This window comes from Nocardioides zeae (genome assembly GCF_030818655.1).
Lineage (GTDB): Bacteria > Actinomycetota > Actinomycetes > Propionibacteriales > Nocardioidaceae > Nocardioides > Nocardioides zeae_A.
In genome coordinates this window covers 3,936,357-3,993,866 of the sequence record NZ_JAUTAN010000001.1, presented here as the reverse complement: position 1 = coordinate 3,993,866, position 57,510 = coordinate 3,936,357, and the positions used below count along the sequence as shown (strand labels likewise).

The 57,510-nt window shown below is 74.1% G+C and carries 48 protein-coding genes and 1 tRNA gene (1 of these 49 cut by a window edge); 19 read left to right on the top strand and 30 right to left on the bottom strand.

The annotated features are described in order from the left end of the window. Nucleotides 1–81: 81 nt before the first annotated feature. The 3 genes from QE405_RS18920 to QE405_RS18910 form a co-directional block, all read right to left on the bottom strand. The gene (locus QE405_RS18920; RefSeq protein ID WP_307204166.1) at nt 82–330 is read right to left on the bottom strand and encodes a hypothetical protein; all 249 of its coding nucleotides are present in this window, start codon (nt 328–330) and stop codon (nt 82–84) included. Between the two features lie 252 nt (nt 331–582). Next, nucleotides 583–900 (bottom strand): DUF4190 domain-containing protein, encoded by a 318-nt coding sequence (locus QE405_RS18915; protein WP_307204165.1) that lies wholly within the window; start codon nt 898–900, stop codon nt 583–585. Between the two features lie 94 nt (nt 901–994). Beyond that, nucleotides 995–2,476: an HNH endonuclease signature motif containing protein gene (locus QE405_RS18910; protein ID WP_307204164.1), complete on the bottom strand. Its 1,482-nt coding sequence runs from the start codon at nt 2,474–2,476 to the stop codon at nt 995–997. A gap of 91 nt (nt 2,477–2,567) precedes the next feature. On the opposite strand from QE405_RS18910, the gene QE405_RS18905 reads away from it, so the two are divergent. Continuing rightward, nucleotides 2,568–3,530, top strand: a complete 963-nt coding sequence (locus QE405_RS18905; protein ID WP_307204163.1) for a hypothetical protein — start codon at nt 2,568–2,570, stop codon at nt 3,528–3,530. Between the two features lie 201 nt (nt 3,531–3,731). Here QE405_RS18905 and QE405_RS18900 read toward each other — a convergent pair whose 3' ends face one another. Genes QE405_RS18900 through QE405_RS18890 form a run of 3 tightly spaced genes read right to left on the bottom strand, consistent with a single transcriptional unit; the run spans nt 3,732 to nt 7,851 of the window. Further along, entirely contained in the window at nt 3,732–6,455 is a 2,724-nt protein-coding gene (locus QE405_RS18900) for an FtsX-like permease family protein (protein ID WP_307204162.1), read from the bottom strand. After that, nucleotides 6,452–7,231 carry an ABC transporter ATP-binding protein gene (locus QE405_RS18895; RefSeq protein WP_307204161.1) on the bottom strand — a complete coding sequence of 260 codons (780 nt, stop codon included), beginning with the start codon at nt 7,229–7,231 and terminating at the stop codon, nt 6,452–6,454. Before QE405_RS18895 ends, QE405_RS18900 begins: the two co-directional genes overlap by 4 nt. Beyond that, nucleotides 7,228–7,851 (bottom strand): PadR family transcriptional regulator, encoded by a 624-nt coding sequence (locus QE405_RS18890; RefSeq protein WP_307204159.1) that lies wholly within the window; start codon nt 7,849–7,851, stop codon nt 7,228–7,230. The genes QE405_RS18895 and QE405_RS18890 overlap by 4 nt, the downstream gene beginning before the upstream one ends. A 154-nt stretch (nt 7,852–8,005) precedes the next feature. Between QE405_RS18890 and QE405_RS18885 the strand changes: the two genes are divergently transcribed. From QE405_RS18885 to QE405_RS18875, 3 genes are read left to right on the top strand one after another with little or no spacing between them, the layout of a single operon-like run. Then, nucleotides 8,006–9,373 carry a sensor histidine kinase gene (locus QE405_RS18885; protein ID WP_307204157.1) on the top strand — a complete coding sequence of 456 codons (1,368 nt, stop codon included), beginning with the start codon at nt 8,006–8,008 and terminating at the stop codon, nt 9,371–9,373. Further along, on the top strand, nt 9,366–10,037 hold the full coding sequence (locus QE405_RS18880; protein ID WP_444939691.1) for a response regulator: 672 nt from the start codon (nt 9,366–9,368) through the stop codon (nt 10,035–10,037). The genes QE405_RS18885 and QE405_RS18880 overlap by 8 nt, the downstream gene beginning before the upstream one ends. 16 nt (nt 10,038–10,053) lie before the next feature. Continuing rightward, nucleotides 10,054–11,724 (top strand): phospholipase D family protein, encoded by a 1,671-nt coding sequence (locus tag QE405_RS18875; protein WP_307204155.1) that lies wholly within the window; start codon nt 10,054–10,056, stop codon nt 11,722–11,724. A 10-nt stretch (nt 11,725–11,734) separates the two neighbouring features. Here QE405_RS18875 and QE405_RS18870 read toward each other — a convergent pair whose 3' ends face one another. From QE405_RS18870 to QE405_RS18855, 4 genes are read right to left on the bottom strand one after another with little or no spacing between them, the layout of a single operon-like run. Next, nucleotides 11,735–13,105 carry a hypothetical protein gene (locus QE405_RS18870; RefSeq protein WP_307204153.1) on the bottom strand — a complete coding sequence of 457 codons (1,371 nt, stop codon included), beginning with the start codon at nt 13,103–13,105 and terminating at the stop codon, nt 11,735–11,737. Beyond that, on the bottom strand, nt 13,102–13,860 hold the full coding sequence (locus tag QE405_RS18865; protein ID WP_307204151.1) for an ABC transporter permease: 759 nt from the start codon (nt 13,858–13,860) through the stop codon (nt 13,102–13,104). The genes QE405_RS18870 and QE405_RS18865 overlap by 4 nt, the downstream gene beginning before the upstream one ends. Then, entirely contained in the window at nt 13,857–14,849 is a 993-nt protein-coding gene (locus QE405_RS18860; protein ID WP_307204150.1) for an ATP-binding cassette domain-containing protein, read from the bottom strand. Before QE405_RS18860 ends, QE405_RS18865 begins: the two co-directional genes overlap by 4 nt. After that, nucleotides 14,846–16,198: a hypothetical protein gene (locus QE405_RS18855; protein ID WP_307204149.1), complete on the bottom strand. Its 1,353-nt coding sequence runs from the start codon at nt 16,196–16,198 to the stop codon at nt 14,846–14,848. The genes QE405_RS18860 and QE405_RS18855 overlap by 4 nt, the downstream gene beginning before the upstream one ends. A gap of 181 nt (nt 16,199–16,379) precedes the next feature. Here QE405_RS18855 and QE405_RS18850 point away from each other — a divergent pair, with 181 nt between their 5' ends. Together QE405_RS18850 and QE405_RS18845 are read left to right on the top strand one after the other, a co-directional pair. After that, nucleotides 16,380–17,816, top strand: coding sequence for a condensation domain-containing protein (locus QE405_RS18850; protein WP_307204148.1), 1,437 nt, complete (start codon nt 16,380–16,382; stop codon nt 17,814–17,816). Then, complete coding sequence (locus tag QE405_RS18845; RefSeq protein ID WP_307204147.1) at nt 17,816–19,330, top strand: hypothetical protein; 1,515 nt, start codon at nt 17,816–17,818, stop codon at nt 19,328–19,330. The genes QE405_RS18850 and QE405_RS18845 overlap by 1 nt, the downstream gene beginning before the upstream one ends. Before the next feature lie 14 nt (nt 19,331–19,344). Here QE405_RS18845 and QE405_RS18840 read toward each other — a convergent pair whose 3' ends face one another. From QE405_RS18840 to QE405_RS18815, 6 genes are all read right to left on the bottom strand, one after another. Then, on the bottom strand, nt 19,345–20,637 hold the full coding sequence (locus QE405_RS18840; protein WP_307204146.1) for a hypothetical protein: 1,293 nt from the start codon (nt 20,635–20,637) through the stop codon (nt 19,345–19,347). A 25-nt stretch (nt 20,638–20,662) separates the two neighbouring features. Continuing rightward, on the bottom strand, nt 20,663–21,574 hold the full coding sequence (locus QE405_RS18835; protein ID WP_307204145.1) for an alpha/beta hydrolase: 912 nt from the start codon (nt 21,572–21,574) through the stop codon (nt 20,663–20,665). A 46-nt stretch (nt 21,575–21,620) separates the two neighbouring features. Beyond that, nucleotides 21,621–22,052, bottom strand: a complete 432-nt coding sequence (arfB, locus tag QE405_RS18830) for an alternative ribosome rescue aminoacyl-tRNA hydrolase ArfB (RefSeq protein ID WP_307204144.1) — start codon at nt 22,050–22,052, stop codon at nt 21,621–21,623. A 12-nt stretch (nt 22,053–22,064) separates the two neighbouring features. Next, nucleotides 22,065–22,418, bottom strand: coding sequence for a sterol carrier family protein (locus tag QE405_RS18825; RefSeq protein WP_307204143.1), 354 nt, complete (start codon nt 22,416–22,418; stop codon nt 22,065–22,067). Between the two features lie 123 nt (nt 22,419–22,541). Then, nucleotides 22,542–23,063: a hypothetical protein gene (locus QE405_RS18820; protein ID WP_307204142.1), complete on the bottom strand. Its 522-nt coding sequence runs from the start codon at nt 23,061–23,063 to the stop codon at nt 22,542–22,544. Between the two features lie 286 nt (nt 23,064–23,349). Then, complete coding sequence (locus tag QE405_RS18815; RefSeq protein WP_307204141.1) at nt 23,350–23,961, bottom strand: winged helix-turn-helix domain-containing protein; 612 nt, start codon at nt 23,959–23,961, stop codon at nt 23,350–23,352. Nucleotides 23,962–24,043: 82 nt separating this feature from the next. On the opposite strand from QE405_RS18815, the gene QE405_RS18810 reads away from it, so the two are divergent. Continuing rightward, nucleotides 24,044–25,282 (top strand): MFS transporter, encoded by a 1,239-nt coding sequence (locus QE405_RS18810; protein ID WP_307204140.1) that lies wholly within the window; start codon nt 24,044–24,046, stop codon nt 25,280–25,282. Between the two features lie 71 nt (nt 25,283–25,353). Here the strand turns inward: QE405_RS18810 and QE405_RS18805 are convergent, their stop codons facing one another. Continuing rightward, entirely contained in the window at nt 25,354–25,560 is a 207-nt protein-coding gene (locus tag QE405_RS18805; protein ID WP_307204135.1) for a hypothetical protein, read from the bottom strand. A 32-nt stretch (nt 25,561–25,592) separates the two neighbouring features. Next, nucleotides 25,593–27,878, bottom strand: a complete 2,286-nt coding sequence (purL, locus tag QE405_RS18800) for a phosphoribosylformylglycinamidine synthase subunit PurL (RefSeq protein WP_307204127.1) — start codon at nt 27,876–27,878, stop codon at nt 25,593–25,595. A gap of 170 nt (nt 27,879–28,048) precedes the next feature. Between purL and QE405_RS18795 the strand changes: the two genes are divergently transcribed. The 3 genes from QE405_RS18795 (at nt 28,049) to pcaDC (ending at nt 32,617) form a co-directional block, all read left to right on the top strand. Further along, nucleotides 28,049–30,070 carry a DUF7937 domain-containing protein gene (locus QE405_RS18795; RefSeq protein ID WP_307204120.1) on the top strand — a complete coding sequence of 674 codons (2,022 nt, stop codon included), beginning with the start codon at nt 28,049–28,051 and terminating at the stop codon, nt 30,068–30,070. 106 nt (nt 30,071–30,176) lie between these two features. Beyond that, entirely contained in the window at nt 30,177–31,436 is a 1,260-nt protein-coding gene (locus QE405_RS18790) for a lyase family protein (RefSeq protein WP_307204114.1), read from the top strand. Continuing rightward, nucleotides 31,433–32,617 (top strand): bifunctional 3-oxoadipate enol-lactonase/4-carboxymuconolactone decarboxylase PcaDC, encoded by a 1,185-nt coding sequence (gene pcaDC, locus QE405_RS18785; RefSeq protein WP_307204110.1) that lies wholly within the window; start codon nt 31,433–31,435, stop codon nt 32,615–32,617. The genes QE405_RS18790 and pcaDC overlap by 4 nt, the downstream gene beginning before the upstream one ends. A gap of 258 nt (nt 32,618–32,875) precedes the next feature. Here the strand turns inward: pcaDC and QE405_RS18780 are convergent, their stop codons facing one another. Next, nucleotides 32,876–34,426, bottom strand: coding sequence for an AMP-binding protein (locus tag QE405_RS18780; protein ID WP_307204103.1), 1,551 nt, complete (start codon nt 34,424–34,426; stop codon nt 32,876–32,878). A 37-nt stretch (nt 34,427–34,463) separates the two neighbouring features. Beyond that, complete coding sequence (locus tag QE405_RS18775) at nt 34,464–34,727, bottom strand: hypothetical protein (RefSeq protein WP_307204096.1); 264 nt, start codon at nt 34,725–34,727, stop codon at nt 34,464–34,466. A 100-nt stretch (nt 34,728–34,827) separates the two neighbouring features. Between QE405_RS18775 and QE405_RS18770 the strand changes: the two genes are divergently transcribed. Together QE405_RS18770 and QE405_RS18765 are read left to right on the top strand one after the other, a co-directional pair. Then, nucleotides 34,828–35,328, top strand: a complete 501-nt coding sequence (locus tag QE405_RS18770; RefSeq protein ID WP_307204088.1) for a helix-turn-helix transcriptional regulator — start codon at nt 34,828–34,830, stop codon at nt 35,326–35,328. Between the two features lie 246 nt (nt 35,329–35,574). Then, nucleotides 35,575–36,708, top strand: coding sequence for an IS30 family transposase (locus tag QE405_RS18765; RefSeq protein WP_307198779.1), 1,134 nt, complete (start codon nt 35,575–35,577; stop codon nt 36,706–36,708). 161 nt (nt 36,709–36,869) lie between these two features. Here QE405_RS18765 and QE405_RS18760 read toward each other — a convergent pair whose 3' ends face one another. Continuing rightward, nucleotides 36,870–37,670 carry an SDR family NAD(P)-dependent oxidoreductase gene (locus QE405_RS18760; RefSeq protein ID WP_307204086.1) on the bottom strand — a complete coding sequence of 267 codons (801 nt, stop codon included), beginning with the start codon at nt 37,668–37,670 and terminating at the stop codon, nt 36,870–36,872. Nucleotides 37,671–37,774: 104 nt separating this feature from the next. Here QE405_RS18760 and QE405_RS18755 point away from each other — a divergent pair, with 104 nt between their 5' ends. After that, nucleotides 37,775–39,253 carry a carboxyl transferase domain-containing protein gene (locus QE405_RS18755; protein ID WP_307204079.1) on the top strand — a complete coding sequence of 493 codons (1,479 nt, stop codon included), beginning with the start codon at nt 37,775–37,777 and terminating at the stop codon, nt 39,251–39,253. Nucleotides 39,254–39,408: 155 nt separating this feature from the next. Next, nucleotides 39,409–39,807 (top strand): VOC family protein, encoded by a 399-nt coding sequence (locus tag QE405_RS18750; protein ID WP_307204074.1) that lies wholly within the window; start codon nt 39,409–39,411, stop codon nt 39,805–39,807. A gap of 76 nt (nt 39,808–39,883) precedes the next feature. On the opposite strand, the gene QE405_RS18745 is transcribed toward QE405_RS18750, so the two are convergent. The 4 genes from QE405_RS18745 to QE405_RS18730 form a co-directional block, all read right to left on the bottom strand. After that, nucleotides 39,884–41,206, bottom strand: coding sequence for a dihydrolipoamide acetyltransferase family protein (locus QE405_RS18745; RefSeq protein WP_307204073.1), 1,323 nt, complete (start codon nt 41,204–41,206; stop codon nt 39,884–39,886). An 8-nt stretch (nt 41,207–41,214) separates the two neighbouring features. Beyond that, nucleotides 41,215–42,192, bottom strand: a complete 978-nt coding sequence (locus tag QE405_RS18740; protein WP_307204072.1) for an alpha-ketoacid dehydrogenase subunit beta — start codon at nt 42,190–42,192, stop codon at nt 41,215–41,217. After that, nucleotides 42,189–43,340: a pyruvate dehydrogenase (acetyl-transferring) E1 component subunit alpha gene (gene pdhA, locus QE405_RS18735; protein WP_307204070.1), complete on the bottom strand. Its 1,152-nt coding sequence runs from the start codon at nt 43,338–43,340 to the stop codon at nt 42,189–42,191. Before pdhA ends, QE405_RS18740 begins: the two co-directional genes overlap by 4 nt. Before the next feature lie 250 nt (nt 43,341–43,590). Continuing rightward, the gene (locus QE405_RS18730) at nt 43,591–44,676 is read right to left on the bottom strand and encodes a hypothetical protein (protein WP_307204064.1); all 1,086 of its coding nucleotides are present in this window, start codon (nt 44,674–44,676) and stop codon (nt 43,591–43,593) included. Nucleotides 44,677–44,831: 155 nt separating this feature from the next. Between QE405_RS18730 and QE405_RS18725 the strand changes: the two genes are divergently transcribed. Next, nucleotides 44,832–46,577 carry a BCCT family transporter gene (locus QE405_RS18725; protein ID WP_307204058.1) on the top strand — a complete coding sequence of 582 codons (1,746 nt, stop codon included), beginning with the start codon at nt 44,832–44,834 and terminating at the stop codon, nt 46,575–46,577. Nucleotides 46,578–46,656: 79 nt separating this feature from the next. Here the strand turns inward: QE405_RS18725 and QE405_RS18720 are convergent, their stop codons facing one another. Continuing rightward, a complete protein-coding gene (locus QE405_RS18720; RefSeq protein ID WP_307204051.1) occupies nt 46,657–49,224 on the bottom strand; it encodes a metallophosphoesterase in 2,568 nt (855 codons plus the stop codon). A gap of 169 nt (nt 49,225–49,393) precedes the next feature. On the opposite strand from QE405_RS18720, the gene QE405_RS18715 reads away from it, so the two are divergent. Then, a complete protein-coding gene (locus tag QE405_RS18715) occupies nt 49,394–50,449 on the top strand; it encodes a hypothetical protein (RefSeq protein WP_307204045.1) in 1,056 nt (351 codons plus the stop codon). Nucleotides 50,450–50,628: 179 nt separating this feature from the next. On the opposite strand, the gene QE405_RS18710 is transcribed toward QE405_RS18715, so the two are convergent. From QE405_RS18710 to QE405_RS18695, 4 genes are all read right to left on the bottom strand, one after another. Continuing rightward, nucleotides 50,629–51,264, bottom strand: coding sequence for a hypothetical protein (locus tag QE405_RS18710; RefSeq protein WP_307204038.1), 636 nt, complete (start codon nt 51,262–51,264; stop codon nt 50,629–50,631). Continuing rightward, nucleotides 51,261–51,779, bottom strand: a complete 519-nt coding sequence (locus QE405_RS18705; RefSeq protein WP_307204031.1) for a sigma-70 family RNA polymerase sigma factor — start codon at nt 51,777–51,779, stop codon at nt 51,261–51,263. The genes QE405_RS18710 and QE405_RS18705 overlap by 4 nt, the downstream gene beginning before the upstream one ends. 325 nt (nt 51,780–52,104) lie before the next feature. Then, nucleotides 52,105–52,947 (bottom strand): hypothetical protein, encoded by an 843-nt coding sequence (locus tag QE405_RS18700; RefSeq protein WP_307204025.1) that lies wholly within the window; start codon nt 52,945–52,947, stop codon nt 52,105–52,107. Between the two features lie 491 nt (nt 52,948–53,438). Continuing rightward, a tRNA-Ser gene (locus QE405_RS18695) sits at nt 53,439–53,528 on the bottom strand. A gap of 400 nt (nt 53,529–53,928) precedes the next feature. Between QE405_RS18695 and QE405_RS18690 the strand changes: the two genes are divergently transcribed. The 3 genes from QE405_RS18690 to exaC form a co-directional block, all read left to right on the top strand. After that, entirely contained in the window at nt 53,929–55,167 is a 1,239-nt protein-coding gene (locus QE405_RS18690) for a GAF domain-containing protein (protein WP_307204017.1), read from the top strand. A 131-nt stretch (nt 55,168–55,298) separates the two neighbouring features. Next, nucleotides 55,299–56,159, top strand: a complete 861-nt coding sequence (locus QE405_RS18685) for a hypothetical protein (protein ID WP_307204010.1) — start codon at nt 55,299–55,301, stop codon at nt 56,157–56,159. 149 nt (nt 56,160–56,308) lie between these two features. After that, on the top strand, nt 56,309–57,510 hold the 5' portion of the coding sequence (gene exaC, locus QE405_RS18680) for an acetaldehyde dehydrogenase ExaC (protein ID WP_307204003.1). 322 nt of this gene lie beyond the right edge of the window; the window shows 1,202 of its 1,524 coding nt (coding positions 1–1,202); its start codon is at nt 56,309–56,311; its stop codon lies beyond the right edge, outside the window.

The window sequence follows — 57,510 nt, the reverse complement described above, 5'->3', positions numbered from 1 at the left end:
ACTGAGGCCGGAGCACGGGCCGGGCAGGCCACACGTGCCCACCGGTACGCCGCCCCGCACCTCCCCCAGGACGCACCGACCTCACCGGCGCTGGCGAACCTCGCGGCGTACCGCCTCGACCTCCGCCTCGACCTCCGCCTCACCGCCCTCGCCGAGGCGTGGGGTGGGCGCTACACCCGGTACGCCGACGACCTCGCCCTCTCGAACGACGGCGGCTGGGGAGCCGGTACGGCGCGTCTCGTCACCGCCGTCGCCGAGGTCGTGCGGGACGAGGGCTTCCGGCTGAACCCCCTCACGACGGCCGTCATGCGCCGGGGCGAGCGGCAGCACCTCGCCGGCCTGGTGGTCAACGACCGCCCCCGCGTCCGGGACGAGGTCGACCGGTTGCGCGCGATCCTCCACAACTGCCGGGTCCACGGCCCGGCTCGCAGAACCGTGCCGCGGTGCCGGCGTTCGCCGACCACCTCCGCGGGCGCGTCGCGTGGGTGGCCCAGCACGACCCGGCGAGCGGCTGCTCGAGGCGTGGCGCAGCGTGGACTGGGAGCGGTGAGGCCTGCGGGTCGGGCCGCGTGGTCGAGCCGCTCAGCCGAGCGAGGTGGAGCCGGTCGTCACCCCGGACATGGACTCCCCACCGATCACCAGCCACACGCTCACGATCGAGAGCACGAGCGCAACCGCTCCGATGACGATCGCGACGACGGCGGGGACGGGCGTGCGGAGACCGCGGCGACGCGCCCGCACGATCGACCAGGTGCCGAGCACGACGCCGGCGAGCGACCCGAACCCGGCCACCCAGCCGACGGAGCAGGCCAGGGCCACCCAGCCGAGCACCGATGAGGACTGCAGGTCCGGCGGCGTCGGGTTGGCCTGGTCGTCGCGCGGTGTCGTCGTCGTGCTCATCGTGCCCCCTCGTCGTCGCGCCCTCCCTGGATCGCGGCAGGACTGATCATCGCAGCCGGCGACCGCTCCCGTGGTGGATCCAGGGTCGCCGGGCTCACTCGCGGCGGGTGAAGCGGAGCTTGCCGGTGCCGAGGCGTTCGGTGAGATAGAGCGGGTCGTGGATCTGGTGGTGGTGTTGGTCGCAGAGGAGGCAGCCGTCTCTCGTGTTGGTGTGGCCGCCTGCTGACCACGCCTGGAGGTGGTGGGCGTGGCACTGGTGGGGCGGACGGTCGCAGCCCTCCGCGACGCAGCCCCGGTCTCTCGTCGCCATGGCGAGTCGCATTGCTCTGGTGTGGAAGCGCGCGGTGCGGCCGAGGTCGAGGACCTCTGACTTGGTGCCGAGGACGGCGGGGATGAGGCCCGCTTCGCAGGCGAGGCGTCGCGCTTCGCTGGCGCTGATCGTGCCGCCGGTGTCGAGGGAGGCGGAGGTGAGGCCGCCGAGGAGTGACTCGAGGGTCATGGTGACCACGACGGTCGCGCCGGTGCCGCCCCCGTTGGGGAGGTCTTTGTGGTCGAGCGTCTCGAGGAGCTGCTGGAAGGCCTGGCCGTAGCGTTCGGGGGTCGTCCGGTCCCGTTGGAAGCGTCGCTCGGGGTCGTCGGCGGCGTTGAGGTGCTGCGGCGCGGCGTAGGCGTCGAGCGCTTTGCGGAGCATCGCGCCGTGGACCTCGGGGATCACGAACCGTCCCCAGACGCGGCCGAGTCCGTCGGAGACCATGCTGAGCCGCGAGGTGGCGCGGGCTTCTCGCTCCTCGCGCTCCAGCAATGCCGCCTCGTGGGCTTCGCCGACCTCGGGAGCGATGACGGTGAGGATCTTCTTGCCCAGGGCTCGCAGGGCGCGGGCGTCGTGGTCGGCCGCGAAGCCCACCATCGCCTGCTCGGCCTGCAGCCGCAGCTCGGCCGGCAAGTCCTCGGGCAGCGCGTCGAGGGCTTTGACGATCACGTCGGCCTGCTCGGTGTTCACCGTCCCGGCCTCGCACGCGGGCCCTAGATGGGTGGCGTGGCGGCTCGCGGTCGCCTCGCCGATGCGCGCGAACCGGTAGGCGTCGCGCCGTGTGAGCGCGCTCGCGCTCGCAAGCCACACCGCGGCGGTCGAGGCGCCGTTCTCCCGGTGTAGCTCGACCTCCTCGGCGTGGTGCACCAGCACGGCCACCAACGCTGATGCCTGCGCGACGAGGCGGTGCGCGTCGACCAACGCGACCCCGGTCTGCGGTGCGCTCAACCACCCGAGCCCGGTGCGCCCGTCGGCCGAGAGCACGTCCGTCGCCGTCCGGATCGCCTCCAGCAACGGGTGCCCCACGTCGACACCCGGCACCGTCCACCCGGGCTCCGATTCCCTCGGGGGCCCTGGCGCGTCGTACCGCTCCTCGTCGCTCGCGACGATCCGGCACCCCAGCGTCGCCTCGACCGGCCACTCACCCGTGGCGAACGCGTGCTCCAACCAGTCCGGCTCCGGCGCATCGACCAGGAAGTCGGCAGGGGGTTCCGGCACCGGTGGCCCGAAGCCACCGGCGTCCCCAGAAGAGCTGACCCCCGTCATGGCCACCACACAACCCGAGCCCACCGACAGTTCTCGGTGGAACCGAGCCGGGCGCGAGAAGCCTGTGGAGCACTCCGCCTACGCTGCGCGCGTGACGTGCGACGACGCCGACCTGATCTACGACCGGGCCGCCGCCGCGATCGGAGCGGTCGACGACGAGATGCCGTCGCCGTGGTGGCTCGAGGGCGATCGCGCCCTCTGCACCGTGCTCACCTTCCATGGCCTGGTCGACAACGGCGGGCTGCTCAACGCGATCCAGTCTCACCTCGAGGACGACCGCGTCCCCCTTGACCTCGTGATCGCGCGGTTCCGGTTCCTCGAGATGCCCCACGTCGCAGCCGTGCTGCAGGACGCGCGCGACAGCCATGGCGCTCTCGAACCCGACGAGCACGACGCCTTCGAACGGCTAGAGGCGACGGTGGACAGTGCCTACCAGCGGGTGCTGGACGGCGACTCGACACTGATGGGACACCTGGCCCGCTTCGCCGCCGCCCGTCCCGACCTCTTCGCCGATCCGCCCGCCGACCCGCGTCCCGACCCCGACGGGAGGCGCGGCGAGGTGCACTGGGTCGACTCTGCCGACGAGGCGCTCGGCCTCCCGATGGCCGGTGCGGACGAGGGCATCACGGTCCGGGACACCGAGCTCACCCTCCACAGATTCGAGGCCGCACGCCGGATCCTCGCTGCGATGGACGGCTGGGGCGACGGCACACGGTTCGCCGTCACCGAGAGCTGGGCCGACCGCGTGCTGCACCTCTGGCACCCGGACCCGCCCGCCGTCGCCGACCTCGTCACCCGGGCCGACGAGACTTTCGGGATCAGCGTGCGCGTCCACCGGACCTCCCACGACGTCCACGCCCTCATCGAGATCGCCGAGCAACGGGGCCTGTGGAGCGTGCCGGGGACGATCGGAGGCACCGTCCGTCTGGACTCCTCAGGACTCGTCGTGACGATCGGCAGCGACCACGCGGATCCGGGCGACGTGGTCGAGTCGATCGCCCGCCTCGGGCTCGCCGTGCCGGTGTGGGTATACGTGGACGACCTCGGCGGGTGACGTCAAGCTCCCGGCTCAGGCGTCCACGTCGACCGCGGACGGCGAGCTGCGCTGGCCCGCCGCGGCGTACATGACAACTCGACGCCCCCGCCGCGCCGTCCGACCCAACTCGACGCCCCCGCCGCGCCGTCCGACCCAACTCGACGCCCCCGCCGCGCCGTCCGACCCAACTCGACGCACCCGCGCCCCGATCCGCCCCCCTCACCCCGCCGCCGCACCCCGCCCGACGAGCACGGTCGCGCTGCGCGTCGTAGCCGCCGCGATGGCCGCGACGACGACCGGCAGGAGCAGCACCAGGGCGCCGATCAGCAGCCACGGGACCGCGAGCACCGGGCCGGGGAGGCCCGCGGTGCCGTACCCGTAGTAGTCGACCGGCGCCGTCAGCGGGAACGTGACCGCGATGCCCGGCACCAGACCCACGAGGAGGCCGAGGCCTGCACCCACGCCCGTGATGACGAGGGCGTAGGAGGCGGCGATGCGGCGCCGTACCCCCGGGGTGGCCCCCACCGCGCCGAGCGTCGCCAGGTCGCGGGCGGCGTCGTTGATGGCGAGGGTGGTGGCCGTCAGGCTGCCGACGAGCACCAGCAGGAGCGCGACGGTCGCGACCCCGACGAGCACCCAGACCGTCTCGGGCGGGCTCTCGTACCCGGTCTCCTCGTAGACCGTCAGCCCCGGCAGCTCCTCCTCGAGCTGCTCCTGCAGCTCCCGCACTCCCCCCGGTCCGGGCCCGTCGGGCAGCAGGAGCGCCGTCGTCGCCGGCTGCACCTCGGCCGGGGCGCCCGCCGTGACCTCGGCGGCGAGCGCGGTCGGCAGCACCGCGGCGAACCGCGCCGTGGGCCGCTCCGCGCGCACCAGGGTGGCCGGCACCTCCACCGCCACGAGCTCGTCGTTCTCGTCGTCACCGGTCGTCTGCCGGATCCGCCACCGGCTCGCCGTGAGCTGCACCTGCCGCTCCTCGCCCGCGCCGGCGGGGTCCATCACGACGACCAGCGCCCGACCCGCGGCGAGCGCGTGCCGCGCGACGTCGCGGTCGGCCGGGGCGATGCCCGCGTCGAGGTCGGCCGCCCCGAGGTCGTCGGTGACGAGGACCTGGCTGCCGTAGGGCGTCGTCCACGACCCGTAGGACCACCCCTCGCCGTCGCCCAGGATGGTCGCGCTCCAGTCGATCTGCACCTCGTCGTCGGAGCGGGACCCGAGGCCCGTCACCGGCACGGCGCCTGGCGGCACGAGGTCCTCCGCAGCAGCCAGGTCGTCGCCGAGCGGCACCCCCGTGACCGATCGGACGACGGCCTGGCCGAGCGGGAGCTCGGGGCTGTAGGCCTGCGCCTCCTGCGCGGCGTCGCTCGCGCCGCCGATGCCCAGCGCCACGGCACCGGCCACGGTGGCCGCCACGGCCGCGATCGCGGGCACGGTGCGGGAGCGGTGCCGCGCCGAGTCCCGTACGGCGAAGCGCAACGCCAACGGGAGCCGGGACGCCGAGCGGCCCAGCAGGGCGAGCAACGGCGCCACCAGCAGCACGGTCCCGATGACCAGCGGCACGGCGGCGAACGCCACCAGCCGCTCCTCGCGGTCGAGCGCTCCCGCCACGGCAGCCACGACGCCGAGCGCCACCAGGACGGCGCCGACGACGGGCGACCGGTGGCCCGGGCGGTCGTCACCCCGCCGGCCCGCGAGCACCGCGACGACGTCGGTGCGCGACGCCAGCCACGCCGGGACGACGGCAGCCAGCACGGCGCTCACCACCCCGAAGGACGCGACGGCCAGCACCGCTCCCCACGGCACGTCGAAGGGCCCGAGGCGGCCGCCGGACACCTGGCGGTCAACCCACGGCCACTGGGCCGCGGCCTGCTCGAGCCCCCAGGGCACGAGGGCGGCGACCGCGATCCCACCGAGCACCCCGACGACCGCCGCCGCCACGCCGAGCACGACGCCGGAGGCCAGCACGAGCCCGCGCACCTGGCCCGGCGTCGCCCCGCCCGTCACGAGCAGGGCCACCGTGCGGGCCTGCCTCCGCGCGCCGACGGCGAAGGCCGGACCGGCGAGCAGCACGACCTCGAGGAGGACCATGACGACGATGAGCGCGCCCGTGGCGACCACCCCGTCGTCGACGACGTCGTAGGCGAGCTCGGCCTCGACCGCCCCGGCCTCCGCCGGTGGGTCGTCCACCACCGCGCGGGACAGCACGAGGACGCCCTCGGCGTTGAGCTCCTCGACGTCGGCCCAGGTCACCGGGGCGCCGCCGACCAGGTACCGCGACGAGGCGCCCGTCGTGACCTCGAGCCCGAGAGCACCGATCGGACCCGTCACGAACGGCCCCTGGTCGGTGCGGCTCTCCGCGATGCCGACGACCGTGCGGGCGGCGCCGCCCACCTCGATCTCGTCGCCGATGGCGGCACCGCGGCGCGCGAGCGCGGCGCTGACGGCCACCTCGTCCGTCGCCGCGGGCAGACGGCCCTCCCCGGGCTCGACCAGCCCCGCGCCGAGCGGCGTGGTCAGGTCGACCTCGAGCCCGGTCGCGTTCAGGCGGCCGTCGCCGGCCTCGACCTCGACCGATCCCCCGCGCACCTCGAGGACGGGGCGGTCGCCCAGCACGTCCGCCCAGGCCGCCGGGTCCGCGGCGCCCTCGTCGACCCTCGAGAACGTGTCCCCCGATTCCCCGTAGGTCCCCGACGACCAGCCGTCGTCCGGGTCCGCCGCCTGGCGCAGCGGCCCCATCGAGGTGGGCGCCAGGGCGGCCTGTCCCTCGGGCCCCAGCTCCCGGTCGAGCCGCTCCGTCGAGCTGATGTCGCCGGTCGCGAACAGCACCGCGCCCGCCGTCACGACGAGCACCGGGAGGGTCAGCATGACGAGGACGATCGCCGTACGCCCGCGGTGCCGCGCCAGGTCCCGCCGCGCGAGCCGCAGCAGCGGCCGCCAGCCGGTCATCGACGCACCCCGCTGAGCACGACCGTGCCGTCCCCGGCGGCCCCGCCGGCAGCCCCGCCGGCAGCCCCGCCGTCCGCGCCGACCAGCCGTCCGTCGCGCAGGTGGACGATGCGGTCAGCCCAGGCCGCGAGCCGCGGCTCGTGCGTCACCATGACCCCCGCGACCCCCTCGTCGCAGCGTCCGCGGAGCACCTCGAGCACGTCCTCGCCCGACACCGAGTCGAGCGCACCGGTGGGCTCGTCGGCCAGCACGAGCCGGCGCTGACCGACGATCGCGCGGGCGATGGCGACCCGCTGCTGCTGCCCGCCGGACATCTGGTCGGGGTAGCGGTCGGCCACCTGCGGCACCCCGACCTCCTCCAGCGCGAGCAGCGCGTCGGCACGCGCGTCACGCGGGCGTACCCCCGCGAGCTCCCGCGGCAGCGCCACGTTCTCCGCGGCCGTGAGGGCCGGCACCAGGTTGAAGTCCTGGAACACGTAGCCGATCGACGAGCGGCGCCGCAGCGCCCGCGCGGCCGGCGAGGCGGCGGCGAGGTCCTCCCCCTCGACGAGCACCCGGCCCGACGTCGGGGTGTCGAGGCCGCCGGCGATGGTCAGCAGGGTCGACTTGCCGGACCCCGAGGGCCCCATGATCGCGACGAGCTCGCCCGCGGCGACCTCGAGCGTCACGCCGCGCAGCGCGTCGACGCGGGCCGCGCCCTCGCCGTGGGCGCGGTGCACGTCCTCGAGGCGCAGCACGACGGGAGCGGACGGGGTCGGTGACGACGAGGTGCTCATCGGGCGTTCTCCTGCGGCTCGGGGTCGGTGGTCGGAACGGGAGTGGGGTCGGGGCCGGGGGATCCGGTACGCCGGGGTGGTCGCCCCCGGCGCGCCAGGCGGGTCTCGCAGTGGTCGAGCCACCGCACCTCGGCCTCCGCGGCGAAGACCAGCGAGTCGAGGACGAGGCTCCACGCCAGCTCGTCGACCCCCAGCTCCTTGCCGGCCGGGGGCCGCGCCCGCCGCTGGGCGCGGGTGTGCTCCTGGAGCGCCGCGACCGTGGCCTCGCGCTGCCGCTGGATCACCGTGACGACGTCGACGTCGGGGGCGTCGACCGCGAGGGCGAGCTTGATCGCCAGCTCGTCGCGGGGCGGCGTCGCGCGCGGCACCGGGGAGGCGAACCACGCGGCGCTCTCCGCACGACCGCGCTCGGTCAGCGCGTAGAGAACCTGCTGCTCGCCCCCGCCCTCGTCCTGGCGCTCGACGAGCCCGTCACGCTCGAGGCGGGCGAGGGTCGTGTAGACCTGCCCGATGTTGAGCGGCCACGTCGCTCCCGTGCGCGCCTCGAACTCGGCCCGGAGCTGGTAGCCGTACTTCGGGTCCGGATCGAGCAGCGCGAGCAACGCGTTGCGGACCGACATGGGCCCCTCCTCGTTGTAATGGATACCGGGTATGCATATCACGGCTGTGCATACTCGGTATCCATTTCGCGTCGACCGTGTCGGGCTACCCCGAACACCGACCGTCCGGCCGCCCGGCTGCCGCTCGGGACGCGCGATCCCTAGCGTCGTCCGCATGACCGAGACTCGTCCTGTGCCGCCCGTCGACGACCCCGTGCCCGACCTCGGGGACGCGCACGCCACCACCGTCCTGCCCGTCGATCCCGCACCCGCGCCGCACGACGCCCGGCGACGCGGTCCGGGCCGCGTGCTGGCGGAGACGGGGTACGCGCTGACCGCGTTCCCCCTCGGGCTCGTGGGGTTCGTGCTGGTGGTGTCCGGGGTCGCCGTGGGCGGCGGCCTCGCCGTCCTCGTCGTCGGCCTGCCCGTGCTCGCGCTGACGGCGGTGGTGGCGCGGGGGTTCGCCCACCTCGAGCGCACCCGGATGCGCGGGATGCTCGACCGGGAGGCCGCGACGCCGACGTACGCCGCGGCTCGCCCCCGCGACGGCTGGTTCCGTCGCGTCCTCACCCCGCTGCGGGACCCGCAGTCGTGGCTCGACATGGTGTGGGCGGTGCTGGCCCTCGTGACCGGCACGCTCGCGTTCGTCGCGGTCGTCACCACCTGGGCCCTCGTGCTCGGCGGGCTGACCTACTGGTTCTGGCAGCAGTGGCTGCCGGCGAACCCGGACAACCGCTCCCTCGCGGAGCTCCTCGGCCTCGGCGACGGCCGCGGGGCGGAGAGCGTCCTCAACCTGGTCGTGGGTCTCGTCGCCCTGGCCCTGCTGCCCTGGGTCGTGCGGCTCGTCGCGCTGCTCCACGCCGGTCTGGCCGAGGCGCTGCTGTGCAGCCGGGCGAGCCTGCAGGCCGAGGTACGCCGCGCCACCGGTGGCCGCGACGCCGCCCGTGACGCGGAGGCCCGGTCGCTGCGCCGCCTGGAGCGCGACATCCACGACGGGCCACAGCAGCGGCTCGTGCGCCTCGCCATGGACATCGGGCGGGCCCGGCACCAGCTCGAGCAGGACCCGGAGCGGGCGCGGGAGGCGCTGGACGCGGCGTACACGCAGGCGCGGGACGCCATCGACGAGCTGCGCGCCCTGTCGCGCGGCATCGCGCCGCCCCTGCTCGTCGACCGCGGCCTCGGCCCGGCCCTCGAGGAGCTCGTCCACCGTGCCGACGCCGAGGTCGAGCTCCGGATCGACCCCGAGCTGGCCCACGGGCTGGCGCCGCACGTGGAGACCGCGCTCTACTTCGTCGTGGCCGAGGGGATGACCAACGTGGCCAAGCACTCCGGCGCCGCGACGGTGCTGGTGCAGGTCGAGCGGGAGGGGGACACCGTGGCCGCGAACGTCGCCGACGACGGCGTCGGCGGGGCGCACCAGGGCAAGGGCTCCGGCCTCGCCGGGCTCGAGCAGCGGGTGCGCGGCCTCGGCGGACGCCTCCTCCTCTCCTCCCCCGTCGGCGGTCCGACGGTGCTGCGGGCGGAGGTCCCGCTCGATGGGTGACGGGGTGGGTGACGGGGTGGACGGGGGGCTGCGCGTCGTCGTCGCCGACGACTCGGTGCTGCTGCGCGAGGGCCTCCAGCTGATCCTCGCCGACGCGGGGCACACCGTGGTCGCGACGGCGGGCGACGGCCCCGGCCTCGTGGCCGCCGTCGCCGCGCACGCGCCCGACCTTGCCCTCGTCGACGTGCGGATGCCGCCCCGCCACACCGACGAGGGCCTGCGCGCCGCCGTCGAGATCCGCCGGGCGCGGCCGGGGGCACGGATCCTGGTGCTGAGCCAGTACGTCGAGGTGTCCTACGCCGACGAGCTCCTCGCCTCGGGCGAGGGCGGGGTCGGCTACCTGCTCAAGGACCGCGTCAGCGAGCTCGGCTCGTTCCTCGACGCCGTCGCGACCGTCGCCGCCGGTGGGACGGTGCTCGACCCGCTCGTCGTCGCGCAGCTCATGCGGCGGCGGCGGGACCCGCTCGAGGCCCTGACGCCCCGCGAGCGCGAGGTGCTCGCCGCGATGGCCGAGGGGCTCTCCAACGCGGCGATCGCCGCCCGGCTCAGCGTCACCGAGGGCGGCGTGGAGAAGCACACACAGCGCATCTTCGCCAAGCTCGACCTCCACGCCGACGACGCCCAGCACCGCCGGGTCAAGGCCGTGCTGGCGTTCCTGCGGTAGGGGCCATACTGGCCGGGTGACCGACCCCGCCGCCTGGCTGCTCTCGCCGGCCGACCGCGGCAACCCGGCGACGCGCATCGACGCCGCCGACGTGCCCGGTGAGCCCGACCGTTCCTGGACGACCGGCAACCGCGTGCTCGCCCACATCGACGGCGCGTCCTACTTCGAGGCGCTCCACCGGGTCGTCGAGGAGACGGGCCCGGGCGACCTCGTCTGGTTCACCGACTGGATGGGCGACGGGAACCTCCGCCTCACCGGCGAGCCCGGCAGCGAGGTCGTCGAGGTCCTCGGCCGGGCGCTCGCGCGGGGCGTCGACGTGCGCGGCCTGGTGTGGCGGTCCCACACCGACCAGGCGGGGTTCTTCGCACCCGCCAACCGGCACCTCGGCGAGCAGCTCGGCCGCCGCGGCGCCGAGGTGTCCCTCGACATGCGGGTGCGGCCCGGCGGCTCCCACCACCAGAAGTTCGTCGTGGTGCGGCACGCCGACGACCCGGCCCGCGACGTCGCCTTCGTCGGCGGCATCGACCTCGCGCGCAACCGCCGCGACGACCAGCACCACGCGGGCGACCCGCAGGCGCGGCGCCTGACGAAGGAGTACGGCGCGCACGCCCCCTGGCACGACGTGCAGCTCGAGCTGCGCGGGCCCGTGGTCCGGGACGTGGAGACGACCTTCCGCGAGCGGTGGGAGGACCCGGCGCCGCTGACCCTCGCCCCGTGGCGCCGGGTCGCCGACGCGCTGCGCCGGGTGGAGACGAACCCGTCGGCGCTGCCGCCGCAGGCCGCCGCGCCGCCGCCCGCGGGCGACTCCACCGTGCAGCTGCTGCGCACCTACCCCCACCTCGGTCCGGGCCGGGGCTACGACTTCGCGCCCGAGGGCGAGCGCAGCGTGGCGCGGGGCTACTCGCGGGCGATCGCGCGGGCGCGGGAGCTCGTCTACATCGAGGACCAGTTCTTCTGGAGCCACGACACCGAGCACAACCTGCCGGGACGGCGCCGGAGCTCCACCAACGAGCCGCACGGCAACGACGTCGTCGCCGCCCTCGAGCAGCAGCTCGAGGCCGAGCCCGGCCTGCGCGTCGTCATCGTCGTGCCGCGCCACCCCGACCAGGACGGCATCAACCGCCAGGCGCAGCTGCTGGCGCGGCACCGCGCCCTCGAGCGGCTCGTGCGGGTCGCGCCGGGGCGGGTCGCGGCGTACTGCCTCGAGAACACCGCCGGCACCCCCGTCTACGTGCACGCGAAGATCTGCATCGTCGACGACACGTGGGCGACGACGGGGTCCGACAACTTCAACCGCCGCTCCTGGACCCACGACTCCGAGCTCACCGCCGCCGTGCTCGACCCGGTGCACGCGCGCACCCTGCGGATGCGGCTGGCCGCCGAGCACCTCGGTCGCCTCGCTCCCGACGAGGGCGTCGGGCCCGACGGCGCCGACGTCGGCGAGCTCGACCGCGTCGCCGACTGCAAGACCGCCGACGGGATGGTCGAGCAGTTCTCGCTGGCGGCGACGCACCTCGACGACTGGTACGCCGCGGGTCGCGTCGGCGAGCGACCCCCCGGCCAGCTGCGCCGCCTGCCGCGGGCCGAACCACCGGCGGCCCTGCGCCCCCTCGCCCGGCTGCTGCTGGCGACGGTGCACGACCCCGACGGCCGTCCGGCGCACCTGCGCGCGACCGAGTCGTACTGACCGCCGGACGTCACCAGAAGGTCGGCGTCAGCCCCCAGCGGCCGTAGACCGCGGCGAGGTCCTCCCGGAGCTCCTCGACGTCGGGCCAGCAGTCGGGGTCGAGGCCCAGCACCGCGTGCGTCGAGGTGGCGCCGTGCTCCGCCCACCACGACGAGACCCCGCCCCGGCGGGTCCGGAGCAGGTCGGCCGTCACGCCCTGGGTCGACGACCGCATGAGCACGGCGTCGGCGGGCTCACCGAACGGGGCTCGGAACCCCGGGTGGAGGCGCCCGAGGTTGGAGCACAGGCACAGCGGTGCGGCCGAACGCGCCGCGGCCCGGGCCACCAGCGCGTCGGGCAGCACCTGGAGGAGCGGCTCGAGCGTCGCGGACGAACCGGCCGCCGGATCGTCCGCCAGCGCCGCGAAGGCCGACTTCGCCCGTGCCCTGACGACGGCCAGGTCGTCGACCCGGCCCTCGTCGCGTGTGGTGTCGACGACGATCGAGACCCCGGTGGTCGCGTTGGAGCGCAGGTCGTCGGGTCCGCGGGTGTCGACCGGCAGCGAGACCTTGAGGGACCTCCCCGGCGGCACCCGACCCGCCCGCACCAGCAGCTCGCCGGAGAGCGCGACCAGCAGCGAGTTGGCGGTGCCGCCCGCTGCGCGGGCCGCGGCGTGCCAGGCGTCGCTGGGCACGCCCGCCACGACCGTGGGGGGCCGGAACGGCGTGGCCCCGGTCCCGCCGGGCACCGGCGACGGCGGCGGCCGGCTGGTCGAGGACACGACGCCCTCCGCCGGTGTGGGACGCGGCGCGCGTACGGCGGCCCGCAGGCCGCGCACGACCCTGCGGCCGTGGTGCAGCGCGTCACGGAGGTCGTCGCGGCGGCCCACGGCGACCGGACCGGTGGCGTCGGTGGGCACGCGCCGCCCGCTGCGACCCTCGGCCGCCTCGACCACGGCCCGCACGTGCGCCCCGCCGTCGCAGACCACGTGCGAGGTGACGAGGGAGAGCAGGCCCTCGCCGGCGGTCGTGACCGCTGCGGCCAGGCTCCACGTGGGCCCGCGTTCGGGATCGAGCGTCACCTCGGCCGCCGCTTCGGCCCAGGTCATCAGGTCGGCAGGGGGGAGGTCGACGGTGACGACGGGGACCGGCGGAGCGACCCCGGGCACCCAGCGGGCGCGCGCCCCGGGCACGCGCGGCGGGACGAGCACCCGGGTCAGGCGACCCGCCGCCAGCCGCCCGTGCAGCTCGGTGAGGTCCTCCTCCGATACCGGTCCCGCGAACCGCCACACGCTCTGGTTGACGACCGAGATGCCCAGCACGCTGCGCGAGCGTCGGAAGAGGTCGTCGTCGAACGTCAGTCGGTCGGCCCGCACCGCGTCCCGCGGCAGCGGGACCCTCACCGGCGGTCCTGGCGGACGTAGGCGCGCACGGTCAGCGGCGCTGCGAGCGCCACCACCACCGCCGCGCCCAGCAGCGAGTGGCCGACCGCGCCCGCCGCCGCGTCGCCGGCGGCCAGCGCGCGCACCGCGTCGACGACCAGGCTGATCGGGTTGACCTCGGCGACCGACCGCATCCAACCGGGCATCGTCTCCACCGGCACGAGCGCGTTCGACATGAACGTCATCGGCATCAGCACGAGCATGGAGGCGCCCTGCACCGCCTGGGCGGAGCGCATCACCGCCCCGACGTACGCGAAGACCCAGCTCAGCGCGAACGCGCAGAGGACCGCGAGCAGGCAGCCGGCGACCAGCCCGGGCCAGCTCGGGGGTCGGTAGCCCATCACCACGCCGACGGCCACGGTGACCGAGACCGCCACCACGTAGCGGACCACGTCCGCCAGGAGGGAGCCGGCGAGCGGCGCGATCCGGGCCAGCGGCATGCTGCGGAAGCGGTCGAACACGCCGCTGTCCAGGTCGTCGCGCAGCTGGACGCCGGTGACGACCGACGCGGTGACGGCGATCTGCACGAGCACGCCCGTGACGAGGTGGGGCAGGTAGGCCTCGGTGCTGCCGGCGACCGCGCCGCCGAACACGCCGGCGAAGAGCACCGTCAGGATGACGGGGAGCGCGATGACGTCGAACAGGCGCTGGGGGTCGTGGCGCACCCGGAGCACGCCCCGCCCCGCCAGGGTCAGGGACTGGGCGACCGCGGTCACGACGCCACCTCCACCGGCGCCGCCTCCACCGGCGCCGGGTGCGCCCGTCCCGTCAGCGCGAGGAACACGTCGTCGAGGGCGGGTGGCCGCACCCCCACCTCGATCACCTCGACACCGGCCTCGCGCAGGCCGGTCACCACCGGCGGCAGCACCGACTCGTCGAGCACCGGCACGCTCAGTCCGCAACCGACGTCGTGGAGGGTCGGGGCCACCCCGACCACCCGCTCGACGAGGCCGCAGGCGGTCGCGAGGCTCCCGGGGTGCCGCACCACCAGGTGGAGCGAGAGCCCGCCGACGGAACGCTTGAGCACCGCCGGGGTGTCGTCGGCAACCACCCGGCCGTGGTCGACGACGCTGATCCGACCGGCGAGGGTGTCGGCCTCCTCGAGGTACTGCGTCGTGAGCAGCACCGTCGTGCCACCCGCCACCAGGTCGCGGACGGTAGCCCACATCTGGAGGCGCGTGCGCGGGTCGAGACCCGTGGTCGGCTCGTCGAGGAAGAGCAGCCGGGGCTGCACGACGATGCTGGCGGCGATGTCGAGCCGCCGGCGCATGCCCCCGGAGAACGTCCGCACCTGGCGGTCCGCCGCCGCCGTCAGGTCGAAGCGCTCGAGCAGCTCGGCGGCGCGCTCACGCGCCGCCCGGCGTCGGGCGCCGAGCAACCGCCCCACCACCATGAGGTTCTGGCGCGCCGTGAGGAGCTCGTCGACGGAGGCGTACTGCCCGGTGAGGCCCACCAGCGACCGCACCCGGGCGGCATCGCGGGTGACGTCGTGCCCGAGCACCCGGGCGGTGCCCCCGTCGGGTCGCACCAACGTGGTGAGGACCCGCACGAGGGTGGTCTTGCCCGCCCCGTTGGGGCCGAGCACGGCGTGCACGCCGCCCGCCGGTACGACGAGGTCGAGCCCGTCGAGGGCACGACGCTCGCCGTACTGCTTGACCAGCCCGGCCACCTCGATCGCCGGCGCGTCGTGCGGGGGCCCGCTCATGCCACCCACCGCCCCTCCGCAGCGGGCACCCACTGCCGCAGCTCGGCCTCGAGGTGTCCCCGCAGGGCCGACACGTCGGGCACCCGCAACGGGTCGAGGGCCACGACCGCCACGGTCGTGGTGGTCCCGACGTCGGTGGCCCAGGCCAGCAGACCGCCGCCGGTCGCGGCGGCGTCCGCCGCCGACAGCCCCGGTTGGTGCGCCAGCGCCGTCATCGCGACCGCCGGTACGCCGCCGATCGACGCCACCTCCGCCGGGGGCGCGCCCAGGTTGGAGGCCAGCACCGCCGCCGCCGGCGGGGGTGGCAGGAACCGCAGCAGCCGGTCCGGCGCCATCTGGACGAGGGCCAGCGGCACCGGCTCGCGGGAGGCGGGCACCGCCTCGTAGGCCGACCGGCACGCCGCCCGGACGCCGCCGAGGTCGCGGTGCTCCAGCAGTGCCGGGTCGACCTGGACGCGGGCGATCCGGGTCGCGTTGGCGCGCGGGTCGTCGGGCGTCCGGGTGCTCACCGGCAGGGCGACCGGGACGGGCTCGTGGGGCCCGACGCGGCCGGTGCGGTGGACCAGGCCGGCGGCGACGGCGACGAACCAGGCGTTCTGGCTGCCCCCGTGGGCGCGGGCGGCGTGGGCGACCTCCGCGCTCGGCAGCTCGACGGTGCACCACGGCGGCGCCCAGTCGTCGGGCAGGTCGACGCGCGCGGGCCTGGCGGTCGTCGACGACGCCGACGACGCAGGGGCGGCGGGCGCGGCAGCGGCTCGTCGCCCTCCGCGGACGCGCGCCACTGCTCCGTCGAGCACCCAGCGCCCGACCGCGCCGACCTGGCCACCCGCGTCCCGCAGGTCGCGCACCAGCAGCGGGAGGTCGCCGGGCGGGGGCAACCGCCGGGGGGTGCCGGCCCGCGAGGCGCGGGCCATCGCGTCGAGGAGGGCGCCGCCGTCGGCCACCGCGTGCGACACGGTCAGCGAGACGAGCCGTCCGCCGTCGGCGAGCGGGGCCGTGGCGAGCCGCCAGGCCGGGCCGGCGGCGGGATCGTGGGGCAGCGCGGCGCGCGCCTCGATCCACGTCCGGACCGCCGCGTCGGCCGCCAGGGGCTCCGGGTGGTGGTCCACCGCGTGGCGCTCCTCGTGGGGCACCCACCGGCGCCGCGCGCCCGGCACGACGGCGGGCACCGCACGACGGGCGAGACCCCCGCGGGCCAGCTCCGCGGCGTACGCATCGAGCGCACCCTCCGGGAGCCGTGCGGCGAAGCGCCACACGAACTGGTTGACGACCGGTGCCCCGAGACCGCGGTGACGGCGGAGGAAGAGGTCGTCCGCGAAAGCGAGCCGCAGCTCCCCGGATGCCTGCACCTCCACGAGTCAACTCACCCCCGCGGACCGATGTCCAGCCTTTCGGGATGTGGTCCACCTAACAGCCTGCGGACCTCGCCACCACCCGTCGGAGGGGGTTTTCATGGCCGGGTCTGGGCACTCAGGGAGGTGTTCCCAGGCACCACCCCACCGTTCCGTCTGCTGACTCGGGAGCAAGCCGATGGAGTACACAGAGCTGTCCGCCTACCCTCTGCCCGCCGGCACCACGACCTGCTGGACACCCCGCGCGGGCGTCGGTTCGTGGGCCCCTGATCCGCGCGAGCTGTCCTACGACCACGAGGCCCACCTGGCGTGCGCCGGCGCGGGCTCGTGGATCGGCTCGGTCCTGCGGATGCCGTTCCGGTACGACGCCGGGGCGTTGCGGCGCACGCTGCGGGCCTGGACCGTGCGCCACGAGGTGCTGCGGACGTCGGTCGAGCCGGTGCACGACGCGAGCGGCCGCCGTACGTCGTGGTCCCGTGTCACCTGCCCGCCCGACGCCGTGGACGTCGACCGCTCGGCCCCGGTGTCCGGCACCGCCGACGAGGCCCGCGCGACGGTGCTCGCCGCGTTCGAGCAGATCGGCCCGCAGCGGTGGCCCCACGTGCTGTTCGCCTCGATCGAGCCCGAGCCCGAGCCCGGCGCGGCCGGCCCCGACGACGCGCCGGGCTTCACGCTGCTGTTCGGCGCCGACCACAGCGTCATGGACGCCTACTCCCAGCTGCTGTGGTTCGACGAGGTCACCGCGCTCTACGAGCGGGCGTTGGCGGGGGACAGCGACCGCGAGCTCGCGGCGCTCGACGTCGGCAGCCACGTCGACTTCGCCGCCTTCGACCGACGCCTCGGCATGCTCGTCAGCGCGGAGGACCAGGCCGTCACGGCCTGGCGCGGGTTCCTCGGGCCGGAGCTCACGTTCCCGGCGTACCCCGACCCGGCTCTCGCCCGCCGCCCCGGGGACGCCCCGGACGGCGCGGTCCAGCACTCCTCCTCCACCTGGGTGCTCGACGCGGAGCGCACGCGCGCGGTCGACGCGCTCTGCCGCGCGCAGGGCACGGGCCTGCAGTCGGCCGTGCTGGGCCTGCTCGCCGGCGCCGTGCGCCGTCGCACCGGCGCGACGAGCACCGCGTTCGTGCTCCCGCTGCACACCCGCCACGAACCGCGGTACGCCGGGTCGGTGGGCTGGTACGTGGGCCTGTGCCCCGTGCGGATCGACGTGGCCGACCACGCCACCACCGCCGACCTCGTCGCGGCGGCGCACACCGCCGTGCGGGCGAGCAAGCACCTGGCGAGCCGGCCGTTCGCGCGGGTCGCGCAGCTGCTGGGGGTCCGGGACGCGCCACGGTTCGTCGTCTCCTACGTCGACGTCCGCCGCGTGCCGGGCGCGGACCGCTGGGACGAGTGGCAGGCACGGACCCTCCGCAGCGCGGTGCCCGACGGGGACGAGGTCTACCTCTGGGTCATCCGCTCCGAGCACGGCCTCAACGTCTCGGCCCGCTGCCCCGCGGGCGCCGTGCCGGCCGCGCGCTTGGCCGACCTCGTGGCCTGCCTGGGCGACCTGCTGGACGAGGCGGCGGGCGGCGCGGGCTCCGCGCTGGTCGGTGCGACGGTGACCGCCTGATGCGCCTCGAGCCGATGTCCTCGTGGCGGCTGCGCCCCGGCCGGGTCTGGCACCTGGAGGTCGCCGGGGCCACCCGCCGGGCAGCAGCTGCAGCTCCGGTGTCCCCGGGCGGGCCGTCGTTCCTGCAGGCCGACCACCTGGCGGCGTACGCACGGCTGCGCGCCGACGGGGGCACCCACCGCGCGTGGACCGGAGGGGCCTGCCGCCTCGCCGGGCCCGTCGACACCGACGCCCTCGCGCGCGCCGTGGCTGGCTTCCTCGCCCAGCACGAGGGACAGCGCACGACGTTCGACCTCCGCCCCGGTGACGCGCCGGTGCGTCGGCTCGTGCCGGACGACCTCGTGCGGCGACCGGGTGCCCTCACCCTCGAGCCCGTCACGGTGCCGCCGGACCTGGCCCGTGCCGATGCCGACCCCGGGGCCTTCACCGCGTGGGTGCACGAGACCACGACGGCGCACTTCTCGGAGGTCTGCACGCCCGACGACTGGCCGGGTCTCGGCATGGTGGTGGTCGAGCAGCCCGCGGGGGCGGACGTGTTCTGGGGCTGCGACCACGCCTTCACCGACGCCTGGTCGCAGCTGCTCCTGGCCGGTGAGCTCGGGGCGCGCTACGCCGCCGAGCGCGGCGACAGCGCGGCCGTGGCCGACGTCGATCTCCCCGGCCCCACCGAGGCCGGGGGGTTCGTCGCGTACGCCGCCGACGAGCGCGCGAGGGCCGCGGCGTACGGGCCCGACGCACCCGAGGTCGCGGTCTGGAGGGAGGCCCTGACGACCGCTGGCGGCATGCCCTCGTTCCCCCTGCCCCTGGGCCTGGACCCGGGCGAGTCCGCGCCCGTCGAGCTGGTCGGGCGCGAGCTCGTGCGGGGCGCCGACCGCCTCGCCGCGCTCGACGCCGGCGCCCGCGAGCTGGGTGCGCGCGTCCCGAGCGCCCTCGTCGGGGCGTGCGCCGCAGCCGAGCTCCGGCTGGCGGGTCGGGAGCGGTACGTGGGTCTCACCGTGCTCGGCACCCGTGACGGCGGACCCCACAGCCGCGCACAGGGGTGGTTCTGCAACTTCGCCCCGCTGCGGCTCGACCTGGGCGCCGCGACGACGTACCGGACGCTGTTCCCGGCGGCCGAGGCGACGTTCCGCCGTGCGCGGGAGGTGGCGAGGATGCCGGTCCACGTGGCGCTCGGGGCCCTGGTCGCCGACGGCACCCTCGACCCGGCGACGCTCGGGAGCCCGCAGCTGATGTCCTACCTGGACCTGCGGTGGCTGCCCGCGGCCGGCGCGACGGCGGGCGCCGCCGCGGCCGCCGCCCACCGCTCCGGGTTCCACTTCACGGGCATGGGGCGCACGCGCAACGCCTCGATGTGGTTCAACCGCGACCACGAGCGGCTCTACGTGTTCGCCCAGGTGCCCGCGACCACCGAGGCGCGGGCGAGCATCGAGCGCTACCTCGACGCAGTGACCGCCGTGCTCGACGACGTCCTGGCGGGCCGCGGGGCCGACGAGCCCCTCGGCGTCACCGCCTGACCGGTGTCGGCCGCTCACCGGAGGAGCAGCGCGACCTCGGCGACCCACCGCTCGAGCAGCGCCGTCACGACCGCGACCGCGGGCGGGTGGTCCGGGATCCGGGCACGCACGGCGACGCCCGCGTCGGTCCGGCTCAGCCACAGCTGCACGTCGTCGGCCTCGGTCACGTTCGACACGTGGTTCGTGCCCGCCGGCACCGTCGGGAGCCGCCGGTAGTCGATCCACGACACCATGAAGACGTCCGCCCGGGTGCGTCGCAACGGCCGGGGCAGTGATCCGAGCACCTGGTCGAGGGGCACCGACCCGAGGGCGAGCGCCGCGCGCAGCCGCTCCCCGGTCGCACGCAGGTCGTCGGTGGCCGCCACCACCAGCGGCACCGTGGTGGTGCACCAGCCGACGGTGGCACGCTCCTCCTCGGTCCGCCGGGTGCCCACCGGCACGAGCAGCGGCAGGGCGGTCGCGTTGGGCTCGTCCCGTTGCGCACGCACGGCGCGCCCCAGCGCCAGGAGCACCGCGGCGTAGGCGGACGCCCCCTCGGGGCGACCGAGGTCGTCCAGGGCCGCGACGGTGGCGGCGTCGAGGAACGGCACGACGAGGGTGCGCTGCGGGAACCGCTCCCCGGGCGCCGTGCCGAGGTCGAGCGGGAAGGTCGGCAACGCCTGGTCGAGACCGTCGAGGAAGGCGAGCCAGGCGTGCAGCCGGGCGTCGTCGGGCGGGAGGGCCGGCTCGGCCGCCCAGCGCGCGGCGAGCGCGGGGAAGGCGGGAGCCGCGGGTAGCGCCCGGGGCGTGCCCAGCTCGGAGGCGAGCAGGGCGACCGACCACGCGTCGAGCACGAGGTGGTCGCCCGCCAGCACGAACCGTGCTGCGGCGCCCGCCCCCACCAGCGCCGCCGCCACCGGCGGACCCGGCGCGAGCGGGTGGCAGGCCCGGTCGAGGAGGTCGCGCACCGCCGACGTCGCGTCCGAGGACGTCCCGGCCCGGACGACGTCGTCCTCGACCCAGACGAGACCGTCGGGGGCGTGCAGGACCGCACCGGTCCCGTCGCCGGGCGCGACCGCCGTCCGCAGTGCGGCGTGCCGGGCCAGGAGCCCGTCGAGCAGGTCGGTCGGCGCCTCGATGCCCGGCACGGAGCCAGCCGGGAGGTCGGCGGCGAGCCACACCGAAGGTTGCCCGGCGACGACCCCCGCGAGGTGGTTGCGCTGGTTGACGCTGAGCACGACGGGCTCGCCGACCGCGGCGGGCCGCAGCGTCCAGCGCCGTACCGGACCCGCCGGCAGGCGCCACCCGTCCGCCGCCGTCACGTGCACGGCACGACCCTAGCCGTCGGGACGGCTACGCCGAGCGCAGCGCCTCGAGCAGCTCCAGCGTGCGCGTCCACGCCTCCGAGGCGGGGTCGATGACGATGAAGTGGTCGCCGTCGACCTCCGTCAGGGTGGCGTCGTCGCCGACGGCCGTCGCCGCGGCCACGTAGCTCCGCGACTGGCTCAGGGGCACGATGGTGTCGGCGGTCCCGTGGACGCAGCGCACCGGTACGCCGAGGGGCAGGTGCTGCGCGGGGTCGGCCGCGTCGTACGCCGCGGGGTCGGCCTCGGCGTCCCCGCCCATGAGGGCCAGGACGTTCGGGGCGGCGTTCGCGTCGGAGAGCCCGGCCGTCAGGTCGAGCACCCCCGCCTGGCTGACCGCGGCGGTGACCGGCACCCGCATCGGCGACCAGCGCTCGAACCGCCCGCGGGCGGCGGCCCAGACGGCGAGGTGCCCGCCGGCGGAGTGGCCGAGCGTGACGACGGTGGCGCGCTCGGCGTCGGTCAGCTCCGCGACGTCGGCCAGCAGGTCGATCCCGGCGGCGACGTCGTCGAACGTGGCGGGGTAGCCCCCGCCCCCGCCGTCGCCCGAGCCCACGCGGCGGTACTCCAGGTTGAGCGCCGTCCAGCCGTTCTCCGCGAGGCTGAGGGCGAGCGGGGCGCCGAGGCTCGCGTCGTACTCCGCCTTCCAGAAGCCCCCGTGCACCACCACGACCACCCCCTTGGAGGGCGCGCCGTCGGGGTCCGACGCAGCGGTCGGACGATAGAGGTCGCCCCACTGCGACGGGTCGTCGCCGTAGGCGATGCGCCGCGGGCTCATGACGTCGGTCCCGGGCAGCTTCGTGGCCTCCGGGGGCGGCGGGTCGTCGGCGCCGCCGGGCAACCCGTCGTCGGCGCAGCCGGCGAGCCCTGCCAGGGCCAGTCCGCCCAGCCCGAGGCCCAACGCCCCGAGCCCCCGTCGTGTGAGCCGTGCACCGTCAGTCCCACCGTCAGTCCCACCGTCCCTGCCTCCCACGCTTGACCTCCGATCGCCGGGTCTTCGCCGCGAGCCGTCGTCGCTGCGATCCCCGGGTGGGCTTCGTCGCCCGACGCGGTGCGGATGGCGGGGCGGCCGCGTCGCGCAGCAGCGCGGCGAGCCGCACCCGGGCGGCCCGCCGGTTGTCGCGCTGCGAGCGGTGCTCGCTCGCGACCACCACGACGGTCCCGTCGACGAGCCGACCCCCGAGCCGCTCGAGCACCCGCTCCCGCAGGTGGTCCGGCAGAGAGGGCGAGCGGGCCAGGTCGAGCGCGAGCTCGACGCGGCTGTCGGTGGTGTTGACGCCCTGCCCACCAGGACCCGACGCGCGCGAGAACCGCTCGACCAGCTCGCCCGCGGGCACGCGCCAGCGGGCGTTCACCTCGAGGTCGGCGGAGAGGTCCATCGCGGGTCAGGCTCAGCCGAGGGGCAGGTACGTCGACAGGTCGGTGCGCTCGCCGCTGCGCGTCAGTGCCGTCCCGACCTCGTCCCACGGGGTCTCGCCCGTGGCGAGGCGGATCCACGTGTCCGCATCGGTCTCGACGACGGCGGGCGGCGTGCCCCGCGTGTGCCGCACGCCCGGGATGACCTGCACCGCGGCGTACGGCGGGACCCGGACCTCCACGGACGCGCCGGGCGCGCGCTCCTGGAGGATCGCGAGGTAGTGCTTCACGAGCAGCTTCCGGTCGGCGCGGTCGGCGTCGCCAGCGCGCCAGCGCGCGAGGGCGTCGGCGACGTCGGGGGCGGCGGCGGGCACGAGGCGGCGGGGCACGCTCCCATCGAACCACCCTCCCCCGCCCGGACGGAGTCGTGGCCCCAGCGCGCCGCTTTCCGGTGCGCTGGGGCCACGACTCCGCGAGGTGCGCGGTGGTGCGAGGTGCTGCTAGGTGCTGCGTCAGCTGAGGCGGATGCCCAGGCTGGAGGGGACGGTGACCTGGTAGCGGGCGGTCTCCGTCGTGCCGGTGCCGGAGTAGCTGTACTCCCGCATCTGCGCCGTCACGGCGCTGTAGGTGCGCTCGCAGAGGATGCTCTCCCCGGGTGCGAGGGTCACGGTCCCGCCGGCCGACGAGGCCTCGCTCGCCGACTGGTTGACCGACTCGCTCACGCCCACCGACGCGGACGCACCGACGGCGGCGACCTGCGCGGACACGCTCAGCTCGGCGCTCGCGCTGGTCTCCACGCTGCGGCTGATGGTCTGCGAGAACCCGCAGGTGAAGCTCGCGGTCGTCCCCGAGTTGTTCTGCATCGGGACCGTCTCCACGACGGACGTCGACACGGAGGTGCTCAGCACCTGCACGCACTTGCCTGAGCTGCTGCCCCCCACGCACTCGTCCGCCTGTGCGGCTGGCGGGGCGACGAAGAGGGTCGTTCCGATGACGGCGGCAGCGGCACCCGAGAGGGCCAGTGCTCTCTTCATTGTTCGACTCCTGTGTTCGGTTGTGTCGTGCTCTGAAGAGGCCTCACCTCTGGTCTACCAAGGTGCGGAGGGGGCCCGCAAAGCCCCCCGGGGGTATCACACGGTGTTATCTCGCCCTTTCGGACCAGGGCGCGGGGGTCGGAGAAGAAAACGCGGACCTGGCCTGGCCTCGCCCGGACGCGGACGAAGGAAACGCGGACCGCACGACGCGGGCGGTCGGCGTGGCGAGCCTCGGGGTCCGCGTTTTCTTTGCGCGGGCGGCCAGCCGGTGCCGGGGTCCCGCTCGTCAGCCCTCCGCGCCCCCGCCGGGCTCCCCCTCGTCGGGCACGCGCGGCTGGAGGATCTGGAGCAGGGCGTAGACCGAACGTCCCGCATCCTCGGCGGGCTCGTCCCCCGCCGCCCGGCTCCGCGCCGTCCACTTGTGCAGCACCTCGGTCAGCTCGCCCTCGAGCGCGGACGCCTCGTCCTTCGTCAGCAGGAAGGTCGCCTCCGTGATGCTGCGCAGCACGGCGGGATCGCGGGCGGCCGAGTACGCCGCGTCCACCGCCCGGTGGGCCCGCGCACCCGCGCGTCCGCGCCAGGCCGCGGCGACCGCCGTGCCCCCCGGCGCCGCCGCCACCGCCTCCAGGTCCAACCGGAACCCGTCGCCCCCGTCGGCCGCGCGCCACACCCGGTCGCGCCGGTCGCGGGCGAGCTCGGGCGCCTCCTCGACGAGCCCGTAGCCCGCGAGGTTGCGCACGTGGAAGCTGACCTGGTTGGCGGGGAGGTCGAGCAGCCGCGCGAGGTCGGCGGAGCGCTGCGGACCACGGGCGTTCAGCTCCTCGAGGATCCGGGAGCGCACGGGGTGCGCGAACGCGCGGAGCACGCGGGGGTCGGTGATCGACGGCCGGTCGGTCATGGGCGCGACCCTACCGCTCATCCGCACCACCCATTGCGCAGCACTACTTGCGCAATGACACGTGCGCATCTACCGTCGCGCCATGACCGGCTACCGCCAGCTCGCCCGCAACCGCGACTTCACCGTGCTGTGGGTGGGCGAGACGATCTCGGAGCTCGGCAACCGCACGAGCGCCTTCGCCTACCCGCTCGTCGCGCTGGCCCTCACCGGCTCGGCCGGCACGGCGGCGCTCGTGCAGGCGGCCTACTTCGGCGGCATCGTCGCCGCGCTCCTCCCCGCCGGCGCGCTCGTCGACCGCGTCCACCGCGGGCGCCTGCTGCGGGCGGTCTCGCTCGCCGGCTTCACCGTGTACGCCGCGCTCGCCACGACGCTCGCCGCCGGGGCCCTCCCGGCGGCGGGCCTCGTGCTCGGCGCCCTCGTCGCCGGCGTGCTCGCGGGCGTCTACGAGCCGGCGCAGGTGTCGGCGGTCCGCTCCGTCGTGACCACCGACGACCTCCCCGCGGCACTGGCGCAGAACCAGGCCCGCGGCCACGTCGCGGGTCTCGCGGGCGCACCGCTCGGCGGCGTGCTGCTCGGCCTGGGGCGCTGGGTGCCGTTCGCGCTCGACGCGGCGACGTACCTCGTCTCGTTCCTCACCCTCGGCCGGATCCGCACCGACCTCGCGCCGGCGGCCCGGCGCGAGGGACGCCTCATGGAGGGCGCGCGACGGGAGGTGGTGGCCGGGGCGCGGTACGTCGCGCGCCACCCCGTCATGCGCGTGCTGGCCGTCTGGTCGGCGCTGGGGAACCTCGTCGTCAACGGGCTGCTGTTCGTCGTGCTGGTGCGGATGGCCGAGGCGGGCCACAGCCCGGCGGCCATCGGCGCGGCGATGGCGGTCGTCGGCGCCGCGGGCATCCTCGGGGCGGCCATCGCGCCGGCCGTCATCGACCGCACCCGCACCGGACGCCTCACCGTCGCCGTCGGCTGGTCGTGCGCCGTGCCGCTCGTGCCGCTCGTCTGGTGGGCCACGCCCGCCACCGCCGCAGCGTGCGTCGGGGCCCTCGTGCTGCTCAACCCGATCGGCAACGCGGGGATCGGTGCCTACCGGATGTCCCTCACCCCGCCCGAGCTCCAGGGGCGGGTCGCGGCGACGACGGCGTTCCTGTCGTGGTCGCTCATGCCGTTCGCGCCGTTGCTCGGCGGGGCGCTGCTCGCGGCGTACGGCGGGTCGGCGGCCACCGCCGCACTGCTCGGCGGGTGCCTGCTCACCGCGCTCGTGATCACCTGCAGCCGGAGCGTGCGCGGCGTGCCGCGCCCGCGGGAGTGGGCGACGGCCTCCTGACCCCCAGACGCGTCGTGGCCCCAGCGCCCCGGAAAACGGTGCGCTGGGGCCACGACCCGCAACGGGGGACGTCAGGCGTGCGGCTTGTTCTCGTGCTCGTGGTCGGGGATGGCGTTCGGACCGGCCGGGCCCTCGTCGGGGTGGCCGCTCTCGGAGTCGGGGTAGCCCGCGACGGCCTGGTCGGGCGCGATCGGGGTGTCGGCCTCGGCGGGGTCCATGCCGCTGACCTCGGAGACCTGGCCCTCGGACTGCTGGTCGTCGTGCTTCTGCTCGCTCATGGCCCCATCGTGACGTGGGGCGACAAGCGGGATCAGCCCAGGACCGCCGGCAGCGTCGCCACCCAGGCGGCACGGGCCTCGGCCACGGGCAGCGTGAACTGGCCCTCGACCACGAGGTCCTCGCCGCCGGTGCGACCGATCACGGCCGCGGGCACGTCGTGCGACGCCGCCCGGGCGAGCAGCTCGTTGAGCGCGTCCGCCGAGACGGAGACGAGCACCCGGCCGGTGGACTCCGCGAAGAGCGCCACGAACGGGTCCTCGTGGACCTCCGCGAGCGACACGGTCGCACCGATGCCCCGGTGGAACGCCGATTCGGCGAGCGCCTGGGCGAGCCCGGCGTCGGAGAGGTCGTGCGCGGAGGAGGCGACGCCGACGAGGTCGGCGAGCAGGGCGGCGAGGCGACGCTCGCCGGCGAGGTCGAGCGCCGGCGGGCGACCACCGAGGTGGCCGTGGACGACGTGGGCCCACTCCGAGCCCGACAGCTCCTCGCGGGTCGTTCCGAGCAGCACGAGCTCCTCCCCGGCGGCCTCGAAGCCGGTGGGCGTGCGCCGCGTGACGTCCTCGACGACGCCGAGCACCGCGACGACCGGGGTCGGCAGGATCGCCGTCTCGCCCGTCTGGTTGTAGAGGCTGACGTTGCCGCCGGTCACGGGCACGCCGAGCTCGAGGCACGCGTCCTTGAGGCCGCGGCACGCCTCGGCGAACTGCCACATGACCGCCGGGTCCTCGGGCGAGCCGAAGTTGAGGCAGTCGGAGACGGCGAGCGGCACGGCGCCACCGGTCGCGACGTTGCGGTAGGACTCGGCGAGCGCGAGCTGGGCCCCGAGGTAGGGGTCGAGCTTGGCGAACCGGCCGTTGCAGTCGGTGGAGACCGCGACACCGAGGTTGGACTCGTCGTCGACGCGCACCATGCCGGAGTCGGACGGCTGCGCGAGCACGGTGTTGCCGCGCACGTAGCGGTCGTACTGGTCCGTGATCCACGACTTGTCACAGAGGTTCGGCGACGCGACGAGGCGCAGCACGGTCGCGCGGAGCTCGTCGCCGCCGCTCGGCCGCGGGAGCGCCTCGGCGGCGTCGGCCTGGAGGCCGTCCTGCCAGTCGGGGCGCGCGTAGGGGCGCTCGTAGACCGGGCCGTCGTGCGCGACGGTGCGCGGCGGCACGTCGACGACGCGCTCGCCGTGCCAGTCGATCTCGAGGCGGCCGGTATCGGTGACCTCGCCGATGACGACGGCCTCGACGTCCCACTTCGCGCAGATCGCGAGGAACGCGGCGACGTCGTCGGGCTCGACGACAGCCATCATCCGCTCCTGGCTCTCGCTCATGAGGATCTCCTCGGGAGCGAGCGTGGAGTCACGCAGGAGCACCTTGTCGAGCTCGACGTGCATGCCACCGTCGCCCGCGCTCGCCAGCTCGGAGGTGGCGCAGGAGAGGCCGGCACCGCCGAGGTCCTGGATGCCCGCGACCACGCCGGCCGCGAACAGCTCGAGCGTGCACTCGATGAGCAGCTTCTCCATGAACGGGTCGCCCACCTGCACGCTCGGGCGCTTCGCGGGCCCGTCGGCGTCGAACGTCTCCGAGGCGAGCACGGAGACGCCGCCGATGCCGTCGCCGCCGGTGCGCGCGCCGTACAGGATCACCTGGTTGCCCGCGCCGCTCGCCTTGGCGAGGTGGAGGTCCTCGTGGCGCAGGACACCGACGCAGAGGGCGTTGACGAGGGGGTTGCCGAGGTACGTCGCGTCGAAGACCGCCTCGCCGCCGATGTTGGGCAGGCCCAGGCAGTTGCCGTAGTGGCCGACGCCCTCGACGATGCCGGGCAGGACGCGGGACGTGTCCTCCGCGTCGAGCGGGCCGAAGCGCAGCGGGTCCATGACGGCGACGGGGCGCGCGCCCATGGCGAGGATGTCGCGGACGATGCCGCCGATGCCGGTCGCGGCGCCCTGGTGGGGCTCCACGTAGGACGGGTGGTTGTGGCTCTCCACCTTGAACGTCACCGCGTAGCCCTGGCCGATGTCGATGACGCCCGCGTTCTCGCCGATGCCGGCGAGCATCTTCCCGGCCCGCGTCTCCTGCGGGATCTCGGAGAACTGGCGCAGGTGCACCTTGGAGCTCTTGTAGGAGCAGTGCTCGCTCCACATCACCGAGTACATCGCCAGCTCGCTCGACGTCGGACGCCGGCCGAGGATCTCGCGGATCCGTGCGTACTCGTCCTCCCTGAGACCGAGGTCGGCCCAGGGCTGGCTGCGGTCGGGGTCGCCCGCCGCGCGCTCGACGGTGTCGAGGACCGAGGTGGATTCAGCGGGAGCAGGAGCGTCCGTCACGGGCCGCATCGTATCGCCGTCCACACCCGTGCCCCGCCACAGGAGTAAGTCGTGGAGAAGTGGGGAAGCAGGACCCGCCGGTCCACGCGTCGACACCCGTCGTCGTGGGGTGCCTGAATTGCTACGTTGCGGGTCCAGGCCCGCACCGAGTCGATGCGAGGAGCACTCGAATGTCGAACCCGTCCGATCCCTATCCGCAGCAGGGCGGCCAACCCCCGCAGCCGGGTGCTCCCGGGTACGGCGCGCCCCAGGGCCAGCCGGGCTGGGGCCAGCAGCCGCCCCCGCCCCCCGGCCAGCCGGGTCAGCCCGGTCCGGGCGGCCAGCCCGGCCAGCAGGGCCAGCCGTGGGGCGCTCCGCCGCCGCAGGGCCAGCCGGGCGGCTACCCGCAGCCGGGCTACCCGCAGCAGGGTGGCTACCCCCAGGGCCCGCCGCAGGGCTACGGCCAGCAGGGGTACGGGCAGCAGGGCTACGGGCAGCCGGGGTACGGCGCGCCCCAGGCCCCGCCGCGGCCCTCCGTCCCCAAGGTGAACCCGTTCGCGGGCACGCCCATCAGCGACTACGTGCGTGACGGCGGGGCGTTCCTGCTGCTGCTGGCGCCGCTGTGGACGCTGTGGGACTCCAACGGCGTCGGTGCCGAGCGCTGGTGGGTGTGGGTCTCCGCTCTCATCGGCATCTTCTCGGTCGCGGTGCCCTACCTCGTCAAGTCGAACGTCCTGCCCATCCCGCCGGTGCAGGTGACGCTCGCGAAGGTCGCGCTGCTGCTGCCGTACCTCGGCAGCGTGCTGGCCGCCATCATCAACGAGCTCATCTCGGGCGGTGACCGCTTCGACGGCGGCATCGGCGCCGGTGTGGCGCTGGCCCTCGCGGGCGCGGTCATCGCGATCTCCCCGCGCCACTCGGAGGAGACCAACGGCCAGGCCACCGGCGAGGCGCTCTGGTGGAAGGCCACGTGGATCCTGGCGTGGGTGACCGTCGGTCTCGCCGTGCTGACGTTCCTGCTCTACATCTTCTGGGGTCTCGCCGAGGACGTCGAGATCTTCGACCCGTTCCTGGCCTTCGCCGCGCTGGTCGTGGTGGCGGTCCTCATCCCCGTCGTCGCCATCACCTGGCCGACCCTCACGCTCATGAAGCGCAGCGAGGAGGCCCGCCTCGTGCTGGCCACGCTGCTCCTCGTGGGTCTCGTGACCGCCATGTTCGCCGGCGAGGACGGCTCGATCTTCGACGCGGAGCTCCACGGCTGGAACGTGCCCGGCTCGACCTTCTTCACGGTCGGCCTGCTCGCCGGCCTCCTCGTGACGCGTCCCGTGCAGCGGGCGACCACGCCCCAGGAGCCGTTCTGGGCCTGGGTGGGCGCGGCCAAGCTGGCGCTCTACGTCAACGCCGCCGTCGTCGGCCTCACGGTCCTCGGCACGCTCCTGGTCCTCATCTACTTCCAGACCGAGGACTTCGGGCCCGACGGGTTCACCGGCTCGACGATCGTCTCGCTGGTCTTCGGCATCATCGCGATCGCGCTCGCGATCATCCCGACGACGATGCTGTCCGACCCCCGCAAGGGCCGTCTCGTCGTGCTCGGCATGGTCGCCGGCAACTTCATCCTCGGCATCGTCTACGTCGCGGTGCTGAACGGCTCGGACGCGCTCAACGGCTACAGCCTCTCGGTCTACTCGGCCGGCGCCTGGCTCGGCCTCTCCGGCCTGGCCATCGCGGCGCTGACGGCTCCGCCGTCGATCCGCAACGTGCTCGGCTCGATCCTGCCGCAGGGCGGGCAGCAGGCCGGCGCGGCGGCGTACGGCGGCCCGCAGGGGCAGCCCGGCCAGCACGGCCAGCCGGGTCCCTACGGCCAGCCGGGCCAGCAGGGCGGCTACGGCCAGCCGGGCCAGCCCGGTCCGTACGGCGCGCCCCAGGGCCAGCCCGGTCCCTACGGCGCCCCCCAGGGCCAGCCGGGTCCCTTCGGCGCCCCCCAGGGCCAGCCCGGTCCCTACGGCGCCCCCCAGGGCCAGCCCGGCCAGCAGTGGCCGCAGCAGGGCCAGCCGGGTCAGCAGGGCCAGCAGGCCTGGGGTGCTCCGCAGGGCCAGCCCGGCCAGCAGCCGCCGGCCCCGCAGGACGACCCGAGCGAGCAGACGATCGTGCGTCCGCCCGCGGGCGGCGACACGACGCAGTTCGAGCGTCCGCAGGACCCGCCGCGGCAGTGACGCCCGGATAGTCCGACCGATCGTCGACGGCCCTGCCTCCTCCGGGAGGCGGGGCCGTCGTCGTGCACCGGTGCGGTCGCCCTGGCCCACCCTGGACACTAGGGGCGTGAGCGACCTCTTCTGGCCGGGTGACGAGCGAGCAGGTGCCCTCTTCGCCGACTCCGCACTCCTCGAGGGGATGGTGGCGCTCGAGGCGGCCTGGTCGGCCGGCCTCGTGGCGCACGGGCTGGCGCCCCGCGGCGTCGGCGTGACCGCCGACGAGCTGCTCGAGCTGCTCGACGGCGGCGACGTCGCCCGGATCGTCCTCGACGCGGAGGGCGGGGGGAACCCCGTCATCCCGCTGGTCTCGACGCTCCGCAACCGGCTCGTCGAGGCCGGCCGGGAGGAGACCGCGCAGTGGCTCCACCAGGGCCTCTCCAGCCAGGACGTGGTCGACACGGCGCTGATGCTGTGCGCGGGGACGGCCCTGCGCCGTCTCGAGATCGAGCTCGGCACCCAGGCGCAGGCCCTCGACGCGCTCGCCGGCGCCCACCGCGGCACGGTGATGGTGGGGCGCACGCTCACCCAGCACGCCGTCCCCATCACGTTCGGCCTCAAGGCCAGCGGGTGGCTGGCGGGGATCGAGGACGCGCGGGCCTCGGTGGCGTTCGCCCACTCGGTGCTCCCGGCGCAGGTGGGCGGGGCCGCGGGCACACTCGCCGTCACCGTGGAGCTCGCCCGACGTCGCGGCCTCCGGGACCCGGAGGGCGCGACCGTCGCGCTCGCCCGCGAGACGGCGGCGGCGCTCGGCCTGGTGCCGGCGGCGCCGTGGCACACGACGCGCTTCCCGGTGACGCGCGTCGGGGACGCCCTCGCGACGGCGAGCTCGGCGATGGGCCGCATCGCCTCGGACGTGCTCACCCTGACGCGCCCCGAGATCGCGGAGGTCGCCGAGCCGCTCGGCACCGGCCGCGGGGGCTCGTCCACGATCCCGCAGAAGCAGAACCCGGTGCTGGCGGTGCTCGTACGTCGCGCCGCGATCACCGCTCCGGGCCTGGCGAGCACGCTCCACACGGCCGCGGCGTTCGCCAACGACGAGCGGCCGGACGGCGCGTGGCACGCCGAGTGGGCGACCCTGCGGGACCTCGCCCGACGCACCGTCGTCGCCGCGGCGCACACGTCCGAGCTGGTCGCGGGCCTCCAGGTCGACGTCGTCGCCATGCGCGAGCGCGCCCGCGCGGCCGGTGCGCTGCTGGCCGAGCGCGACGCCGTGCGGGGTCTCGTCGAGGTCGCCGGAACGGGTGGGGAGAATGCTGCCGATGACGGCGGCCCCTCGTCGTACCTCGGCATCACCGACCAGATCGTGCAGAACAGGACCCGCCCATGAGCGTCCCCGTCATCGACGGCGTCGAGCTGAGCGAGGCCGGCAACGGCCCTCTGCTGCTGCTCGGCCCGTCCCTCGGCACCTCCGCGACCGCGCTCTGGGAGCGGAGCGCGGCGCTGCTCGCCGCGGACCACCACGTGGTCGGCTGGGACCTGCCGGGGCACGGCACGAGCCCGGCGCCGGCCGACGGCTTCACCATGGCGGAGCTGGCCGGGGGCGTCCTCGCCTTCGCCGAGCGCCTCCTGCGGGAGCGCGGCGAGGCGAGCGGGACGTTCGTCTACGCCGGCGTCTCGGTCGGCGGCGCCGTGGGCCTGCAGCTGCTCCTCGACGCGCCCGAGCGGGTCGCGGCAGCCGCCCTGATCTGCACCGGCGCGAAGATCGGCACACCCGACGGCTGGCACGAGAGGGCCGCGATGGTGCGGGCCTTCGGCACGGCCACGATGGTCGAGGGCTCGGCGAAGCGGTGGTTCGCCCCCGGCTTCCTCGAGCGCGAGCCGGAGGTCGGCCGGGCGCTCCTCGCGTCGCTCGAGGAGACGGACACGGCCGGCTACGCCGCTGTCTGCAAGGCGCTCGCGGCGTTCGACGTGCGGGACCGGTTGGGCGCGATCCGCGTCCCGGTCCTCGCGGTGGCCGGGGCGGCCGACGAGCCCACCCCGCCCTCCGACCTCGAGACGATCGCCGCCTTGGTGGCCGACGGCCGCACGGTGGTGCTCGACGGCGTCGCCCACCTCGCCCCCGCGGAGGCCCCCGCCGAGGTCGCGGACCTGCTGCGCGCCCACCTGAAGCAGGGCGCCGTCATCACCGAGTCGCAGCGCGCGGCCGCCGGCGCGGTCGTACGTCGGCAGGTGCTGGGCGACGACCACCTCGACGGTGCCGGTGCCGCACCGACGGCGTTCACGCGGGACTTCGACGACCTGGTGACGCAGTACGCCTGGGGCTCCGTCTGGGCGCGCCCCGGCCTCGACCGTCGCTCGCGCTCCCTGGTCGCGCTCTCCACCCTCGTCGCCCAGCGCGACCACGACGAGCTGGCGACGCACGTGCGCGCGGCACTGCGCAACGGCCTGACCGTGGAGGAGCTGGCCGAGGTCTTCCTGCAGGCGTCCGTGCACTGCGGCACGGCCGCCGCCGCAGCCGCCTTCCGCGTCGCCCAGGAGACCTTGCGGGCCGACGGCGTGGAGCTCTAGCCGCGCCGTACGTCCTGCGGAACGGATGCAGTTGCCTGCCGGGCAGAGCTGCGCCCGTTCCGCAGGACTCGCGGCGCCGTGACGTCGAGGGTCGTCCCTCCCCGCACCGGTCCGGGTCGACACCACACGCCCGACGAACTGGGACGTTGCGACAGCCTCGCCCGGGGCGAGACCGTCGCAGCCGCACAGTTCTGGGCTCGGATCGCGCCGCTGGTCACCCCGGGTGGCCGGCGTCCATGCCCCGACCACCCGGGGAGATCAGTCCTGCCGCTGGCGCAGCAGGTAGCGCTGCACCTTCCCGCTGGGCGTCTTCGGCAGCTCCTCGACGAAGTGCACGACGCGCGGGTAGGCGTGGGCGGAGTACTGGTTGCGCACCAGCTGCTGCAGCTCGACCGCGAGCTCGTCACCGGCCACCGCGCCGGGGGCGAGCACGACGTAGGCGGTCACCGCCTCGCCGCGCACCTCGTCGGGCTTGCCGACGACGGCGACGTCGACGACCGAGGGGTGCGTGACGAGCACGCTCTCCACGTCGAAGGGCCCGATGCGGTAGCCGGAGGCGAGGATGACGTCGTCGTCGCGGGACGCGAAGAAGAAGTGGCCGTCCTCGTCGACCCGGCCGATGTCGCCGGAGAGGTACCAGCGGCCGTCCGGCGTGAACCGCTCCGCGGACTTCTCCGGGGCGTCGTGGTAGCCGCGGAAGAACATCAGCGGGGACCCCTCCACGTCGAGGGCGATCTGGCCGTCGACCACGCCGGCGGCGAACCCCGGCAGGACCGGGCCCATGGAGCCGGTACGCACGGGCTCGCGCACGTCGTCGTGCCAGGCGTTGACGATGCACATGCCGTGCTCGGTCTGGCCGTAGTGGTCGCGCACCTCGACGCCGAGCGCGTCCCGGCCCCACGCCACCACGTCGGGCGTCAGCGGCTCGCCCGCCGACGAGGCCCGGCGCAGGGAGAAGCCGGTGAAGGACGGGTCCTTCGACATCGCGCGGTACATGGTCGGGGCGCCCGCGAAGCTCGTGACGCCGCAGCGCGTGAACACCTCGCGGGTGGCGTCCGGGGAGAACCCGGCGTCGAGCAGGATGTTGGGCCGTCCGGCGACCAGCGGCCCGAGGATCCCGTAGTAGAGCCCGTAGGCCCAGCCCGGGTCGGCGGCGTTCCAGAAGACGTCACCGTCCTGCACGTCGAGGCCGAAGTGCATGTAGGCGCGGAAGGCGGCCAGCGCCCGCACCGGGATCGGCACGCCCTTGGGCTTGCCCGTCGTACCGCTCGTGAAGAGCATCGCCAGGAGGCCGTCGCCACCGACCGCGACCGGCGCGGCGAGCGGCTCGCGGGTGAGCAGGGCGTCGAACTCGTCGCCGGTCACGAGCACGTCGAGGCCCGCGATCGGGTCGAGCTTCGAGCGCTGCGAAGGCTCGGTGACCACGAGGCGGGCACCGCTGCCGCTGGTGCGCGTCTCGATCGCCCCGGTCTGGAAGGCGGTGAACAGCGGCACCAGGACGGCGCCGAGCCGCCAGAGCGCGAGGAGGGTGACGACGTACTCCGCCCGCTTGCCCATGAGCACGCCCACCCGGTCGCCGCGGCCGACGCCGCGCTCGGCGAGGCCCGTCGCGAGGCGGGAGGACAGGTCGCGCAGCTCGCCGTGGGTGAGCACGCGCTCGCCGTAGCCCGCGTCGAGGAGGCGGAAGGCCACGGCGTCCGGGGCGTGGCCGTCGTTGAGCAGGGTGGCGGCGCAGGCGTCGGGGGCGGCGTACGCGTCCAGCCAGCTCTCCAGCTCCTCAACGACGCGATCGGCGGCGACGGCGGTCACGGATCCTCCTAGAATGACGTTCGGTGTGTCACGGAGGTCACATGGTGCGGGCGCTCGTCCCGTCCCACCACCCTCCGAGGAGGGGTCCGGAGGAGGTCCGATGAGCGGTCGTGCGCTCGACGAGACGCTGGGGCGGGTACGCCGCGGCGCCGCCGTCTCGCTCGCGTTCGCCGGCTCCGTGGTGGAGGACCGGGTCACCCTCGACCGGTTCGAGGGCCGCACGGTCGGACGCCTCGCCGGCACGACGCTGCAACCGGGCCACGGCCTCGGCGGCCGCGTCCTCGCGCTCGGGCGCGCGCACGCGTTCACCGACTACCTGAGCAGCCGCTCCATCTCCCACCGGTACGACGCGATCATCGCCGCCGAGGGCCTCCACGCGATGGCGGCCGTGCCCGTGGTGTGTGGCCCGACGTCCCGTCGCGGTCCTGTACGGCGCGCTCCACTCCCCCGGCGACCTCGGGGGCCGCACGCTCGACGTGCTGACCGCGGAAGCCCGCGCCCTCGAGCAGGAGCTGGCAGTGGCCCGTGCCCTCGACACCGGCGGCGACGACGGGGCCGCGGCGCTGCGGGAACGGGTGCGCGCGACGTACGCCGACCTCCGTCGCCTCGCCGCCGACCTCGACGACCCGCTGCTCCGCGACGCCCTCGTGCGCGCGGCCGACAACCTGGCCCCCGAGGCACCGGCCGCCGCCGAGGCCCTCGCCCACGTGCACCTGACCGAGCGGGAGCGGGACGTGCTCGCCCTCGTCGCCCTGGGGTCGAGCAACGCCCGCATCGCCGAGGAGCTCGGCCTGACGCTGCACACGGTCAAGGGCTACGTGAAGAACGTGATGGCCAAGCTCGGCGCTGGCACGCGGCTCGAGGCCGTCGTGCTCGCGCGCCGAGCCGGGTTGCTGGCTTGAGCCCGGGCGAGGAAAGTGCGCGGCCGGGTCTGCCCGGAGAAAGAAAACGCGGACCGGAGGGCCCCCGCACTCGGGGCGGTTTCTAGTGGTCGGTGCAACACGGCTGTGGGGGTTGTGTTGCGGGATCAAGAAGCGGCGCGTGCGCGGGGTCTGGGGCTGTTGGCGGCCGGGGTCCCGGCGAAGCAGGTGTCCGAGTTGCTGGGGTGGGATCGAGACACGGTGGCTTCATGGGCCACAGTCGCTGGCATGCGACTGCGCAAGGGCCGCCACGGCGGTGTTGTCGGTGCCCATCCACCCCCGCTGGACGGTGACTGGGTCGATGAGCACGGCCGGTTGAGCCAGGCCGGGCGGGCCTTGATCCAGATCCGTCGCAGCGAGGGACGGTGTCCAGCACGGATCGCTGCCGAGCTCGGGGTGCACCGCAGCACGGTGGGACGCGAACTGGCCCGCAACACCCGCCTGGGTCGCTACCACGCTGCTGCAGCGCAGGTGATGACCGAGCAGCGCCGGCCCCGGCCCCGCCCGTCCAAGCTCGCAGTTCGTGCAGACACCGGCGTGGATGCGGGTGTGGATGCGGGTGTGGATGGGGGTGCCGGTGAGGTGCTGCGCGCAGCGGTGCTGGTCCGGTTGAACAACCGGTTCTCACCCGTGCAGGTCAGCCAGGATCTGCGGCGGTGCTATCCGGGGCGCGACGATATGCAGGTGAGCCACGAGACGATCTACCAAGCGCTCTACGTGCAGGGCAAGGGATCGCTGCGTGAGGAGCTGAAGGTCGAGAAAGCGTTGCGCAGCGGCCGCACCAGCCGTCGGCCCCGCTCGGCGCTGCCCCCACGGTCCAACCGGTCCTGGATCGGTGCCGAGGCCCACATCAGCCACCGCCCACCCGAAGCCGCCGACCGCGCCGTACCCGGGCACTGGGAGGGCGACCTCGTCATCGGCGCCGGCGGGCGTTCGGCGTTGATCACCCTGGTCGAACGCTCGACCCGCTACGCCCTGATCCGACGGCTGCCGCTGACCCACGACGCCACCACCGTCGCAGCTGCCCTGGTCACGATGATGACCAACCTGCCCGAGTCGTTGCGCCGCTCGCTGACCTGGGACCAGGGCAGCGAGATGGCCGCGCACACCACCTTCACCCTGGCCACCGGATGCCCCGTCTACTTCGCCGACCCCCACAGCCCCTGGCAACGCGGCACCAACGAGAACACCAACGGACTCGTGCGCGACATCCACCCCAAGGGCACCGACTTCAACCACGTCAGCGACGCCGACATCACCGAGACCGAACGCCTCCTCAACATCCGCCCCCGCCAAACCCTCAACTGGGACACCCCCGCCGATAGGCTCCAACAACTACTCAACGTTGCACCGACCACCTGAAGCCGCCCGGCGTGTCGGGGCCTGCGGTCCGCGTTCTCCCTCACCGGTCGAGCGCGGGGGCTGAGCCGGTCCGCGTTTTCTTTTCCCAAGCCGACCCGACCCGAGCCGACCCGACCCGAGCCGGCCCGAGCCGGCCCCCGGGCCGCTGGCCTGAGGAGACCTCAGATCGTCGCGACCGACCCCGAGTCGACGCGGTAGTTGGACCCGTTGACGAACGACGCCAGGTCGGAGCAGAGGAACGCGACCACGTTGGCCACCTCCTCCGGCTTCCCGCGCCGGCCGAGCTCCATGTAGGGCCGCTCCTCGTCGAGGAAGCTCTCGATGGCCTCGTCGAACGACACGCCGAGCTCGTCCGACCGCTTCTCCATCATCGCGTCAGTCATCGGCGTCGAGATGAACGCGGGCGACACGCAGTTCACGAGGAGGCCCTCCGCGGCGTACGAGCGCGAGAGCCCCTTCGCGAACGCCAGCACGCCGGCCTTGGCGGCGCAGTAGGGCAGCTCGTCGTCGTACGGCTGCAGCGCGTCCTCGCTGGTCAGGTAGACGATGCGGCCCCAGCCGCCGTCCCGCAGCGCAGGCAGGAACGCCCGCGTGATGCGGACCGGGGCGAGCAGGTCGATGGTGAGGGTGTCGACCCAGCCGTCGTCGTCGATCTCGTGGAACAGGCCCTGCGCGCCGGTGACCCCGGCCGCGTGCACGAGCACGTCGATCGTGGGCACGAGCTCGAGCACGGCGTCGCGCAGCTCGAGCGCCGCCGCGTCGGTGGTGAGGTCGGCGGCCACGTGGTGGAGCCGTCCCTCCGGTGCGTCGAGCTTGGCCGCCGCCTCCGCGAGGGAGTCGGGGTCCTTGTCGCTGAGCACCACCGTGGCGCCCTCCGCGAGGAGGATGCGGGCGGTGTGCCAGCCGATACCGGAGTCGCCGCCGGTGACGAGAGCAGTGCGTCCTGCGATGCCGAGGTCCATGCCAGAGGTTGTAGCTGCCTCACCCCAACGGGGTCACCCGTCCGGGTGGGCAGACCCGCGCCGTACCCCTCCCCCGGCACCGGGCCCCGCGCTAGCGTCGGGGCGTGAGCACGCGCCTGACCTCCCACGACCTCGTCGACCTCGTCATCGACGCCGGCACGTGGCGTTCCTGGGACACGCCCCCGGACCGCACGGGGCTGTCGGAGGGGTACGCCGCGGAGCTCGCCGCCGCGGCCGAGAAGGCCGGCACGGACGAGTCCGTCGTGACGGGCGAGGGCCTGATCCGCGGACGGCGTGTCGCGGTCATGCTCGGCGAGTTCCGGTTCCTCGCGGGCTCGATCGGACGGGCGGCCGCGGACCGGGTGGTCGCCGCGGTCGAGCGCGCCACCGCCGAGGGGCTCCCGCTGCTGGCGGCTCCGGTGTCGGGCGGCACGCGCATGCAGGAGGGCACGCCGGCGTTCGTGCAGATGGTGCGGATCTCGGCGGCCGTGGCGACGCACAAGAAGGCCGGGCTGCCCTACCTGGTCTACCTCCGCCACCCCACGACCGGCGGCGTCATGGCGTCGTGGGGCTCGCTGGGCCACGTGACCGTCGCCGAGCCGCGCGCGCTCGTCGGGTTCCTCGGGCCGCGGGTCTACGAGGCGCTCTACGGCCAGCCGTTCCCCGAGGGCGTGCAGACGTCGGAGAACCTCTACGCCCGCGGCATCATCGACGCCGTCGTCGCGCCCGAGGACATCGTCGACATCGTCGACCGGGCCCTCACGATCCTGCTCGCCCGCCGCCGGGGCGTCGGCACGGTCCCGCCCCCCGAGCTCGCCCCCGTCCCCGACGTCGACACCTGGGACGCCGTGACGCGCTCCCGCAACCCGGAGCGCCCGGGGGTGCGGCGCCTGCTCAAGTACGCCGCGAGCGACGTCGTCCTGCTCAACGGCACCGGCGAGGGTGAGGCCGACCCGGGCCTCATCATCGCGCTGGCGCGCTTCGGCGACGCGCCCTGCGTCTTCCTCGGCCAGGACCGGCGGGGACAGACCCGGGAGCACCCGATGGGACCCGAGGCGCTGCGGGAGGCCCGCCGCGGGATGCGGCTCGCCTCCGACCTCAAGCTGCCGCTGATGACCGTCATCGACACGCAGGGCGCCGCGCTCTCGGCCGACGCGGAGAACGGCGGTCTCGCCGGCGAGATCGCCCGCTGCCTCGCCGACCTCGTCACCCTCGACGCGCCCACGCTGTGCCTCATGCTCGGCGAGGGCAACGGCGGCGGGGCGCTCGCGCTCCTGCCCGCCGACCGGGTCGTCGCCGCGCAGCACGCCTGGCTCTCGCCGCTGCCGCCCGAGGGCGCCAGCGCGATCGTGCACCGCGACCTCGACCACGCCGCCGACATGGCCCGCGCCCAGCAGGTGCGCGCCCTCGACCTCGCGGCCCGCGGCGTCGTCGACGTCGTCGTGCCCGAGCTGCCCGACGCCGCCGACGAGCCCGAGGCGTTCTGCGCGCGCGTCGGCGGGGTGCTCGAGCACGAGCTGTCGCGCCTGCTGGTCGCCGGGGCGGGCTCGGTGGCGCAGCGCTCCCGGCGGTACGCCTTCTAGGCCCCGGGGCGAGTCACAGGAGTCGACAACTTTCCCCGGTCGACCGGGGAAAGTGTCGCTTTGACCATCAATGTAGATGGTCAAAGTGGCGTGTTCCCCGGTCGACCGGGGAAAGTGCCGCGCGCCGCCTTGCCCCGCCGTGGGACGGTGCAGGGATGAGCCTGGCCATCGTGAACATCTGCATCGACTGCGCCGACCCCCACGCCCTCGGCACCTTCTGGGGCGAGGTGCTCGGGATCCCCCTCGCCTCCGACGACGCGCCCGGTGACGACGAGGTCGGCCTCGACCTGCCGTCGGGACAGGCACTGCTCTTCCTCCGCGTGCCCGAGGGCAAGGTCGTCAAGAACCGCCTCCACCTCTGCCTGGCCCCGCCGGAGGTCGACCCGACGCGGGTCGGCGCGAGCCGCGACGCCGAGGTCGAGCGGGTGCTCGCGCTCGGCGCCACGGTGGTCGACGACCTGCGCCAGCCGGACGGCAAGGGCTGGGTCGTGCTGGCCGATCCCGCCGGCAACGAGTTCTGCGTGATCCGTCCCGCGGAGGAGCAGGCCGGCTGATCCCGCCACCCCCTGCGGGACGTCATGCGCGCCGGTCGCCCCGACCGCCGGAGCGCATGACGTCCCGGGTGGGGGGTCAGACCAGCAGCGCGTTCACCGGGTCGGCGAGCACCTGGGCGACGTCGTGGAGGAACGCCGCGCCCGTCGCGCCGTCGATGTGACGGTGGTCGAAGCTCAGCGTCAGCGTCACCACGTCGCGCGCCTCGAGGCGCTCCTCGGCGCCCTCGCCCACGACCCACGGACGGCGCTGCACCGCACCGAGGCAGAGGATCGCGGACTCGCCCGGGTTGATGATCGGCGTGCCACCCTCCATCCCGAGCGGGCCGACGTTGGTGATGGTGAACGTGCCGCCCGCCTGGTCGGCCGGCGCCGTGCGGCCCTCCCGCGCCGTCGCGGTCAGCTCGCCGACGGCCCCGGCGAGCTCGGCGAGGGACATCCGCTCCGCGCCCTTCACGTTCGGCACCACCAGCCCCCGCGGCGTGGCCGCCGCGATCCCGAGGTTGACCTCGTCGCGCAGCACGACCTCGTCACCGCCGTCCGGGGCGGTGCCCGCGTCGTACCGCGCGTTGAGCAGCGGCGAGCGCCGCAGCGCGAGCGTCACCGCCCGGGCGGCGACGACGAGGGGCGAGAGCCGCAGGCCGGCGTACGGCGCGCGCCCGCGCAACCCGTCGAGGAGGCGCGTCGTGGCGGTGGCGTCGACCGTCGTCCAGATCGTCACGTGGGGCGCGGTGAACGCCGAGGCGACCATCGCCTGCGCCATCGCCTTGCCGAGGCCCTTGACGGGCTGGCGGCGCTCGGTCCCGGAGACCTCGACGGGTGCCACCGCAGCCGGAGCGGGAGCGGGCGCCGCCGCGCGCTCGACGTCCTCACGCGACACGGTGCCGTGCGGACCGGTCGGCGGCACCGTCGCCAGGTCGACGCCGAGGTCGGCCGCCAGCTTGCGCACGGGCGGCTTGGCGAGCACACCGACAGAGGCGGCGGCCACCGCCATGGACCCCGTCGCCCGCCTGGGACGACGCATGGTGCCGGCGGCACGCGGCCCGTAGCCGACGAGCGTCTTGTGCTCCTCCTCGACGGGCGCCGGCGCCGGCTCAGGGGCAGGCGCCGGCTCGGGCTCCGGCTCAGGAACGGGCGCAGCAGCAAGGGCAGCAGCAGGGGCAGCCGCCGATTCCCCGATCCGGATGATCGGTGTGCCCACCTCGACAGTCACGCCGATGTCGACGAGCAACGCGGTCACCTCTCCCGCGAACGGGGACGGCAGCTCGACGACCGACTTGGCGGTCTCGATGTCGACGATGGGGTCATTCACCTCGACGACGTCGCCGACCTCGACGTGCCAGGCCACGACCTCCGCCTCGGTCAGGCCCTCGCCGACGTCGGGCAGCTTGAACTCGGGCATGTCCCTCCTCAGAAGGTGAAGGCGCGGTCGACGGTGTCGACGACGCGGTCGAGGTCGGGCAGGAAGTGGTGCTCGTTGCGGGCCGCCGGGTAGGGCGTGTCGAACCCGCCGACGCGCAGCACCGGCGCCTCGAGCGAGAAGAAGCACTCCTCCGTGACACGGGCCGCGACCTCCGCCCCCATGCCGAGGTTCACGTGCGCCTCGTGGGCGACGACGACCCGCCCCGTGCGGCGCGCGGACTCCACGACCGGGCCGAGGTCGAGCGGCGAGAGGCTGCGCAGGTCGACGACCTCCACCGAGCGGCCGTCGGCGACGGCGGCCTCCGCGACGGCGAGCGCCGTGCGCACCATGGGCCCGTAGGCCACGAGGGTGACGTCGTCGCCGCGCCGGACGACCGTCGAGGTGAAGAGCGGGTCGGGCGTGGCGTCGAGGTCGAGCTCGGCCTTGTCGCCGTGGTACTGCCGCTTGGGCTCGAGGAAGATGACCGGGTCGTCGCACGCGATCGCCTGCTGGATCATCCAGTAGCCGTCCACCGGGTTGGAGCAGGCCACGACCTTGAGGCCGGGCGTGTGGGCGAACTGCGCCTCGGGGCTCTCCGAGTGGTGCTCGACCGCGCCGATGCCGCCGCCGAACGGGATGCGGATGACGACGGGCAGGCGCACCTTGCCCTGCGAGCGGTAGGACATCTTCGCCAGCTGGGTGACGATCTGGTCGTAGGCCGGGTAGACGAACCCGTCGAACTGGATCTCCACCACGGGCCGGTAGCCGCGCATGGCCATGCCGATCGCGGTGCCGACGATCCCCGACTCCGCGAGGGGCGAGTCCATGACCCGGCGCTCGCCGAAGTCCTTCTGCAGGCCGTCGGTGATGCGGAAGACGCCCCCGAGCCGGCCGACGTCCTCCCCCATCAGCACGACCTTGTCGTCCTGCTCCATCGCGGTCCGCAGACCGGCGTTCAGCGCCTTCGCCAGCGTCACCTTGCTCATCGGTCCCCCTCCGCACCGGTCAGCTCGAACTGGGCGAGGTACGCGGCGTACCCCTCCCGCTGGGCCTCCACCTCGGGCGAGGCCTCGGCGTACACGTGGTCGAACATCGCGAGCGGGCTCGGGTCGGGCATCGTGCGGCACCGGTGCCGCAGGTCGGCGCCGAGGTCGTCGGCCTCGGCCTCCAGCGCAGCGACGAACGCGTCGTCGACGGCGTCGCGGGAGCGCAGGTAGGCCAGCACGCGGGCGATCGGGTCCTTGCGCCGCCAGGCGTCGACGTCGGCCCCGGACCGGTAGCGCGTCGGGTCGTCCGTCGTGGTGTGCGCGCCCATCCGGTAGGTGTAGGCCTCGATGAGCGTCGGGCCCTCCCCCGCGCGGGCGCGGTCGGTCGCGGCGCGGGTCACGGCGTACGTCGCGAGCACGTCGTTGCCGTCGACGCGCACGCCCGGGAAGCCGAAGGCGGGCGCCCGCCAGTGCAGGGGCGTGCGCGACTGGCGCTCGATGGGTGCCGAGATCGCCCACTGGTTGTTCTGGCAGAAGAAGACGACGGGGGCGTCGTACGTCGCGGCGAAGACGAACGACTCCATCACGTCGCCCTGGCTGGAGGCGCCGTCACCGAAGTGCGCGATCGTGCAGGCGTCGCGGGTGACGTCGCCGGACCCGACGAGACCGTCGGCGGAGAGGCCCATCGCGTAGCCCGTCGCGTGGAGCGTCTGGGCGCCGATCACGATCGTGTAGAGACCGAAGTTGTGCTCCGCGGGGTCCCAGCCGCCGTGGTCGACCCCGCGGAAGAGGCCCAGCAACCGGCCCGGGTCGAGGCCGCGGACCAGGGCGACACCGTGCTCGCGGTAGGTCGGGAAGATGAAGTCCTGGGGGCGCGACCCGTGACCCGCCCCGATCTGGGCGGCCTCCTGGCCCAGCAGCTGGGCCCAGATGCCGAGCTCGCCGTGGCGCTGCAGGGCGGTGGCCTCGGTGTCGACGCGACGGGCCAGGACCATGTCGCGGTAGAAGGTGCGCACGAGGTCGTCGTCGCCGTCGAAGTGGTAGTCGTCGTGCTCCACACGCTGGCCCTCGGGCGTCAGCAGCTGCACGTAGTCGGGCTCGCACCCGGCAGACTCGTGGGCGGTGGGCGCCCCGGTCAGGATCGTCATCGCACGCTCCTCGCGACGAGCGCGGGGTCGCCGCGCTCGGGCTCGTCGTGACGGGTCGTCGCGGCGCGAGGGTGGGCGCCGTCCGGATCCGTCGATCTGTTCACCTGTTGTGACCCAGGTCACTGGGTGCGCCCACGGTAGCGGACGCCGCCGACGAAACGCGAGACGGCGCCCGGTCGGAGTGGTCCGACCGGGCGCCGTACGGGGTGCCGCTGGGTGTTGCTGGGGTGCCGCTGGGTGCTGCTGCCGGTCAGCGCACCGTGCCGAAGCCGAAGCCGCCGGTCAGCGGCTTGTAGCCGGGCGCCGAGAACTGGATGCCGAGGGTGAGGGTCCGCCCCTTCAGGCTGCGGGGGATCGTGTAGCTGGCCTTCGTCGCCCCCGGGATCTTCGTGCCGTCCGCGAACCACTGGTAGTAGGTCTTCGTGCCCTTCTGCTTCGCGGTCGCGGTGAGGACCGGCGCGCTGACGCCGACGGTCTTGCCCGTCTGCACGACGCCGTGCTTCTTGCCCGGCGAGGTGATCCAGCCGCCCGGCACGGTCGACATCGACGGGTCGGCGACGACGGGGTACTGCACGTCGAAGGTGCTGCGCAGACGACCGTCCTCCACGCCCGCCACCTGGATGCGGAGGGTCTTGCCGACGAGCGACGCCGGGGCCGTGAACGAGGTGACCGGCGTCGCGGAGTCCACGACCGTGCCGAGGCCCGCGTCGACGCAGTCGGACGCCTGGCACACGACGAAGTCCTTCGCCGCGGTCCCGCCCGCCACGCCCACGATCGTGCGGTAGCGCGTGCCCGGCTCCCACTGCCCGGTGAACCCGATCGAGGTGGCGCGTCCGGCGACGACCGCCTGGCGGCCGCCGACGAGCGACGTCCCGACGTTCATCGCGCTCGGGGCCTGCACCTCGGCGAACGTGTAGTCGAAGGTCGGGCTCGACTCGACGAGCCGGTTGCCGTCCCACTCCTCGAGCACCAGCTGGTAGGTGCCGCCCGGCTGCATGTGCTTCCCCACGGTGTAGTCGGTGGAGAAGCCGTCCCACGGACCGTCGACGTCCTCGCTGAGCGAGCGGGGGTCGAAGTAGCCGACCTTGCCGGTGGGGTCCAGCTTGAGGCGGTAGGTGTGCGACGTGTCCGGCGTGGCGTCGTTCCAGTTGACGACGGTCAGCCCGCGCGACGAGTCGAAGACGGTCTCACCACCGAAGTAGAACGACTGCACGCCCACGACCGAGAGACCGGAGGCCGCCTGCGCGGGGGCCGGGGCCGCGAGGGCGAGACCGCCCGTGACGACGACGGCGGAGACGAGGGCCGAGGCCCTCCGGCGGTTGAGCACTGTGCGCATCGATGGGCACCACTTTCCGAGTCGGTTGGAGTCCGTTGCCACCCTCTTCGGCGGACGCCGGCGCGACCTGAGCGGAACCCTCGCTTTGACGGGGGCTCCCCGGAGACGACAACGTGGCGGTCCCCCGTCGAGACCTGGAGAGGGACATCCCACCCGTGAGCGACACCCCGAGCACCGCCGACGCGCCGCCGTCCCGGCGGCGCCTGCAGTCCGTCCGCCCCACCGTCTTCTGGCCCGCGCTGGCGATCCTCGCCGTCGTCGTGGTGGTCAGCATCGCGTTCCCCGAACGCACCGGTGACGCCTTCTCCGCCGCCCAGGAGGAGGTGATCGGCGTCTTCGGGTGGTACTACAGCCTCATTGTCACCGGCTTCGTGATCTTCGCGATCTGGGTCGCCGTCGGGCGCTTCGGCGACATCCGGCTGGGTCCGGACGACGAGGGCGCCGAGTACGGGTTCCTGGTCTGGTTCTCGATGCTCTTCGCCGCCGGCATGGGCATCGGCCTCGTCTTCTGGGGGGCCGCCGAGCCGCTCAACTTCTACACCTCGCCGAAGCCGGGGGTGGAGGGCGACGACGTCGAGCTCGCCCACGCGGCCATGAGCCAGACGTTCCTGCACTGGGGCCTCCACGCCTGGGCGATCTACGTCGTCGTGGGCCTCGCCCTGGCGTACGCGATCCACCGCAAGGGTCGCTCGGTCTCCCTGCGCTGGGTGCTCGAGCCGCTGCTGGGCGACCGCGTGAAGGGTGGCCTGGGCGACGCGATCGACGTCGTGGCGATCGTGGGCACCATCGCCGGCGTCGCGACGTCGCTGGGCCTCGGCGTCTCGCAGATCGGCGCGGGCCTCGAGAGCCTCGGGGTGGTCGACGAGGCGGGCACCCCGCTGCTCGTGCTGCTGATCGTCCTCATCTCCGTGGCCGCGACCGCCTCGGTGGTCTCGGGCCTCGACAAGGGCATCAAGTGGCTCTCCAACATCAACCTCGGCATGGCCGGGATCTTCGTGGTGGCGCTGCTGCTGCTCGGCCCGACGCTGTTCGTGCTGCGGTCGTTCGTGGAGAACGTGGGCGAGTACCTGTTCACGATCGTGCCCAACAGCTTCGACACCTCGGCGTTCTTCGGCGAGGAGGGCCAGGAGTGGCAGGGCCTCTGGACGACGTTCTACTGGGGTTGGTGGATGTCGTGGGCGCCGTTCGTCGGCGTCTTCATCGCGCGCATCTCGCGCGGCCGCACCGTCCGCGAGTTCGTCGCCGGCGTGCTGCTCGTGCCGACCACCGTCTCGGCCATCTGGTTCTCCATCCTCGGCGGCTCGGCGATCTACCGCGAGAAGTTCGGGGACGGCGGGCTGCTCGACGCCGACGGCTCGGTCACCTCGGAGTCGGTGCTCTTCCGGCTCGTGGGCGACCTCCCGGGCGGCACCCTGCTGTCGGGCCTCGCGATCGTGCTCGTCGCCATCTTCTTCGTGACGTCCTCCGACTCGGGCTCGCTCGTCGTCGACATGCTCGCGTCCGGCGGCGACACCGACCCGCCGAGGTGGAGCCGGGTGCTGTGGTGCGTCATCGAGGCGCTCGTCGCGATCGGGCTGCTGGTCGCCGGCGGCCTGGGCGCCCTGCAGACCGGCGCCATCCTGACCGCGCTGCCCTTCAGCGTCATCATGGTGGCGATGTGCGTCGCGCTCTACAAGGCGTTCAAGGCGGAGTACACCGAGATCCGCCGCCTCGACCTGAAGGCCCGCCGCAAGGTGCTCGCCGACGAGGTGGGCGAGACGGTCACCAGCGACCTCGTCGCCAACTTCGAGGACCACTTCGGCGACCAGGTCGACCAGCGCATCGACGAACGCGTCGAGGACAAGCTCGGCATGACGGGCGAGATCCCCGTCGTCAGCGCGGAGTCCGACAGCAGGCGCTGACCCCCTCCCCGCAACACGACCGGGCCCCCACCTCCGCAGAGGTGGGGGCCCGGCGTGCCTTCCCGTGCGGACCCGACCGTCAGCGACCCGTCGGCGTCGCCCAGAGCCACCACGCACGCGTGGTCGAGCGGTAGCGCGGGTCGTCCGGCACGAACGTCACCGTGACGCGCCAGCTGCCCTTGCTCGGGATGCGCGGCGTGGCGACGGTGGTCGTGCGCCCGACGTACGCCCACGCCGTGGCCGTCACGGAACCCGTGCCGGCCTTGCGGATGCTGACGTAGGTCGTGCCGGTCACCCGGCGCCCGTCCTCGCCCACGAAGAAGGTGGAGATGGGCTTGCCGCTGCCGATCCGCCCGTACGCCGACGGCGCACCCGGCACCACGCGGCTGCCGAGGCCGAGCGAGCCCGGACCCGGCTCGGAGGGCGGGGTCGGAGCGGCCCGCACGGTGAGCACGGCGGCCGCGGTCGGCACCGAGCCGGCGGAGCTCGTGAACACCGCGCGGTGCTGCTCGCCGTTCTGCGCCGTCGTCACCGCCGGCAGCCGCAGCGTCGTCGCGGTCGCCCCCGGCACGTCGACCCACTCCGCGTCGACGAGGCGCTGCCAGCGCACCTCGGGCGCGGGGACCCCGGACGCCTCCGCCGTGAAGGTCGCCTCCTCGCCGGCGGTCACCGTCACGTGCGTCGGCTGGCGGGTGACCGCGGGCGCCTCGGAGTCGTCGGGGTCGCCGATGGTGAAGACGTCGATGACCTTCGGGCGCACGTTCGGCGTGCGCACGTCGTAGGAGTACGTCGTGATCTCGCCCGAGCCCGTGTCCAGCTTCGTGAACACCGCGAGGTTGTTGTCCTGCACGAACGGCAGCGGCGTGCCCTGGGCGTCCGTGTACGGCGCGACGTTCGGCACGACGGGCTCCAGGCCGCCCGGGTTGCCCTGGGCCAGGTAGTGCGACGCGTCCCAGGGCGCCGGGGGCAGCGGGCGGCTGCGTCCGCTGAGGGGGTGGTACGCGCCGTACGAGTTGCCGGTGTTGGAGGTCTCGAGGAAGTTCGTGGTGCCGTTCGCGGCGACGAACCGGTTCCAGAGGTGGCTGTGGCCGTTGTGGACGAGGTCGACGCCCGCGTCCTCGAGCAGCGGCTGGAGGTCGGTGAGGAGCTTGTTCTCGCTCGGCGGGTACTCGTAGCGGACGCCGACGAGGTTGCCCGCGTCGTCGCGCTCCTCGATGCGCTGCGGGTCGACGAACTGCGGCATGACGTTGTCACCGAGGCCCTGCGGACCCTCGTGGAGCATGACGACGTGGTAGCGCGCCGCGGCGAACTCCTCGCTGGCGAGCTCGTCCTGCAGCCACGCGTACTGCGGGCTCTCGGCGTCGACGGCCTCGAACACGTGCTCGCCGTACCCCTGCTTGAGCGGGTCGGCCAGCGACTGCCGCGACTCCTGGTAGCGGGTCGTGCTCGTGCGCGCCGCCGGGTCCGGCACGGCACCGGTGCCGCGCCAGATGCGGGTGGAGTACAGCGAGATGAGCCGCACGTCGCCGACCGTGGTCGCGTAGTAGGTCTCGCCGCCCGGCGAGGAGTCGGGGAGGGAGAAGATCTCCTCGTAGGTGGTCGTCGAGAACGAGTTGTCCCGGATCCACTGCTCGCGCACGGCGGGGTCGTTGCCCGGGTTCACCTCAGTGGCGACGCGCTCGTACGCCGCGGTGGCGACGTCCCGCGGCACCGGGGCGTTGTACGACGCGCCCAGCGCGGTCGCGCCGGCCCGGCGGCCCTGGACCTCGTGGTTGCCGACCGCGGGGAAGAGCGGGGCGTTCTGCACGATCTCGCCGCCCGCGTAGGAGACCCCGCCGGTCGAGGTGCGGCCGCCGTTGCCCTGGAGCACCGGGAAGAAGCCCGAGCCGCGGGTGTCGTCGAACCACTCGGAGGCCCGGTCGGGGATGTTGACGAGGTCGCCGGCGAGGAAGACGGCGTCGATGTCGCCGATGGTGTCGGCCGCGACCTGGAGGTTCGCCGGGGTGTTGACCATCGCCTGGTGGTCGCTGGTCAGCAGGATGTCGAGGTCCTCGCCCGGCTGCGCGGCCGGCTTCAGGCTGAACGTGCCGGAGCCGGCGATCTTGTCGCCGTCGCGGCTGACGACGCGGTAGGGCACGCGCTCGCCCGCGGCGAGACCCGTGACGACGCCCTCGTGCCGCCAGACGTCGCGGTCGACGATGCCGTCGGACTGGGCGGGCTTCACGGGGACGTTGGACTGGTAGTCCTCCGCGACCTGCGAGAGCGTGCCCGTGGTGGCGGGGAACACTGTGACGCCCGGGTACGTCGTGCCCCGCGCGGCGGCCGCCAGGTCGGCGGCGGAGAGGCGGCCCACGCCGTCACCGACGAGGACGGTGTGGTCGGAGCCGGCGAACTCGGTGAACCAGACGACGGAGACGCCGTCGGCGGTCGGCGCCTGCAGGAAGGGGTCGGTGAGGAGGCGTGCGTCGCCGACCGGGTCGGTCCAGAGGGAGGAGGTGCCGGCGGCGAGCGCGACGCCCGCCGGCTGTTCGGGGGTCCGGCTGGACGCATCGGCACCGGAGAGCGCGGAGGCGGAGGTCAGCAGCGCGAGGCTGGTCACGACGATGCGCCCGGAGGCGCGCGGCCGCCGGGCTCGGAGGGTCGTCATCGGAGAGGGATCACCTTTCGAGGGCAACGGCCTGGTCGTGGCGTGGCCGGGCCCGAGCACCGTCTCGCCCCCGGCAGCGTGGTGCGCGCGGGTGTCGCGGGGGGCGAATGCCCCGGGTGGGTTGGGTGAAGGGCCGCGGTCGGCGGCTGCCGCGCCGTACGCTCCCGGCATGACGAGGACGGGGAGCCCGTGGGCCGCGCGGCGTGGCTGGATCGTCGGCGTCGCCCTGGCGGCGGTGGCCACACTGGCGCCGACGGTGCCGGTGCCGGCCGCGGCGGGGCAGGCACCGGATCCCGTCGTGGAGGTGCTGGCCGTCGACGAGATCGGGTACGGCGCCGGCATCGACGTCCGGCTGCGGCTGCGCGACCTGGACCCCGACCCCTACGCCCACCTCGGGCCGGGGAGCATCTTCAGGATCGCGCTCGCCCCGCCCGGCATCGAGGACCTGGCCGCACGGCCCGACGCCGTCGCGTCGTGGGGACCTCGCTTCTCGCCGCCCACCGCTGACGTGCCGCTGACGTTCCGTCTCCCGGCCTACACGCTGGAACCCGGCACGACCTACTCCCTCTACGTGGTGCCCGACGGCGGGAACGCCTACGTGCAGGTGGAGAGGCCGATCTCGATCGACTGGGAGGCCCTCGTCCCCCACGTGGCCATCACGGCGGGGGCTCCGGTGACCGGGACGTACCCCGACGTCCCGCTGAGGTTCGACCTCCGCGACGTGCCGGTACGGAGCGTCGTGACGGTGACGGGCCTCCCCGGCGGCCCGTTCCGGACGTACACGAACGGGGACAGCGTCACGCCGTACACCCGCGGGAACGACCACGTCGGCACCTACACCTACACGGCGACCCTCGACGTCCCGGACGGTGCGATCGGCGACGGGCTCACGGCCTCGGGGAAGGTCACGATCGTCCGCGCCGAGACGGTCATCGGAACATCGTTCCTCCAGGTCCCGCGGACGAACGCGACCGGGCGGCTGCGCACGGTCGTGGCCTACTCCCTGGGTGCGAAGCGGAGCCCACCGGCACCGATCACCTGGAAGATCTACCAGGGCAACCGGGGCGTCTGGTGGTCCGGCGCCCGCCAGGTGCCACCCTCGCTCGGCGACATGGTCGTGACCCTGCCGAAGCTGCCGCGCGGGAGCTACCGCGTCGTGGTGGAGTACGGCGGCACGCGGAACCTGCTGCCGTCGACCGCCACCCGGACGTTCACGGTGCGCTGACGGGGCGGGCAGGTCGGCTGGGGCCTGTTCGGCCCGGAGCGCGGAATGTGCGGTCGGGGTGGGTCCTGGGCCGGGATCGGCGTACCGACGTCCCAGTTCGGCGGGACCCACGTCAGGCCCCGGGCCCAGGAGCGAGGACCACGTGTCCGGCCCTCGAACGGCAAGCGGGGCAGAGGAGATCAGCCAGCGGTGATGCTCTCCACCAGGCGTGACACCGAGGCCGGCTCCGGGCCGATGACCACCAGCACCTCGTCGCACGTGTCACAGACGAGGCCGTCCACGGCCCGCGAGCTCATCTCGACGAGTGGCCCGGACACGAGGCGTCGCACGGAGTGCGATCCGACCTCCCTCCACACCTCGGTCGTGTCCGCCCACCGGGACCCGAAGGGGCCGTCGGCGGTGTACCCGCCTCGGAGGACGACCACGGCGTCGAGCGGAGCCTTGGAGATGCACTCGTCGGTGATGGCGTCGACCTCGACGACCTCGTTCCCTCCTGCCGGCGACCACTCATCGCAGGTCGAGAGCCGAACACGCGGCCAGGACGAGACGTCACCGAGAATCAACGTGCTCTCCTCGCTCGACGGCGACGCCGTGGCGTCAGCGGAGTGTGTCGACGGCGCGGGCTCGAGGACCTGCGGTGCGACGACGGCCCCCAGGATGGCACTTGCCGCAGCGATGGCGACCACCGCGAGGGCGGCCGCGGGTCGACGACGTCGGCGAGGGTGAGGGTCGTACGCCAGGTGGGTGGGTGCGTGGTCCGCGAGGCGCTGCAGGCTCCGCGTGACGACACGATCCGAGTCGTCCGTGAGATTCACTTCGCTTCTCCTGCCAGATCGATGAGGCCTTCGGCTTCGACGAGGGCGGCGCGGAGCCGCGGCATGGCCCGCGAGATGAGGCTCCGCACGGTCGACGGTGCGACGCCGAGTGCCTCGGCGATCGTCCGGTCGTCGGCGTCGACGTAGTACCGCATCACCACGCAAGCCCGCTCGCGCGGCTTGAGAATCGAGAACGCCCGCATCAGGGCGTCGCGCTCGGCGATGGCGGGCTCCGGAGACGGCACGGGCTCGATGTCGCGGACCGCGAACCATCGGGCCGACGCTCGTCGCCCGAGGCTCCTGCGCCGATCGAGGAACTCGTTGAGAACGGCCTTCCGTGCGTAGGCGTAGGGATCGTCGGCCCGCAGGAACGGGCCCGAGCTCAACAACCGGACCACGACCGACTGCAGGATGTCCTCCGCGTCGTGTCCCGCGAGGACGTACGCAAACCGCGACAGATCCCGCCCTCGGGCCGCGACGAGGGCCTCGACACGGCCATGAGCCTGTCCCTTCATGCTTCTGAAGACGAGCCACGCACGGGATGTGTTGCAGCCACGGTCATCTCAAGTTGCCTGCACTCCGTAGGCGTGCCTCTCTCATGAGACCTGTCAGCTACGAGCACGCGGTAGTGCCGTACGCACGACGCTCGGCAGTTGCCCCGCACCCTCGGTCCCCAGCAGCCAGAGCTCGGCGGAATCCCCCGCAGCAGCGACGGAGGCACTAGCCGGATCCGCGGCCGCGCTCAGCGCGGGCAGTGATGCGACACCGAGTGCGGCGGCGAGCACTGACCGCCGCCGTGGCCGACCGTCTTCACAGAAGTTGATCTCTTGCCCGTCCACGTCAACGCACCGTCCTCGACCTGACGCCGTTACTGAACACATGGGCACCACCCCACGTTGTGTAGTTCCCACGATCACACGTTTGCGGATTGGTTATATATCGGCCCGAGTTGTCCGTATTTCGCGCCGCCGTCTGGCCCGGCTTGTGGCACCATCGAACCGTCGAGCCGTTCAGATTCTGGCGGTAGAAGTGATAATCCACTCCGGGCCAGATCACCAACGCCACTCTCAGGTTTCCGCCGATGCAATCCAACCTCCAGCCGTCACGATGCATAGCGGCTTTGATGTTTGCTGCAGTCATCTGCGTGAACGTTCCGCCGCCCTGACGTCCGGGCTGTGCAAAAGTGTTGCTGGCATAGTTTGCTGCGTAGTTGTAGCAATTGTTGTTGGGGCGCCTGCTGCCATTCCAGAACGAAAAGTCGTTCCAGCTGGTATATAGGAGGCTGCATGCTGCGGCAGCGGACGCGACTTCGGGATGAGATTCTTCGAGGTCCCATCGAACAGCCTCAGACAGCACGCCCGCTTCTGCTTCCGAAACGCCATCGGAGCGCTCGAGCGCACCGAGCAGGAACTCCTCAGCCGCCAAGTCGTACCCCGCCTGGGCCATGTGCGCATGCACCCGGAAGGTTGTCGCCTTCCCCTGACGGCGTAATTCATCTGCATCATGGCCGGTCGCTGTCATGATGTACCCTCGGTATCCGAGCTGGCCACTGTCGACATTGACCGGCACGACAGGAACGGTGCCATCACCGAGGCGCTGCGCGAATTCGGCGGCCTCCGCCGCATTCAGCGACCACACCGGGTTCGGACGGCCGGAGAAAATATCCAACTCAACCTGATACACGACTTCATCCCCCATGTTGTCGATCAGTTGGGCGAGATTATGGCTCGCCTGAGGCTGCTGTCAATGACCGCGGCACCCGAGGCCGGCCGTCCACTCACGTAGACCACCGCCCACTCGGCGCGAGGCCCCAGCAAAAAAACGGCCATGGACGAACCGGGAGGGTCGCGCGTTCAGATGCGCGATCATTTCTTGAACCTGTACGCCTCGGACCGGAGGCGGAAAGTCGGCGCTGAGGTGTCACGTCACTTCGGCGCCGAGCGGCTCACCTCCGCGCGAGGCGCCCTGCGACGAGCCCACACACCCCCCTCGGATGCTCCGCGGCCGCATGGACACAGAGTCACGATCCGGGCCTGGCCGAGGCCGCCGATCAGACGATCACGCTCACCGGATGACGACCCGGGTCGAGCGTCCGCGCGCCTCCGGGATGCGCGGTGGGTCGGGCGGAACGCAGAGAACCCCCGCCGAGACTCTCGGCGGGGGTTCTCCCGTGCTGGCGGTGGCGGAGGGATTTGAACCCTCGGTGGGCTTGCACCCACAAACGCTTTCGAGGCGTTCTCCTTAGGCCGCTCGGACACGCCACCGCGGGAGACATTAGCGGACGGCGGGCGCGGTGCCGAAATCGGATCCCGGCCCACCCCCTCGCGGGACGTCATGCGGGCCGGTCGCCCCGGCCGCCGCTCCGCATGACGTCCGGCGACCACCGCTCGGGACGTCATGCGCCCCGGTCGCCCGGGCCACCACATCGCATGACGTCCGCGACGGGCGACGGGCGAACGGGCGACGGGCAACGCGCGACGGGCGAGCGACCCACCCGACCTACCCACACGTCGCACGGCCTGCAACGTTGGCGCAACGTCGCAATGCGGAGCATCATGCAACTGTGACCCCGCTCACCGCGGCGTCGTCCGGCCCGTCGAACCGGCCCGGACCGCTGCGGCACGGCAACGACGCCACGGGGTCGGGATGCGAGGGGTGGTCCGCATGACGAGGTCCGACGTTCTCTCCATGCGCGGCCGCGACGCCATGCGCTCGGCCGTCGTCGACTCGTGGCACCGGTCCGCCTCCGCCGGCGTGCGCCCCGATGCCGCGAGTGCGCCCATCACCGTCCCCGAGAGCGACCTCAAGGACCGCCGCGACGCGCACCCCCTCGCCCGCGCGTTCCCCCTGCTCGACGAGGTGCTCGGCCACGCGGCCCGCGACTGCGACGCGGTGATGGCCGTCTCCGACGCCGAGGGAAACCTGCTGTGGGTCTGCGGCACGCCGACGACGCTGCGCCGCTGCGAGGCCATCGGCTTCGTCGAGGGCTCCAACTGGGACGAGCGCCTCGCGGGCACCAACGCCCCCGGTCTCGCGCTCGCGCTCGACCAGCCCGTCAGCATCGTGCGCGACGAGCACTTCCGCTCCTCCGTGCAGGGCTGGAGCTGCGCGGCCGCGCCCATCCACGACCCCGGCACCAACGCACTGCTGGGCGTCCTCGACATCACGGGCGGGGACCAGATCGTCGTGCCCCAGACCATGGCCATGATCCGGGCCGCCGCCCGCATGGCCGAGCTCGAGCTGGCCCGCGACCTCCTCAGCCGCCAGGACCGGCGCGCGACCGCCCCGTCGGCCGCCGGCCCGCGGATCGTGATGGAGGGCCTCGGCCGCTCCGACGCGCTCCTCACCCTCGAGGGCGCCGGCGGCGCCCCGCAGACGCTGCGCCTCTCGCCCCGGCACAGCGAGATCCTCATGCTGCTGGGCAGCTCGCCGCAGGGCCTGAGCGGGGACGAGCTGGCGGTGCTCCTGTACGCCGAGGACGGCGCCGGCTCCTCCACCCTGCGCGCCGAGCTGAACCGGCTCCGCCACCTCCTCGGCGGCGACCTCCTCGCCTCGCGGCCCTACCGGTTGACCGCCCAGGTCACCGGCGACTGGCTGACCGTCGAGGCGATGCTCGCGGCGGGCGACCTCCGCGCGGCGATGCGCGCGTACGGCGGGCCCGTGCTCCCGCGGTCGACGGCACCCGGCGTCGTACGCCTGCGCGAGAGCCTCGAGTCCCAGCTGCGCGAGGCGCTGCTGCGCTCGCGGGAGGCCGACCTCATGTCGCAGTGGACCCGCTCGACCTGGGGCGCCGACGACTACGAGATGTGGCAGGCCCAGCGTCGTGCCGTCGGCCCGACGTCGCCCATGCTGCCGCTGATCGACGGCCAGCTGGCGCGGCTCGACCGCGACCTCGGGCTCTGAAACGGCCACCGGGAACCGGGCTGGGAGTGACCCCGGTCACGAAAGTGGTCTAGTCCTCGCCATCCGGCGCGCCGCCGGGGCCGAACCGCGGGTGGAACGGCTCCGTTCCTCCCTCCCGGAAAGGCCTCGCCATGTCCTCGTCCTCGCGCCCGTCGCTCGCCTCCCGCCTGACCTCCCGCCTCCCTGCCCGCCTCCGCAGCGTCCGCGTCACGCCCGCGTTCGCCGTCGCCACCGTCGCCCTCGTCGCCGCCTCGAGCGGCACCGGTGCGTACGCCGCCAAGCTCATCGGCGGCGAGGACATCCGCAACGGGTCCATCACCGGCCTCGACGTGCGCGACGGCTCGCTGTTCCGCCAGGACTTCGCCAAGAACCAGCTCCCCGCCGGCCCGAAGGGCGCCACCGGCGCCCGCGGCCCGCAGGGCCCGGCCGGCGCGGCGGGTCCGCGCGGCGCCCAGGGCCCCGCCGGGGAGCAGGGTCCCCAGGGTGAGCAGGGCCCGCAGGGCGAGCAGGGTCCCCGGGGCGAGGACGGCAGCACCACGCGCTGGTTCCTCGTCGACGCCACCGGCGCGATCGTCGCCCAGTCGGGCGGCTTCGAGGTCGCTGCGGCGTACCCCGAGCTCGCCAACACCGCCCCCGCCGGCTCGCCGTCCAACGCGCTGCGCGCCGCGGGCAACGTCTACGTCGACGCCGGCGAGGACCTGTCCGGGTCGGGCATCGTCGCCACCATCGCCCTGCAGAACCAGGTCGACCAGAACGGCGACGGCGTCACCAACGGCCGCGCCGCCAGCCCCGACGCCAACCCCGAGTTCTCGGGCGAGATCAGCGCGACGCTCTGCGGCCTCGCGGGCGTCGTGGCCTGCGCCCCGGCCGGCACCAACAACGCCGAGCACCTCGTCATCAGCCCCCGCCTGAGCGACGGCTCCGTCACGACGAGCCAGAACCGCAAGCGCTTCTACGTGGTCATCACCGACGGCGCGATCACGGTCGGCTGAGGACGCGGGGACGCCGGGCCGCCACCCCGGTACGCCGCGGGTCCGGACCCGTCCGGGCCCGCGGCGCCCGTCGCAACGAGGGTGCAACGTGGGACTTCCTACGGTGTGAGGGCAGTCACACACCTGCCTCAGCGAGGAGAACACATCCCATGACCGTCTACGCCGCACCCGGCCAGCCCGACTCGCTGGTCTCCGTCGCCCCCCGCTACGGCCACTACATCGGTGGCGAGTGGGTCGACCCGATCAAGGGCAACTACTTCGAGAACATCTCGCCGGTCAACGGCAAGGCGTTCACCGAGATCGCGCGCGGCACGTCCGAGGACATCGACGCCGCCCTCGACGCCGCCCACGCCGCTGCGCCGTCGTGGGGCAAGACGTCCGTCGCCGAGCGCGCCAACATCCTCAACAAGATCGCCGACCGCATCGAGGAGAACCTCGCCGCCCTCGCGGTCGCCGAGACGTGGGACAACGGCAAGGCCGTGCGCGAGACGCTCGCCGCCGACCTCCCGCTGGCCGTCGACCACTTCCGCTACTTCGCCGGCGCCCTGCGCGCGCAGGAGGGTGGCATCAGCGAGATCGACAGCACGACGATCGCCTACCACTTCCACGAGCCCCTCGGCGTCGTCGGCCAGATCATCCCGTGGAACTTCCCGATCCTCATGGCCGTGTGGAAGCTCGCCCCCGCCCTGGCCGCCGGCAACGCGGTCGTGCTCAAGCCGGCCGAGCAGACGCCGTGGTCGATCCTGAAGCTCTTCGAGGTCATCGGCGACCTGCTGCCCAAGGGCGTCGTCAACATCGTCAACGGGTTCGGCGTCGAGGCCGGCAAGCCCCTCGCCTCGAGCTCGCGGATCGCCAAGATCGCCTTCACCGGCGAGACGACGACCGGCCGCCTGATCATGCAGTACGCGTCGCAGAACATCATCCCCGTGACGCTGGAGCTCGGCGGCAAGAGCCCCAACATCTTCTTCGAGTCGGTCGCCTCGCAGCGCGACGCGTTCTACGACAAGGCGCTCGAGGGCTTCGCGATGTTCGCCCTCAACCAGGGCGAGGTCTGCACCTGCCCGAGCCGCGCCCTCGTGCAGCGCTCGATCTACAGCGACTTCGTCTCCGACTCCGTGAAGCGCGTCGAGGCGATCAAGCAGGGCAACCCGCTCGACGACACGACGATGATCGGCGCCCAGGCGTCCAACGACCAGCTCGAGAAGATCCTGTCCTACATGGACATCGGCAAGCAGGAGGGCGCCAAGATCCTCACCGGCGGCGAGCGCAACGTGCTCGACGGCGACCTCGCCGAGGGCTACTACGTGCAGCCCACCATCTTCGAGGGCGACAACTCGATGCGGATCTTCCA

Bases quoted from the DNA above. Each gene is read 5' to 3' on its own strand.
- QE405_RS18815 (WP_307204141.1), bottom strand. From the start codon at position 23,961: ATGACCGACCGGCCGTCGATCACCGACCCCCGCGTGCTCCGCGCGTTC.
- QE405_RS18705 (WP_307204031.1), bottom strand. From the start codon at position 51,779: ATGAAGGGACAGGCTCATGGCCGTGTCGAGGCCCTCGTCGCGGCCCGA.
- QE405_RS18890 (WP_307204159.1), bottom strand. From the start codon at position 7,851: ATGTCGGTCCGCAACGCGTTGCTCGCGCTGCTCGATCCGGACCCGAAG.
- QE405_RS18765 (WP_307198779.1), top strand. From the start codon at position 35,575: ATGCGACTGCGCAAGGGCCGCCACGGCGGTGTTGTCGGTGCCCATCCA.
- QE405_RS18885 (WP_307204157.1), top strand. From the start codon at position 8,006: ATGACCGAGACTCGTCCTGTGCCGCCCGTCGACGACCCCGTGCCCGAC.
- QE405_RS18685 (WP_307204010.1), top strand. From the start codon at position 55,299: ATGTCCTCGTCCTCGCGCCCGTCGCTCGCCTCCCGCCTGACCTCCCGC.
- QE405_RS18805 (WP_307204135.1), bottom strand. From the start codon at position 25,560: ATGAGCGAGCAGAAGCACGACGACCAGCAGTCCGAGGGCCAGGTCTCC.
- QE405_RS18880 (WP_444939691.1), top strand. From the start codon at position 9,366: ATGGGTGACGGGGTGGGTGACGGGGTGGACGGGGGGCTGCGCGTCGTC.
- QE405_RS18795 (WP_307204120.1), top strand. From the start codon at position 28,049: ATGTCGAACCCGTCCGATCCCTATCCGCAGCAGGGCGGCCAACCCCCG.
- QE405_RS18845 (WP_307204147.1), top strand. From the start codon at position 17,816: ATGCGCCTCGAGCCGATGTCCTCGTGGCGGCTGCGCCCCGGCCGGGTC.
- QE405_RS18720 (WP_307204051.1), bottom strand. From the start codon at position 49,224: ATGACGACCCTCCGAGCCCGGCGGCCGCGCGCCTCCGGGCGCATCGTC.
- QE405_RS18910 (WP_307204164.1), bottom strand. From the start codon at position 2,476: ATGACGGGGGTCAGCTCTTCTGGGGACGCCGGTGGCTTCGGGCCACCG.
- QE405_RS18740 (WP_307204072.1), bottom strand. From the start codon at position 42,192: ATGAGCAAGGTGACGCTGGCGAAGGCGCTGAACGCCGGTCTGCGGACC.
- QE405_RS18690 (WP_307204017.1), top strand. From the start codon at position 53,929: ATGACGAGGTCCGACGTTCTCTCCATGCGCGGCCGCGACGCCATGCGC.
- QE405_RS18820 (WP_307204142.1), bottom strand. From the start codon at position 23,063: ATGAAGAGAGCACTGGCCCTCTCGGGTGCCGCTGCCGCCGTCATCGGA.
- QE405_RS18810 (WP_307204140.1), top strand. From the start codon at position 24,044: ATGACCGGCTACCGCCAGCTCGCCCGCAACCGCGACTTCACCGTGCTG.
- QE405_RS18750 (WP_307204074.1), top strand. From the start codon at position 39,409: ATGAGCCTGGCCATCGTGAACATCTGCATCGACTGCGCCGACCCCCAC.
- QE405_RS18760 (WP_307204086.1), bottom strand. From the start codon at position 37,670: ATGGACCTCGGCATCGCAGGACGCACTGCTCTCGTCACCGGCGGCGAC.
- QE405_RS18915 (WP_307204165.1), bottom strand. From the start codon at position 900: ATGAGCACGACGACGACACCGCGCGACGACCAGGCCAACCCGACGCCG.
- QE405_RS18730 (WP_307204064.1), bottom strand. From the start codon at position 44,676: ATGCGCACAGTGCTCAACCGCCGGAGGGCCTCGGCCCTCGTCTCCGCC.
- QE405_RS18715 (WP_307204045.1), top strand. From the start codon at position 49,394: ATGACGAGGACGGGGAGCCCGTGGGCCGCGCGGCGTGGCTGGATCGTC.
- arfB (WP_307204144.1), bottom strand. From the start codon at position 22,052: ATGGACCTCTCCGCCGACCTCGAGGTGAACGCCCGCTGGCGCGTGCCC.
- QE405_RS18895 (WP_307204161.1), bottom strand. From the start codon at position 7,231: ATGAGCACCTCGTCGTCACCGACCCCGTCCGCTCCCGTCGTGCTGCGC.
- QE405_RS18860 (WP_307204150.1), bottom strand. From the start codon at position 14,849: ATGAGCGGGCCCCCGCACGACGCGCCGGCGATCGAGGTGGCCGGGCTG.
- QE405_RS18745 (WP_307204073.1), bottom strand. From the start codon at position 41,206: ATGCCCGAGTTCAAGCTGCCCGACGTCGGCGAGGGCCTGACCGAGGCG.
- QE405_RS18850 (WP_307204148.1), top strand. From the start codon at position 16,380: ATGGAGTACACAGAGCTGTCCGCCTACCCTCTGCCCGCCGGCACCACG.
- QE405_RS18900 (WP_307204162.1), bottom strand. From the start codon at position 6,455: ATGACCGGCTGGCGGCCGCTGCTGCGGCTCGCGCGGCGGGACCTGGCG.
- pcaDC (WP_307204110.1), top strand. From the start codon at position 31,433: ATGAGCGTCCCCGTCATCGACGGCGTCGAGCTGAGCGAGGCCGGCAAC.
- pdhA (WP_307204070.1), bottom strand. From the start codon at position 43,340: ATGACGATCCTGACCGGGGCGCCCACCGCCCACGAGTCTGCCGGGTGC.